Source organism: Arthrobacter luteolus NBRC 107841, assembly GCF_001552075.1.
GTDB classification, from domain to species: Bacteria; Actinomycetota; Actinomycetes; order Actinomycetales; family Micrococcaceae; genus Arthrobacter_B; species Arthrobacter_B luteolus.
Genome location: NZ_BCQM01000009.1, coordinates 56,770 through 114,440 on the forward strand (window position 1 = coordinate 56,770; position 57,671 = coordinate 114,440).

The window sequence follows — 57,671 nt, forward strand, 5'->3', positions numbered from 1 at the left end:
GGAGGAAGTCACGAGGCTGGCCAACGACACCCCGTGGGGGCTGGTGGGCTACCTGTTCACGCAGGATGTGGACCGCGGCTTCCGGATGGGCGATGCGCTGGAGGTCGGCATGGTGGGGCTCAACACCGGCATCGTCTCCAATCCGGCGGCACCGTTCGGCGGGATCAAGGCCTCCGGGCTGGGCCGTGAAGGTGGACGGGTGGGGATCGAGGAGTTCCTGGAAACGAAGTACCTGGCCGTACCCCGCTAGGCCTGGTTTGCCTGGTGCGAAGGCACGGGCTGCTGTTGCGGAACTGATTTGAGCGCGATGGGGACCGGTACACCGGCCGGATTCCCGAACTTGGCACCACCCTTGCTAGCCAAACCACTCACTAAAGGACAAACCGATGACCACCAGTTCACAGCCCACGCAAGGCAGGCATCCGGAACCGCAGGCAGTTCCCGGCTCCGAGCCCAGCACCTCCGAAGGCAAGCGCTCGCTCCACCGGTCCATCCTGGGCGCGGCGCTGGGCAACGCCGTCGAGTGGTTCGACTACGGCGTCTACGGCTACCTGACCATTTACATGGCGGTGAACTTCTTCGGGTCCACGGAGGGCGACGGCGGCCTGGGGGTCACGCTGACACTCGCCACCCTTGCACTGTCCTTCCTGGTCCGGCCGCTGGGCGGGCTGATCCTCGGGCCGCTGGGGGACAGGGTGGGCCGGCAGAAGGTCATGGTGCTCACCGTGACCATGATGACGCTGGCCACCGGCGCGATCGGCATCCTGCCGACGCTGGAGACCGTGGGCCTGCTGGCTCCGGTGCTGCTGCTGATCTGCCGCCTGGTGCAGGGCTTCTCCGCCGGCGGTGAGTACGGCGGAGCTGCGGTGTACATGGCGGAGTCCGCGCCGGATAAGCGCCGCGGATTCTTCGGCTCCTTCCTGGAGTTCGGCACCACGGTGGGCTTCATCATGGCCGCGATTGTCTGCACCACGCTGATCGCCATTGTGGGGGATTCCGGCATGGAGGCCGGCTGGTGGCGGCTGCCGTTCCTGCTGACCATTCCGCTGGGCCTGACTGCACTGTGGATCCGTACCCGGCTGACCGAGGCTGCTGTCTACACGGAGGCCTCGGAGCACGAGGAAACCACCAAGTCGCCGCTGCGGACCGTGTTGCGGAACAACTGGCGGCAGCTGCTGATTGTTGCCGGTTTTGTGGTGCTGCTGAACGTGGCGTTCTACCTGATCCTCGGCTACATGCCGACCTATCTCAGCGGGCAGCTGGGGCACAGCACCGCGCAGGGCAACTGGATGCTGGTGGCAGTGATGGCCTTGATGCTGGTGGCTATTCCGCCGGTCGGTGCACTATCCGACCGGATTGGCCGCAAGCCGCTGCTGCTAGCGGCCGCGGTTGGGTACACCGTGCTGTCCGTACCGGCGATTGCGCTGCTGGGGATGGAGAACCTGTTCCTGCAGTTCATCGGCCTGGGTGTGCTGGGCTTCCTGCTGGTGATCCTGGTGTCTTCGGTATCCTCCACGCTTCCGGCACTGTTCCCGACTGCGGTCCGCTACACCGGCTTCGCGATCGCCTACAACTTCTCCACCGCGTTTTTCGCCGGCCCGTCCCAGACGATTGCCAACCAGCTGATCGAGACCACCGGCAACCAGCTGGTCCCGGGCTGGTACATGGCCATTGCCGGTGTCATCGGCCTGGTCAGCATCCTCTGCATGCGGGAGACTGCCCAGGCCACGCTGCGCGGCGAGGAGCTTCCCGGCGTTCCGGAGTCCGTGGGGCTGCCCAAGCGGGAGTACGTGGAACTGAACCGGGTGGACGCGGAGGAGCGGCGGGTTTCGTTTTAGGAGTTTGGGGCGGCTGGCTGGACAAGTTGAGCGTAGACAACATAGTTGGCCTCCCACAGGCCGGTTGCGCTGTTGAATCCGTCGCAGGTGATGAGACGTAATTCGGGACCCTGCGTGTTTCCGTAGACCCGTTGGGTGGGGAAGTCCGCCTTGGAATACTGCTCACCGCTTGCGACGGAAAATGTTGCTACCGTGCCGTCCGCTCTTTCGACTGAAATCAGGTCACCGGGTTGGAGCTCGCGGAGCTTCGCGAAGATCCCTGGACCTCCGTCGGATGCGTTCACGTGTCCAAGCAGGACCGCGGGACCGGCATCCCCAGGAACGGGAGAGCCGACATACCATCCTGCGGGGGAGCCGGGGTCGGGCGGCGGGACTTCCACTGTTCCGTCGGGCTGTAACCCCAGTTCGAGCAGGGCGGACTGGGTCTCTACTGACGGGATAGTCAAACCTGTCGGAACGGACGAAGTGGCAGAGGTCTGCGGGTCGGGTCTGTTAGGGACGTGGTCATTGGCTGCGCTCGCTGGGAAATGGGTAGGGGACTCATCCGGGGTGATCCTTGTCGCGTCGCTGGCTGAGCCCGCCAGCAGGAGTGCAGCAACCGCGGCGAGAGCCAGTCGGCTCCCGCCGCGGTTGCCAGGCACGCCCGTCAGGGTTGGTTCCTTCGCCACGTCATGCAGGAAAGATTAGGCTTTTCTCGATTTGCGGTACAGGGCCAAGGACGCGCCAGCAAGGAGTACGACGGCGCCGCCCGCGACGAGCGCACGCGTTCCATCTGTGCCTTCCTCCTGCGCCACACCGGTGCTCGGTGCCCCGGCAGGGACATCGGCGACCTGTGGCGGTTGCCCGCCGGGGTTCGGGAGTGGCATGTCTGTCGGAGCCGGCGGCGCGGGCGTGGCGGTCGGATCTTCGCAGGCGATACCGTCACCATCCCGGTCAAGGTTCGGAGCGTATCCGGGAGCCCCCGCAGGAATGTTGTACACCCCTGCGGCGGCGGCAGCATCACAGTTTGGATAGGCTCCGGTAACAGCCATGGCCGGCGCCGCGGAGAGAGCTGAAAAGCCAACAGCGGCGGTCAATGCAAGTCCAGTCAGAGTCTTTTTCACGGTCAAACCTCCGGTAAATAGCCTTTAGGACGGGCTACAGGCTAGGAGGCAGTGGACAATGCGGGAACCGTGGTTGGGGGTTCTGACCTTGAATCCGCGAGATCCGGCCACAGGAATTGCGAGTGGAGACCACTGGCAACCGGGCTCGTCGCGGAGCAAGTTCGGCTGGCTGCGTACGCAATCGGAGCCCCTGGATTGGTAGTGATTTCCGCTTAAACGAACCACGGCCGTTGCAACTCCCAAGCCTGTGCGTTGCAACGGCCGTAGGGGCGCCGCCTGGCGGCGCCCTTTAGCGTCCCTGGTCTAGCAGGGCCGCCAGGTCTTGCCGCCGGGCGCATAGCACCGTGGCCCCGTGTAGCCCGAGGGGTTGCCCTGGGCAGGCGGAGCGTACTGCTGCTGGGGCGGAGCGACGTACTGCTGCTGTTGAGCCCGGCGGTTCGCCTCGGCCTGCGCAGCGGCGATACGCTGTGCCTCTGCCTGTGCTGCTGCGATCCTGTCGGCTTCAGCCTGGGCGGCTTCGGCAACTTTTCGGGCCTCCTCCTCAGCTGCCACCCTTTCGGCCTCGGCTTTGGCTTCTGCTTCCAGGCGCTTGGCCTCGTCCTCGGCGGCCTGCCGCTCCTCCTGGAGCCTGGTGAGCTCGCCATGACGCTCGGCGATGGTGCCCTTGGCGGTTGCCGCCCGGGCCAGCAGGGCTGACCGGTCGGCTTCGGACAACACCTTCCAGATAACGGACTTGCCGGTTTTCGCCCCGGCCTCCAGCGCATCAAAGCCCTCGTTGACCACTTTGGCTGCGGCGAAGACGGCTGCCGCCGCGGTAGCTGCCGATGCTGCCGACGTCCCCGTACCTTGTGCGGCTGCTTCCTGCACCGCTGACTCCAGTGCGGCGACCGTCCCGGGGACGGTGCACTCGACGTTGTCGTCGAACAGTCCCTTTTTCTGCTCTTCGGCCTCTTGGTAGGCCGCGTCAACCGGGGGCCGGAACTTCGAGTTCTTGCCGTAGGTGACGGGAATGCCAAAACCCTGGCGGGCAACTTCGGCATTGATCAGGCGGTCCTTGGCGTCGTAGACGGCTGCCAGGGTGCGTCCGTAGCGGTCTAACAATTCGACGTCGAAGGCCAGCGTGACCTTCCTGCCCTGGGGCAGTGCCTCTTTCAGGAACTCGGTGGCCTCGGGTCCGAGGCATTCAACCGGTTCGTTCGGGTCTTTGGTTTCCGGTGTATCGACATTCAGAAGCCGGACGGTCAGTTCCTCATTCTTGAAGTCCACAACGAGCGTGTCTCCGTCGATGACGCGGACCACCCGGGCTTTGTCGGAATTGACTGCCGTTGCGACCCCGACCGAGGTGACGGTGATGGCCACGGCTGCTGTGGCGGCGATGGCTAACTTTTTCGCGAGGATCATGCCGCGGACTCCGGGAACCGGCTGACGGAACGAAAACTGATGCTTCTCGGAGCGATTTCAAGCGCGGAGCGGTGAACTCCACTCGCAGTGCGGTGCAAGGATTCCCCCAGGTTGTTGAATTAACAGGGATGAGAATATCCGGCAGCCGGGACTTATCAGGAAGCCGTGTGCGTGGGTGCGCCGTTTACTCTCGATTGTTATCTTGTGCCTTATTGGGAATGACATCGTGAGCTGGCCCAGAAGTTGGCTAAGTCAGACCAACCCAACGCTGAGCTACGAGAACTCCGGCATGTCCTTGTTCAGCCGGAAAGTGAGAGTTCGAGGTTCGCCGATCAAAGATCTCATCTCCTCACGGCCAATCTTCAATACTCCGGAACGCTGGCGATCGGGGCCATTTCTGGGGTCATAACGAGCCAGGAGCCGTGTGCCCATGAGGAGTATTTCGACTTCACCCCTTGCATGAGGTAGATCCGGTTTCACCTTCACACCGCATCGGATTCGACCATTCTGAATGTCGACTTCTGTCACATTTTGCTCGATGTTCACGAACATTTCCTTCTGTCGTGGTCATTTTTTCTGAGGCTCGTGATGGATGAGCTTATAGCCACCGTCAGAGGCAGCTTCTAAGAGCGCGCGATGCCCAGCCCTGTGAAAAGGAAATCTTCACCGACGACTGGAATCCCGTTTTTTCGGGCTTTGGCTGCTTTGCCGGACAAGCTGTCGGGATCGGCGGCGACAACAAGGGTGGTTTTCTTGGTTACGTTGTCAGCAACTGTGTAGCCAAGGGTTTGCAGGGCGATCGCAAATTCTTCTCGTGGCCGCGTCATTGTGCCAGTAAGGACGATTACGTCCCCAGCAGCAACAGAATAAGAAGCCCGCATCGGTTCCTTTATGGCCGTAGCGGGCTTAGCAGCGAGGCCACGCTCGACAACCTCACCGTGAACGCCAAGCACAGACGCCACCAGCAACAGCTCAGCGTTCTCATCGGGTGTGATGACTCCGTCCGCCCATGCGGCCGTAACGAGTTGTTCCAGGTAGTAAGTGTGCAGCTCCATACAGCGTTGCCTCGGGATTCCAAGGCCCTCGGCGAGGCTGACCAATTCTTGTTGCTCCGTATAGGAGAGGTGTCGATCAAGCATCGCCCGGTCAAGCAGTATCAAGTACTCCTCGTCTTCCTCAGCGCCGGTAAACTCAGGCATTTGTGCGGCGATCCGGTTCAGGAAGTGAGTCTTCTCGCCTGCAGGGGCGCCTCGGAGTACCTGACGCCGGGCGGTCGCCGCCGCGACGAGTGGCCACTCCACCAAAGCAGCCGAACCCAGGTGCTTCTCCCAATCGTTTCGGGTGGGATCCATATCCAGATAACGGGCCAATAGACCCGCCGCGGCCTCGGCATCGTCTCCGGCGGAGTGGGCGGTACCCGTGGGAACGCTTAGAAACTCGCAGCAGTGAGCAAGGGAACGGGCATTTCCGAAGACATAATCGTGCGAGAGTTTCATGGTGCAGAGCCCGCTGAGGAAGAGCTCCGGAAGTGTACCGCCAGCACGGTCAAATTCGTGCCTCAAAAAGCCGGCATCGAATGAAAGGTTGTGAGCCACAAGCACGTTTCCCTGGAACCGAGCTACAAGTTCAGGGACGACTTCGACGAAGGTCGGTGCATCCAGTATTTCTGCTGCTCTGATCCCATGGATGGACTGCGGTCCCAGATCGCGCTGCGGATTAACCAACGTCTCCCAGCGGTCCAGGATCTGACCGGTGGGGGACACCGTTACGACCGCCACTTCAGCGATGCGGTGGTGGTAGCGCGGGTTGAGCCCTGTGGTTTCCACATCAACAACGACGAAATTTGCTTCCGGCAAGGGTTATTCCTCCTACAGAATGACCCCTTCGATCCCGGGGCTTTTATGCGGGCTCGCAGCAGACGCGCATATGGAACCCGGCCATAACGATACGACCCTTTTCAACCTCCGTATAACGATGTCTCTGAACCGTTACACAGACAGGGCTTGTGGGCCCTTGAGCTTGAGATCCATAGCGGTAGGATCGGAGACCGTACCCTTGTTGAATGAGCATTTTGGGGGATAACAGTGGCGTCGTTCCAGGTCTATATGAGGAGCTGCATACTGGGCGTCTTAGAGGACAACTAGCTAACTACCCGGAACTAAACCCGATATTCGATTCTGTTCCGTCCAACGAATCTCCGGATGTCCTCGCACAGCACATCGCGGAAAAGGTTCGTGATGTCTTGGCCAGCGCTAACCCAGAGGACCGGGTCATGGTCGCGAACAGAATCCTGGCGGGCTTCTCAACAGACCTGATCGAACCAGGCCCCACCCAACTCCTGTCGCTCTTCCCCACGGACTCTCTAAGACGTCGCCAACTGCGCCGCCCCTCCACACCGCTCCGTAAGCCAGCGCTCCTGACCAACGGCAAAGACGATCCCAACCTGGCCGCCGAACTCCGTGCCGAAATGGGATCGGCCAACAGCGTTGATCTGCTCTGTGCTTTCATCCGCTGGACCGGCCTCCGGCTCCTTGAACCGGCCTTGGAAGACCTCCGCGACCGAGGCATTCGAATCAGGGTCATTACCAGCACCTACATGGGAGCCACCGAGCGGCGGGCAATCGACGAACTGGTGCTCAAATACGGCGCCGAAGTCCGGATCAACTACGAAACCCACGCCACCCGCCTCCACGCGAAGGCATGGCTTTTCCGCCGCGACACCGGGTTCGACACGGCCTACGTCGGCAGCTCGAACCTCAGCGCACCGGCCATGCTGGACGGACTCGAATGGAATGTGAAGCTCTCCTCCGTGGGAACCCCGGATCTGCTGCGCAAGTTTGAGGTCACCTTCGACAGCTACTGGGAACAACCGGGCTTCCAGCCCTACGACCCGGAGACCGACGGCGACCGGCTGAACGCGGCACTGGCCCGCAATGGCGGCCGCACTACTGCCCGCCCGGACAGCACCACAGGACTGGAGATCCAGCCGTATCTGCACCAGCAGGAAATGCTGGAGAACCTCGAAGCGGCACGCACGGTCAACGACGAGCACCGGAACCTGCTTGTGGCAGCAACCGGGACCGGCAAGACCGTCATCGCGGCGCTGGATTACAAACGGCTCTGCGAACGCGAAGGCCGCGACCTGACGCTGCTCTTCGTTGCCCACCGCCAGGAAATCCTTAAGCAGTCGCTGCGGACCTATCGGGATGTGCTGCAGAAGGGCTCTTTCGGCGAACTATGGGTGGGTGACCACAAACCCGCCCAGTTCAAAAACGTCTTTGCGAGCGTTCAGTCACTTTCGGCGCTGGGAATGGAGAATATCGCGCCGGACCAGTTCGACGTCGTCGTCATTGACGAGTTCCACCATGCCGAAGCCCAGACCTACCGCCGGCTCCTGGACCAGCTGCGTCCGCAGGAACTGCTGGGCCTTACGGCCACCCCTGAGCGCGGCGACGGCGTGAACGTTGCGGACCAGTTCTTCGAGGGCCGCATTGCCGGTGAGCTGCGGCTGTGGGATGCGCTCGACGCCGATCTGCTGGTGCCGTTCCACTACTTTGGCGTGGCTGACAACGTCGATCTGAGCCAGGTCGAATGGAAGCGCGGCGCCTATGACACCACCCAGCTGGACGCGCTTTATACGGGTAACGATGCCCGTGCCGCCAAGGTCATCAGCGAACTCCGGGACAAGGTCACGTCCACCAGTGACATGCGTGCCCTGGGCTTCTGCGTGTCCGTGCAGCATGCCCATTACATGGCGGAGGTTTTCAACCGTGCCGGCATCACTTCCCAGGCGGTCTCCGGCGACACGCCTGAGGCGGAACGTGCGGAGGCGCTGCGGCGGCTGCGCACCCGGGAACTGAACTGCCTGTTCGCCGTCGACCTCTTCAATGAAGGACTCGACCTGCCGGAGATCGACACGATTCTGATGCTGCGGCCCACGCACAGCGCGACGGTGTTCCTCCAGCAGCTCGGCCGGGGACTCCGGCGGGCGAAGGACAAAGCCGTGCTGACGGTGCTGGACTACATCGGCCAGCAGCGCCGCGAGTTCCGGTTCGATGCCAAGCTGCGGGCGCTGACCGGGCTGCGCCGGAAAGCACTGGAGAAAGCTGTGGAGGAGGGCTTCCCGTTCCTGCCCTCGGGGTCGCAGATCATTCTGGACCGGGTGGCGCAGCAGACGGTACTGAACAACATCCGGGAACAGCTGCGCGTCAACCGGAAGCAGCTCGTGGCTGAAGTCCGATCCTACGGGGAGCACCTACTGGAGGACTATCTCCGGGAGTCCGGGCGGGACCTGCCCGACGTGTACCGCAAGACAGGCGATTCCTGGACGTCTCTGATCCGGGAGGCAGGGCTCGTGGATATCGGCTATGCCGACGACGCTGTGCTGGCGTCTGAGCGAGGAGAGTCGCCGTTCGAGGAGGATCTGCTTCGGCGGATGACGGCGATGCTCTGCATCGATGACCCTGAACGGGCGGACACCTACTCGCGACTCATGTCCGACGGCGCGCTTCGGTACGAGGAGCTCAGCGCCCGTGAGCAGACGCTGGCGCGGATGCTGTTCTTCGCGCTGTGGCCCAGCGGGGGAGGGTTCGCGTCATACGACGAGGGACTCGATGTTCTGCGGAGTTACCCGTTGGTCTGTGCGGAGATCCGGCAGCTGGCTGCCCTGGGGGTGCAGCGATCACGGTATGCCCCGAAAGGTCTTGGTCTGGGACTGCAGCAGATGCCGCTGTACTCGCACGCCACCTACCGGCGGGAGGAAGTCCTGGCCGCGTTGGGGTACTTTGCGCTGGGCGGCAAGACCAGCCACCGCGAAGGCGTCGCTTGGTGTGCGGAGATGAAGACCGATGCGTTCTTCGTGACCCTGGAGAAGGACGAAAAGGAACGCGCGGCGTCGATCATGTACAGGGACTATGCGATGAGTCCTGAGGTGTTCCACTGGGAGTCGCAGAACGCGGCGTCTCCCGAAAGCACGACCGGCCAGCGGTACATTAACCACAAGTCTCTGGGGTCGAAGGTTCTGCTCTTCACCCGGCCCCGGCAGCGGGACGAGAACGGGATGACGATGCCGTACACCTGCATCGGGCAGCTGGACTACATGTCTCATTCCGGGTCGAAGCCGGTGGCTATTGTGTGGAAGCTGCACCGGGCGATGCCGGCGGATGTCTATGTCGAGGCTAGTGCTGTGGCGTAATAGCGCCCAGGAGACATTTTCCTCTGTGGGTGCGACATCTGAGCTCCCCGGCAAAATGGGTAGCTAGCACCGGATCGTAAGCTAATGTTTCTTCGATTCGTTCGCCAATGTGGAACGACAGGCATTGCCGGCCAGCAATGCCACCTCGGATTTGCATGACCTAGACGTGGGGCCGGTGAGCGGACCGCTGCTTTTGCTGTTCGATTGCTCGCTAGTTTTCCAGTGCACGTGGATGCTCCACGTGTGATCCTGGAACGGAGAATCGAGTAACGACACGCGTGCGCTTAAATCTTGTGGCCTGTCGTTATTCCAATATGCTAGGAAGGTCATCCATGACCGAATAAGGGGAAAACAATCTTGGAAACTTATGAACCGCTTAGTGTCCAGCTGAGCCAATTATTACTTGACCCCAATAACTACAGATTCAAGGGAGAAGCAGGCAGGCCATTAGTTGCGGATAAAAAATTTATCGATCCGACAGTGCAGCTGAAAACAAGCGAACGATTGGTTCGGGACGGCGTGTCCGACCTTAAGAAGTCGGTCCTGTCCAACGGATACCTGCCAGTGGAACGAATTGTAGTTAAAAAGTACGACCATAACCCAAAGGATGAGCAGTTTTACGTCGTCCTAGAAGGGAACCGTCGGGTAGCCACCTTGCGAGAGATACAGAAAGACGGAGAATCTGGGGTTGAGATCCCAGACGGAGTCGTCGCGACTCTCGAGAAAGTCCCTGTGATTCTGTTGACCACGGATGACCCAAGCGCTTACCTAACAATAATGGGAGTACGGCATGTGGGAGGAATTAAAGAATGGGGTGGATACCAAAGCGCGAAGCTCGTCTTCGAGCTTCGAAATGACCACTCGTTGACAACACAGCAAGTGGCTTCCAAGTTGGGGCTGAGCGCCCTGGAAGTGAATCGCCGCTTCAGAGCATTTCAAGCGGTAGAAGAGATGCGCCTGAACGAGGACTACGGTGACTACGTCACGACGGAGCTCTATCCCCTATTCCATGAAGCCCTATCGACTCCTAAAGTTAGGACATGGTTGGGATGGAACGAGAACGAAAGCAGGACCGAAAACGAGGAGCATCGAAACGTTTTTTACTCACTGATTTCCCCCCATCATGATGAGGACCAGAAACAGAGACCGCCAAAAATTATCTCGTACTCTCAGGTTCGTGAGATGAAGTCCCTGTTGGACAACGAAGAGGCTTACGAATCTCTGCTCGACCCGGATAAATCCTTTAGCGATGCTGTGGCCCTCGTGAAGGCCGATCAGGCGTCACGTGACTGGATCTCCAAAGTGAAGGCGGCAAGTAAATCACTGGAACATGTTGGGATCATGCAAATCAAGAATCTAGCAGACAGAGAAGTTGCGCAGTTAAAGGAACTTCGTCAGGTGACTGAGTCGATTCTGGAGACCCACGAGGCCTCAGTTCTAAAGTCGCGATGACGAGGGGTTTGCGCCAGAAAGTCGTCCAGTACATAGCGTTGTCGTGGCCACTGGACGCAGCCCCGCAGCGGTTGGAGGAGATCATATATCAGGTCGCTATTGATCGTTTTGGAACCGCAGAGGCGCTTGCGGCGGAGTTTGCCGAGAGTCATACGGGGCAGGCGAAAACAGAGCTGACGGAGACACTCACCCTAGCGGACCAGCGTGCGTTGCCGTGCAGGTTCGCTTTCAATGAGAAATCTAGCGGGTACCTTCAAGGAAGCTCGTTCATTCAGGTAGGCGATGACGAGTCAACTCGACGAGCCAAAGAAAGGCGTTTGCACTACGATTCTTACGAGGAATTCCTGAAGAATTTGCGGTGGGAGGAGTTTGAAGCCTGTTGCCGCGGCATTCTCGACCAACTGGGTTGTCCTGCTCCCAAACTGACCGCTCTTAGCGGTGATCAGGGTATCGATTTCTTTGGCCAGCTATCACTCCGCGCTCGACTCGGTAATGAAAGTGTTCTGCCCAGTGTGGACTCGATGTTGAATGTCTGGATGGTTGGTCAGGCGAAACATTACCAAAAAACTCAGGTCTCTACACCTGATCTTCGAGAACTCGTCGGCTCGGTTCAACTTGCGCGGGCTAAGGCTTTTGCCGATGGCGGCGTCGCTCTTCGAGACCTTGACATGAAGGTATGCGACCCTGTTTTTTATTTATTTTTTACAACTGGGACAATAAGCCGCGACGGTTATCGTCTGTTGGATACAAGTGGGATGATAAGTATGAATGGAGCCCAAATTGCTGCATTTCTGGCCGACAATGGTGTAGGCATGATTGACGGTGTCTTTGAAACAGCCACGGCGAGTGCTTGGATAAATCGATACCGATAACAAGTTCTTGCTCTTTAGTGATGGCTATCATCGGTTCTAGACCTAGCGATCGACATTACCGGTCGGGGATGTCCGAGTAGATCAGGCTCAGGAAACGGACTCCCTGACGAAGAGCTTCCGGTTAGTCACTCCTGACTGTGCTGAGCCCAAAGAACCGGTCAAAGTACTCGCCGAGTTTCCCCAGCACGCGCTGCTTCTTCTCACCGAGCCCGCCGGTGGGAGCGAAACGCGACACCGGTGGCAGGACCTTGGTGAGCGCTGGACCCGCGACTTGGATGCTGCCGTCGCTAAAGGCCATGTCGATGAACGTCCGCGTGGCATCCGCGCGGAGATTCTCAGCCTCGATGATCTTCTCGAGCTCGCTTTCGCGGCGTTCGTTGATGAAGGCCTGCCAGTCCTCATCGATTTCACCGGTGATCGAAACCCGATCAATGAACGCTTCCACCAGGTCCTTCTTGTTGCGCAGGGTCGGACTGGCATCGACGGCACGGGTGATTTCGGCCCGGATCTCCTTGTCCTCGCCATCCCCGCGCTGCTCGCGGTATTTCTGGACGAGCACGAGGATGTAGTCAACGTTGATTTCGACCTGCTTGATCAGCTCAATTTCGAAGACGACATCGTCGTTGATTTTCTCCTTGTCCGCAGTCTTTTCCTTGCGGAACTCCGCATACAGATCCAAGTAAACGCTGCGGTAGTCCTGGCCCTGACGGTCCGTGAGGATCTCGTTGCCGGTGAACTCATCAAAGGAGGTGAGAATGTTCTGCAGGCGCAGGATCGCACCGAACAGAGCAATGAATTCCTTCTGGGCTGATTCTCCGGTGATCGGCGACCCGAGGGGATAGGCAGCGAGAAGCTCGTCCACTTTCTCCTGGTATTCGCTGTAGTACTCCGGGTACGGCTTCAGGAGGACGACGCCGCGCGCATCCTTGTTGCCGAACAGCGCAATTGCGTCGTTGGTCTGCTCCTCGAGGTCCCGGAAGGAGACGATACTTCCGTACGTCTTCACCGAGTTGAGGATCCGGTTGGTCCGGGAGAAAGCCTGTATGAGCCCGTGGGCTCGGAGATTCTTATCCACGAACAGGGTGTTCATCGTCGTGGCGTCGAACCCGGTCAGGAACATATTGACGACGATGACGAGGTCGATCTCCCGCTGCTTTAGCCGGAGCGACAGATCCTTGTAGTAGTTCTGGAACCGGTCGGCAGTGGTATCGAACGAAGTGCCGAACATCGCGTTGTAGTCGGCGATGGCGTCTTCTAGAAAGGACCGAGCATCATTGCTCAGGTGTCCTGTATCGAACTCTTCTTCATCGAGCGCGCCGTCTTCCACAGCGTCGTTCGCGCCATAGGAGTAGATCAGGCCGACCTTCAGCTTCCGGTCCGAAGGGAGATCCTTCTGCTGGGCCTGGAACTCCTGGTAGTACCGTCGTGCCGCCGGAATTGACGCCGTCGCGAAGAGCGCATTGAATCCGCGGACTCGCTTCTCGCCCAGTGTGTAGGCCTCGGCGCGTTTTGTCTTCTGGTCGAAGTGTTCGAGGGTGTACCCCACGATCTTGCGGACCCGCTCCGGGGCAAGCAAAGCCGTTTCAGTGTCGATCGCGGAGACCTGCTTGTCGGCCACATTGCCGACCCTGACCGTATTTACGTAGTCGATGCGGAACGGCAGGACATTCTTGTCCGTGATTGCATCCACGATGGTGTAGGTATGCAGCTTCTCGCCGAACGCCTGCTCGGTGGTCCGCAATTTTGGGTTTCCGCCACTGCCGGCGTTCTCGGCAAAGATCGGCGTCCCTGTGAAGCCGAACAGGTTGTAGCGCTTGAAAGCTTTGGTGATGGCGGTGTGCATGTCGCCGAACTGGGAGCGGTGGCACTCGTCGAAAATGATAACCACGTGCCCGTTGTAAATGGCGTGGCCCTTGTTGGCGTTGATGAAGGTCGAGAGCTTCTGGATTGTCGTAATGATGATCCGAGCGCCGGGGTCCTCGAGCTGCTTCTTCAGGACAGCCGTCGACGTATTCGAGTTCGCTGCACCCTTCTCGAATCGGTCGTACTCCCGCATCGTCTGGTAGTCGAGGTCCTTGCGGTCGACGACGAACAGCACCTTGTCCACCGACGGCATCTTTGATGCCAGCTGGGCTGCCTTAAACGATGTAAGCGTTTTGCCCGAACCGGTGGTGTGCCAGACATAGCCGCCAGCCGCAGTCGTACCGAGCTGTTTGTAGTTAGCGGAGATCTCGATCTTCTGAAGGATCCGCTCGGTCCCGACGATTTGATACGGGCGCATGACCAGCAGCATGCGGTCGGCCGTGAGCACGCAGTATTTGGTCAGAATGTTCAGCAGCGTGTGCTTGGCGAAGAACGTCTTGGCGAAGGCCGTCAGGTCTTGGATGGGCTTGTTCTGCGCGTCGGCCCACCACGAAGTGAATTCGAAGGAGTTCGATGTTTTGCGGACGCGCTTCTTGCCCGTCATCTCGTTGATGTGCTGGCGGCGAGTGGTGTTGGAATAGTACTTGGTCAACGTGCCGTTGGAGATGACGAACAGCTGAACGTACTCGAACAGGCCGGAGCCTGCCCAGAAGCTGTCGCGCTGGTACCTGTCGATCTGGTTGAAGGCCTCGCGGATATCCACGCCGCGGCGCTTGAGCTCGATGTGGACCATGGGCAGACCGTTGACCAGCACAGTGACGTCGTACCGGTTGGCATAGTTGCCGCCGCTCCCTCCTTGGGGAGTCTCATACTGGTTGATGACCTGCAGCCGGTTGTTGTGAACGTTCGGCTTGTCCAGCAGCAGAATGTTTTTGACCGATCCGTCATCACGGGTCAACAGCTGAACATGATCCTCCTGTATGCGCACCGTCTTCTCGACAATGCCTTCGTTTGCTCCTGCCAGGCGCTGGGTGAAGAACTGCTCCCACTCGGTGTCCGAGAACGTGATGTGATTCAGCGTTTCCAGCTGGGCCCGGAGGTTGGAGGTGAGCTGCGCCTCGGAAGTGATGGGCAGATACTCATAAGCCTGCGACTCAAGGAGCCGGATCAGCTCGCGTTCGAGGTCTGACTCGGACTGGTAGGCGCTCTCGGCTTTCGCATCAGGAATGTACTCAGCAACCACCGTGCTTTCGTTCGACGCAGCTATCGGATCGTACTTACGCGGAGTCGCCTCGCTCATACAGCCCGCTCTTTAAAGGTGAGCAGCTGGTCGCGGTAGTACTCGTACTGTTTGCGGCGCGCTGCCAGCTCGGCGGGGAGACCGATACTTAGGTCGTTCAGGAGGATGCCGAACACATCGAGAATTTCGACAATACGTTCCTGTTCCTTCTTTGGCGGAACAGCAAGAGTGATCTGACTAAGCCCCTCACGCGATAACCGCTTCACCTTAGCCCGTGAGACAAACTTTCCTTTTTGAGAATGAAAGGCTTGAGTCTGCAAGTAGTACGATACAAATTTTGGGTTCAATGGATGACGATAGAGGAAACAGTCATCGTGAATCGCCACATCAGTGTCCCCAAGCCATGCGACAGCCTTCCCGACGTCTTCGACGGTCTCGCCCACGGCAGCAAGTATCACATCCTTGGGCTTCGCAAGCCGGAGTTGTGAAACCATGTTTTCAGGCAGGTGCGTGATAGTTGATGTGGTTGAAGTTCCATAAGACGTGTATATTTCGCCATAATGGATGCAGGGAATTCCACTTTCCGTGAAGTCGTTTTTGATGAAGCGTCGACCACGAATAAACTCTCCAACTTCGCCCATGGGCAGCCACTGGAAATCCTTGCCATGGCCCGCGATTAGGGAATCGCGGTAGTGCTCATATTGTCTGCGGCGGGCTTCCAGCTCGGCTTCCAGTTCTGATTCCAGCTGGGTGAACTGGTCCAGTATTCGCACAATCTCCTGCTGAATCTCCAGCGGCGGGACCGGTACGCGTAGCTGGTTCAATACTGACTGGGTCAAGCTGGGAATGCCACCGGCTTGGTTGAGCTCTTCCAGATGCTGGGTTGACAGGTGGTAGTACAGAAATTTGGGGACTATTCGCTCGCCAATTTCTGTATAAAAAATTGTATCCACGGTCCAAAAGGGGACGTCTACGTAATAGAGCTTTTCCAGTGACCCCTTGCGCGGAATCAGCACTGATGGTCCCAGGTGGGCAGCTGTATCAACGTGACGCATCACGCCTCCCGTTCCGTACACAGGAACGGTCCCTTCTCCAAGCGCCTTGTAGTCTCTTCCGTTTCGAATGCGTACAAGGTCACCAAGCGCGGCGAACTGAACCCCGTCAGGGCAAAGCTCTGCGATCAGGTCGTCGATCCGGCTCATTTGCTACCTTCCAGGTCAGCCACGATGGCGTCAATGGAGGTGCGGAGTTCCTGTTGTCGGGCGACGATTCGCTGGATTTCGGCGTTGAGTTCGGTGATGTCGATGACTTCGCGGGTGTCTTCGGCTTCGACGTAGGAGGAGACTGCAAGGTTGTAGGCGTTGGCTGCGATGTCTTCGTTTGCTACGAGTTTCGCGAAGTGGTCCGCGTCTTCGCGGGCGATGAATGCGTCCAGGATAGTCCGTTGGTTCGTTGAGGTGAGTTTGTTCTTGTTCCCGCCGCGGACGAATTCTTTGGAGCCGTCGATGAAGAGGACGGCATTGTCATTCTTGGATTTCTTGAGGACGATGATGCAGGTCGCGATGGTGGTGCCGAAGAACAGGTCCGGCGGCAGCTGGATCACGGCGTCGACGTAGTTGTTATCGATCAGGTATTTGCGGATCTTCGCTTCAGCACCGCCACGGTAGAGCACCCCGGGGAACTCGACGATCGCCGCGGTGCCGTTCACCGCCAGCCAAGACAGGATGTGCATGGTGAAAGCCAGATCGGCCTTGGACTTCGGGGCGAGTACACCTGCGGGGGCGAACCGGGGGTCGTTGATGAGCAGCGGGTTCGCGTCGCCTTCCCATCGGATGGAGTAGGGCGGGTTGGAGACGATCGCTTCGAAGGGTTCATCATCCCAGTGCGCGGGGTCCAGGAGGGTGTCGCCGTGGGCGAGGTTGAACTTCTCGTAGTTCACGTCGTGCAGGAACATATTGATGCGGGCAAGGTTGTAGGTGGTCAGGTTGATTTCCTGGCCGTAGAACCCCTGGCGGACGTTTCCCTTGCCCAAGATCTTGTCGAACTTCAGCAGCAGCGAGCCCGAGCCCACCGCGGGATCGTAAACCTTGTTGACCTGTGTTTTGCCCACGACGGTGATGCGGGCCAGGAGTTCGGAGACTTCCTGCGGGGTGTAGTATTCCCCGCCGGACTTCCCTGCGCTGGAGGCGTACATCTGCATCAGGTACTCGTACGCGTCACCGAACAGGTCGATGGAGTGGTCCTCGAAGTTCCCCAGCGGCAGGTCTCCGATGGCGTCCAGGAGCTTGACGAGCTTCTCGTTGCGCTTGGCTACGGTATTGCCAAGTTTGGAGCTGTTGACGTCCAGGTCGTCGAAGAGACCTTTGAGGTCGTATTCACTGTCATGGCCAACGGCGGAGCCTTCAATGTTCTTGAATATCCTCGCCAGGGTCTCGTTCAGGTTCTCGTCGTTTGCAGCGTGCTTGCGGACGTTCTGGAACAGCTCCGAGGGCAGGATGTAGAAGCCTTTGTCCTGGACGGTGACCTCCCGGCCGAACTCCGCCTGCTCGTCGGGAAGAGTGGAATAGTCAAAGTCGGTGTTGCCGGTGGCTCGTTCGCCCTCGTTGATGTAGGCGGTGAGGTTCTCGGAAATGAACCGGTAGAAGAGCATGCCGAGCACGTAGCTTTTGAAGTCCCACCCGTCCACTGAGCCTCTCAGATCGTTTGCGATGCGCCAGATAGTTTTGTGCAGCTCGGCGCGCTGTGCTTCTCGAGTGGTGGGACTCATAACTTGCTATCTCCTGAACGCTGCAAACGGGCTGTCAACCATGTTCGGTTGCCCTCCTCCATGTTATCGAGGAGCACCGACACTCACATGGAGGCCCGCTGGGCAGTAGGTAACGTGTTTAGCGGGGCACTATCTGCCCCTTGTATCTCTGAGATATATCTGTAGCATCTCTGTAATGCAGGTCACACCATGACACCCGCGGACAACGTCCTTCCGCTGCGCACCGGCCCCGCCCCTGGCAGCTCCACGGCCACCCCCACGGACGCCCCTAACAACCCCACCACCCAGTCCCAGCCCGAACGAATCCGTGGCATGATCCGGCGGCAGATCATCCGCGCCGAACTACGGCCGGGACAGATCTTCACCGAGCCCGACCTCGCCCGCGAATACGGCGTCTCCAAGACACCGGTCCGCGAAGCCCTGCAGATGCTCACCGTCGAAGGCCTGGTCAACGTGCTGCCGCGCAAGGGCTATATGGTGCGCAGCCTCAGCTTCCACGACGTCCGCGAAGTCATGGACCTGCGCCTCATCCTCGAACCCCCGCTGGCCGCCGCAGCCGCGCGCAACGTCACCGCAGACCTCGTCACCGACCTGCGCACTCAGATCGAAAACCAGTTCCGCGAAGGCAACACCCTGGAAGACCGGCTCGCCGCCGCCCGCGACTTCCACGTCACCTGCTCCCAGGCCTCCCGCAACACCCGGGCCGCAGCCGTGGACCGCAGCCTGACCGACGAGGTCATGCGGTTCTACCACCTCATGCCCACCGCCCGTGACCACTTCGCCTCCGCCGAAGAACAGGCCGCGCACGAAGCCATCTTCGACGCCGTCGCCACCGGCAACGCCGAAGCCGCGCAGGAACTCATGCACAACCACCTGCTCGAATCCAACGCCGCCATGATCCGTACCTTCTACAACGCCGGACCGCTCTAACCCCGCCGTTCCTAAACAGCACAAACAGCACACCGACCCGAAAGGCAACGCAATGAAGCGTCCACTCAAAACCCTCGGTACCGCCACGCTGCTCACCTCCGCCCTCTTCCTCGCCGGCTGCGGCGGCGAAGGCGGGACCAACGGCGCCGCCGCCGGGGGAGAAGGCCCGGTCAAGGTCGGCATCTCCCAGCTCATGGACATCGACGCCCTCAACGCCACCCGCGAAGGCTTCATCAAGGGCATGACCGAAAACGGCTACGTCGAAGGCGAGGACATCGAGTACGACTACCAGAACGCGCAGGGTGACCAGGCCACCGCCACCCAGATCGCTGCCGGCTTCGCGACGTCGGACTTTGACCTCGTTTTCGCGATCGCCACCCCGGCCGCCCAGACCGTGGCCCAGGCCGTCGGCAACATTCCCGTGGTGTTCTCTGCCGTCACCGAACCCGTGGAAGCCGGCATCGTGGAGTCCTGGGATGCCCCCGGCGCCAACATCACCGGCACCAGCAACCTCGGACCGGTCGAGGACCAGATCGGGCTGATCAAGGAACTCGCGCCCGACGCCAAGACCATCGGCGTCGTCTACTCCTCCGGTGAGGTCAATTCCCAGGTGCAGGTGGACCTGGCCCGCGAGGCCGCGAAGAAGCTGGGCATGGAACTGAAGGAAGCCTCCGTCGCGAGCACCGCCGAGGTGCAGCAGGCCGCCCAGTCGCTCGATGTCGACGCGTTCTACGTGCCCACCGACTCGCACGTGGTCTCCGCGATCGACAGCGTGGTGGAAGCCGCCGAATCCCAGCAGGTGCCGCTCGTCGTCGGCGACAGTGCCACGGTGAAAGCCGGCGGCGCCGCCACCTACGGCCTGGACTACGAACAGCTCGGCTACCAGACCGCGCTGATGGCGATCAAGATCCTCGAGGGCGAAGACCCAGCCGGCATGCCGGTGGAAAAGCAGACCGAATCGCTGCTGGTGATCAACAAGGGCGCCGCGGAACGGATGGGCGTCACCATCCCGCAGGAACTGCTCGACACCGCCGACACGGTTATCGAGTAAACGCAGTCATCGAATACGCACGAACCCTCGCAGCACCAACCAGGAAAGCAGTTATGAAGCGCCGAATTCCCCAGTACTCCGAACTCCGCGAACTTGTGCAGTTCAAAGCCTTCGATCCCGACCGGCGCCGCGCCCGGCTGGCCAAGGCCAACACCGTCTGGGACCTGCGGGACATCGCTAAGCGGCGGATCCCGACGGCGGCCTTCGAGTACGTGGACGGCGGCAGCTTTTTTGAGCACTCGCTGCGGCGGAACCGGGCGGCGTTCGACGACGTCGAATTCAACCCCCGCGTGCTCCGCGACGTCTCCGCGGTGGACCTGCGGGCTAAGATCGCCGGCGTGGACGCTGCTCTGCCGGTGGGCATCGCGCCCACCGGCCTGACCCGGCTGATGCATTCCGAGGGCGAGGTGGCCGGCGCGCAGGCAGCCGCCGCGTTCGGCATTCCGTTCTCCCTCTCCACCATGGGCACGGTGTCCATCGAGGAGGTCGCCCGGGAAGCGCCCGACGCCGATAAATGGTTCCAGCTCTATCTCTGGAAGGATCGTCCCCGGTCTTTGGACCTGATCCGCCGGGCGGCCGACGCCGGGTTCGGGGCGCTGATCGTTACGGTCGACACCCCGGTCTCCGGCGCCCGGCACCGCGACACCCGCAACGGGATGACCCTGCCGCCCACCCTGACGGCGAAAACCATCCTCGACGCCTCCTACCGGCCGGAGTGGTGGTTCAATTTCCTGACCACCAAACCGCTGGGCTTCGCGAACTTCGAGGCAGACCGGATGTCCGTGGCGGAAAGCGTGAACACCATGTTCGACCCGTCGCTGAACCTGGACGACCTGGCCTGGCTGCGGGAGAACTGGCCCGGCAAGCTGATCGTGAAGGGCATCCAATCCGCGGCCGACGCCGTCGACGTCCTGGCCCGCGGCGCGGACACCTTGGTGGTCTCCAATCACGGCGGCCGGCAGCTGGACCGCGCCCCGGTGCCGCTGAAGGTGCTCCCCGAAATCCGGGCAGCCGTGGGACCGGAAGCCGAGCTCATCCTGGACTCCGGAATTATGTCCGGCGGGGACATCGTCGCGGCGATCGCGGCCGGGGCGGACTTCACCCTGATTGGCCGGGCCTACCTGTACGGGATGATGGCCGGCGGCCGGCAGGGTGTCGACCGTGCGCTGGAGATCCTGCGCACCGAGATGACCCTGGTGATGCAGCTGATCGGGGTGACCAGCCTGGACGAGCTGGGGCCGGAGCATCTGCGTCAGCGCTAGGGGAGCAGCTTCGGCTACCCAAGCGCCGAGCCCCGCCCAAACAGAACCTGGCTGAGGGATCCGCCGGAACTGGCAGAAAAGGGGATCCGGTCAAAGCCGGAACCTTGCGCCCGGGCCGGAGAACCCTTCAAAGAAGAGGGCCGCCAGGCCCAGTAGATTTCCTTCGTTGGTTGCGGAGGACAGTAAGGAAAGCGGGAGCCGTGTGGTGCGGCTCCCGCTTTCATCTTTGCCAGACGAGTATGAGTGCGTGGATGTGTACTTGGCTACGCCGCCGGGGTGGTGTTCTAAGGGATCCCCTGAGGAGAAGCGGTGCCGGAGGTGTAGCAGTAGGGCAGATCCATCACCAGGGTGTTATCCGTATTGTTCGGCCCGGTGTAGGCGGTGGAGCGGGTGACACGGCGGGAGTCGTAGTCGGTGTGGGTGCGGGCATCCCAGCTGGTACGGGCAGCGTTAGTGCCCATCCAAGCCGGCGCAACGTATGTCCTCTTCGTAACAGGCCTAGGCCAGACCCGGGAAGCTACCTCTGTCGCTACCGGCCATAATTGCGGCTGCATAGGCCACAGATAACGGCGTAGTGTCTGCATTTCACTCGGTCTAGAGAGATGCAGAAATCATGGCGTCTTACAGGAATCGGAGCGGTGTCCCATCACTAGCTGACACATGAACTCAGGGTCATTTACCCCTCCCTCACCTGCAAGAAGGAAAATGCCACCGATCATGAGTGTGACCAAAGCGGCTGTGACGAACCAAAACTTTTTCCCCACGGGCGTCGGGCCCTCCTCAATGCGGCCGGCACACCAGAATTAATAACATAGGCCGTCTGGTCGATATGATCTTAGTTCCCTCTTTTTTCCAGGTTTCGCCGGTAGACAGACCGAACACAATAGATTATAAACAGAATCCCAGGGGCACCGAGCAAACTCGAGTTCTCAGGTAGGACTAGCCATATTAGAACAGTAGCAATCACAAATAATACAAAAGCAATCGTGATCCTCTTGAAAAGCGTCATTTGTTTATCCCCCCAATGGCACCGAGAGCAGAGTCAACACCACAGTCTTTTGCAGCCTCGGCTCCACTGTACTCCTCATCTTTCAGTGAAGCTGTTGTCCCGCCACTGACTATTCCACCCACGCAGCCACCGACTGCCCCGCCTATAATTGGCGCCCAGCCTCCGAGAGGAGCGGCAGCTGCGGTCACTAGAGCACCAAATCCGGCGCCGACTGCGGTACCGATTAGTTCACCGAAGAGTTTTTCGGTAGTTGCGAGCCCCAGTGGGTCGGCGTTATTGATGGGATCGTTGGCGGCGTAGGCGTAGCGGTTGGCATTGGCGGGGTCCAGGGGTGCGTCGAGGGTGTCCATTTGGGTCCAGCGGCCGGTACCGGCGTTGTACCAGCGCTGTCCATATTTGACCCAGCCGGTGGCCCGGTCCTGCAGACCTGCTTTGAAAGTGTAGGGATTCTGGGGAACGCCTAGCCCGTTCGAGGTTTCCGTCAGCGTCGGTGTGCCGTAAGGGTCGTAATTGTAGGCAAACGCAACGTACTCTGCGCTGGTGAGCAGGGCCGCCGGGTTTCCGGTGCCGTCATAGACGTAGAGGGACTGCATGCCTGAGCTGGTGCGCAGCATCAAGGGTTCCCCGGTGACGGGGTCATGTTCGATGTAGGCGGTTCCGTCATTGCGTTTGAGCTGTTCGATGATGGGCATCCCCTGTGCGTCGGTGCGGCCATAGGTGAGTTTGTAGGTTCCCTGAGGTGTGGTCTGGGACAGCAGCTCGTTCTGGCTGGCACCGGCGTAGGTGTAGTTGTAGGTGTTGGTGCCCTTGGTGACCGTGGTCATCTGCTGGGCCGCGTTGTAGGTGTAGGAGCCGGAAGGATCGGCGGTAAGGTTCCCGGTCCCGTCGTAGGTGTACCCGTTGGTGCTGATTTGGTTCGCGGCGTTCGCTGCCAGGGTCTGGGTGCCGGCCGGGCCGCCGGCGGTGAGCCGGTTCCCCCGGGCATCGTAGGTATACGTATAAGTTGCCGGGGCAGGGCCGCCAGTGACGACAGCTTTAGTCAGGCGTCCAGCGCCGTCGTACGTGTAGGCGGTGACTGCGCCGGTGACATTGTCCTTCACCCACTGGATCTTAGACCGATCAGCCGTCGCGTTCGCCGTGCAATCAGGGGCGGTGGTGCCGGAGGTGTAGCAGTAGGAAAGGTCCATCACCAGGGTGTTATCCGTGTTGTTCGGCCCGGTGTAGGCGGTGGAGCGGGTGACGCGGCCGGAGGTGTCGTAGTCGGTGTGGGTGCGGGCATCCCAGCTGGTACGGGCCGCGTTAGCGCCCATCCAGGAATCGGTGCGCCGGCCGCGGTCATCCACTGCGAACGCCAGCGTCTTCTGCTGCCCCTGGTACTGGTACTTCAATGCGGTGGGGGTGCCGGCGGCGTCGAATTCGTAGGTGGTGGTGCCCCGGGAATCCCGGGTAGAGATCAGGTTCGAGGCGTTGTCGTACCCGTAGGTGATGATCCCCCCACCGGCACTGTGTTCCCGGGTGATGAGCCGGCCCAGCTGGTCATAGTGATAGCTGGTGGTGCCGGACGCATCAACCCGTTAGTGGTACGTCCCACAGCGTCGTAGGTGTAGCTGATGGTGGGGGTGCCGTCGGAGAACGCCTGGGAGGTGAGGCGCCCGGCCGTGTCGTAGGCGTAGGCGGTGGTGTTACCGCGTCCGTCGGTGGCAGTCTTCGGCCGGCCCCACTCGTCGTAGGTGAAGTCCTTCGCAGCAAGGGAGGAGCCGGTCACCGGGGTGACCTTGATGAGCTGCTTGTCGGCGTTGTAGGTGTATTTTGTGGTGTTCGTGCCGTTCCCCGGTGCCTGCGCGGTGGCCACGGTGCCGTCGGCGTTGTAGGTCAGGGCTGCGGTAGCAGCCAGGGCATCGGAGGAGGAGAGCATGTTCCCGGAACCGTTGAACGTGTAGGTGCTCTTGTTCCCGGCATCATCGGTGCTGGAACTGGCCAGATATTTGGTGTTCGCGGCCGTGTTGGCATATTCGGCCTGCCCGGTCGCCCCGGTGGCGGACTGGGAAGCGGTGAGGGACTGGCCGGTGTTCGCCCCGTAGGTGTTGGTCGTGGTGCCCGCTGTTGTTCCGGTGCCGGAAGTCGCGGTGAGGGTATCGAAGTCAGCGGTGTAGGTCTTTGACTGGGTCCGGCCTGCGGCGTCAACCACGTTGGTGACCCGACCGTTGCCGTCCAGGGTGTAGTTGGTGACCGGGACCGTGTCCATGGGGACGTTCTGGTCGGTGTTGGGCCCGGCGAGAAGTGTTTGGGTTGCGGAGGTGTAGTCGATCCGGGTGATGGAGCTGCCCGGGGAGCCGTGGCTGGTGTTGGCCTGCTCGATACGTTCGACCCGGCCCAGATCGTCGTAGGTGAACGTGATGACCGCACCGGTTGGGGAGATGATGTGGGTGAGAAGGTTGCTGTCCCGCCAGTCGTCGTAGTGGAACTCGGTGACTTTGCCGGTCAGGTCGCGGAAGGAACTGAGGTTGTCCGTGGCGTAGTCACTGGTGAAACCGGCGTAGCGGGTGCTGGTGCCGGCGGTTTGGCTGATCCGCTCCAGCACTTGCGCGCCACTGTACTTGAGGGTTGCCGTGCGGGCTGCGGTGCTGCCGCGGGTACCCACAATCGTGGTCGGGCGGGCTTGGTTGTCGTAGGCGAGGGTGGTTTTGTTGCCGTTACGGTTAGCGACCGACACCGCCTTACCGTCGGCGTCGAACGTTTGAACTTCGGCGGTGGTGCGGGACGTAAGGGTGTAGCCGGTGCTGGTTTTCACCAGGTCCGCTTTCACTCCGGCAGGAGGGGTAAACGCAGTGGGAGAACCCTGTACCGGTTTGAACAAGGCGGAATAGCCGTCCCCGGACGTGAAAAGCACCCCCGCAGCGGTGCTGGACAGGCGGCCCGTCGATCCCAGGGCGAGGTTCCAGCGGGGATGGACATGGGTTGACTCGGTTAGTTGAGAGAGGGAGTTGTAGACCACGCCCAGGCTGGCGTCCCCGTTCACGCCCGGGAGGGAGAGCGCGCTGATGGAGACCATCAGGTTCCCGGTCCCGACGTCGAGCGACGCGTTGACTGTGTCACTGACGGGCAGCGGCAACCTGGTGGCGCCGGGGCGGGCTCCGAGTTGGCCGATGGTTGCTTCGGCTTCAGCCGTGGCGACTGGGACGGCTGCTTGGGATGGCACAGCCAAACCGAGGGTGAGCGCCCCGGCGGTTAGGACAATAGTGGTGAGCCGGCCGGCGGTGCGGGCAGGGCGTAACAAAGTGGACTGCATCAGAATTCCCCCGAATACGAGACTGTCCCGAAGCGGCACTGCTCCGGTGACCTGAACGCTAAACCGGGGCGTTGCCGTTTGTCTGTAGTACGGGGATACCAGTCTTTCTTAATGAGGTCTAGGTAGTTTCTGTCCTCGAATTAGCCCCAACCCGCCCCACACTCGACGCCCGCGGCATCAGCACCGGAGGCAGCAGCACGGATTCAACCTCGCGGCCGGCAATCCGGGCCAGCAGCAGGTTCAGGCTGAGCCGGCCCATCTGATCCAGATCGGAGCGCACCGAGGTCAGAGGCACGGGAAGGTCGGCAGCGAGATCAATGTCGTTGTAGCCCACCAGGGCAATGTCGGTGCCGACGATGCGGCCGGCGTCCCGCAGGGAGCCCATCACCCCGATCGCGGTGAGGTCATCCACGGCGAACACCGCGGTCAGCCGCGGCTGCGCTGCAGCCAGCAGGGTTCCGGCCCGACGCCCGCCAGCCACTCCGAAACCGGACGCCACTACGGCACTGTCCGGGACCGGGAAACCGGCCGCGGCATACACCTCGCGGAAGCCGGCGGTCCGGTCCCGGCCGGTGCTGGCCAGCGGATCCGCGGCGGCGATTCCGGCCGCCCGGTGGCCCTGCTCCAGCAGGTGCCGGGCAGCCGCCCGCCCGCCCTCGACGTCATCAGTGCTGACCGAAACATGCCCGGGCAGGGTGCGCATGGCCAGCACATAGGGAAAACCGTTCGCCGCCAGGTCATCGGCCACGGTGTCGCCCCGGCGCGCATCAGCCAGGATCACGCCGTCGATCCGCCGGGCCAGCAGGGCATCCAACCGGTCCCGGCGCACCTGCGGATCATCCAGCCCATTGGACACCACCGCGCCGTACCCGTGCGCCGCGGCAGCTGCGTCCACCCCGCCGTACATGGTGGCCAGCACAATGTCCGTCAGCCGGGGGACCAGCACCCCGATCAGCCGGGAGCTGCCGGTCCGCAGGGTGGCCGCCGCGTTGTCCCGCCGGTAACCCAGAGAGCGCGCCGCTTCCCGCACCCGGGCCACGGTGGCGGAACTGATCCGCACCGGCTGGTCCGCCAGCGACCGCGAGGCAGTGGAAGGGTGAACCCCCGCCAGCCGGGCAACATCCTCCAAGGTGGCAGGGCGCGGCGGAACATGGCTGTCAGCGCTGATGGTGGACCCTGCCTTCCAAAACGAATACCGTGCGGCAAGGAGAGATTGCTGCGTCGGGCTAGTGTAAGCCATATTCCCGCGGGAACGAACGAATTTAATCCACACGAATTGCCGAATTTACATTCATTGTCGATATCGAAAAATATTCCATCCAATTCGGTCCCACCCCTAGACGGGCTTCTCTCCGGCGTGTGAAAGTGGTCCCCAAGCCCGATCTGAAGCCCAACAGGGGAAACCCGGCGACAGAGGGGGCTTTCTTTAGGCAAGGTTGTGCAATCGATTGCATTTGCGGTTGCACTGAGAACGCAGCTAGAGGAGAGACGAGTGACCCTTACCGCCGCGGCCGGAACCACCGGCTGGCTGGACACGGCGCTGGCCGAACTGGCCGCGTTCGCCAGTCCCGGCCGCCCGGGCTGGACCCGCGAGGTGTTCAGCACCCCGTACCGCGAATCCCGCCGCTGGGTCCGCGACCAGATGCGGCTGGCCGGGCTGGAAGTGCACCAGGACGCCACCGGGAACCTGATCGGCCGGCTGCCCGGAATCCTGCCCTCCATCCCGCCGCTGGTCACCGGTTCCCACACCGACACGGTGGACGGCGGCGGCCGGTTCGACGGCGTCGTCGGGGTCCTGGGCGCGCTGGCGGCCGTGCGGCTGCTGCGCGAATCCGGCACCCGGCTGGCCCGGGACCTGCTGGTGGTCGACTTCCTGGGCGAGGAATCCAACCCCTTCGGCCTCAGCTGCCTGGGCAGCCGCGCGCTGGCCGGTGAGCTCACCCGGGAGGATCTGGCCCGCACCGATTATCAAGGCCGCACCCTCGCCGCTGCCTACACGGACTTCGGCCTGGACCCGTCCGCACTGCTGTCCGGGGCAGCCTGGACCGGAGCCAGGCGCCCGCACGCCTACGTGGAGCTGCACGTAGAGCAGGGACCGGTGCTGGAAGCCCGCGGCATTCCGGTGGGAATCGTCACCGCCATCACCGGGATCGAGCGGCTGGTGGCCAGCTTCACCGGCACCCCGGACCACGCCGGCACCCGCCCGATGGACGACCGCCGCGACGCCATGGTGGCCGCCGCGGAAGCCGTGCTGGCCATCCGGGCCGAGGGCTGCGGCGCCCCGGAACACGGCGTCGCCACGGTCACCCGGCTGGAGAACGCCTCCGCCTCACCGAACGTTGTCCCCGCCCTGGTCCGCCTGTATGGCGAGGTCCGCAGCGTGGACGAGACCTGGCTGCACGGCACCCGCCGCCGGCTGGCCGAGGAGATCGCTGCCAAGGCCGCGAAGCACGACGTCGAGGTGGAGCTGGGCTGGTCCACGGACAACACTGTGGTCCGGGCCGCCACCGGCGTGCAGGACCTGGCCGCGGCGGCGGCCGATGCCGCCGGCGTTCCCTGGCTGCCGATTCCCAGCGGCGCCACGCACGACGCCGTGCACATGGCCTCGCTGGCCCCGATGGGCATGATCTTCATTCCCTCCGTCAACGGCAAAAGCCACTGCCCGGAGGAATTCACCGCCACCGAACACATCACCACAGGAGTGCAGGTCCTGGCGGACACCCTCCTGCGGCTCGATTCGCATTCCTTCCCCGCCCGCTCACACTCCACCCGAAGGAACCATCCATGATGCTTTCCCCGCCCCGTGACGGCAGCTCCACCGACATTGCGCAGGTGGCGAACATTCCCATCCTGTGGGTCTTCGCGCTGGCCGTGTTCGCCGTCGTCATCATTCAGAGCGTGATCTACATGCGGGCCGCCACGAAAGCCGGGCCCGCCGCTGAGATTTCCCCGGCCGAGCTGAAGACCTCCTTCCGCGCCGGCGCCGTAGCCGCCATCGGCCCGTCGCTGGCCGTGGTCCTGGTCAGCATCGCCCTGCTCTCCCTCTTCGGCACGCCCGCCGTGCTGATCCGGATCGGCCTCGTGGGTTCCGCCGCCACCGAAACCGCCTCCGCGTCCATCGCCGCGGGCACCATGGACGCCGTCCTGGGCGGCGACGGCTACACCCAGACCGTGTACGCCGTCGCGTTCACCGCCATGAGCCTCTCCGGTGCCATGTGGATGGTCTGCTGCCTGATCTTCACCCCGCTGCTCAAGCGCGGGGACAGCAAACTGCGGGACGTGAACCCGGCCCTGATGGCCATCATTCCCACCGCCGCCCTGCTGGGCGCGTTCGCCAGCCTGGGCGCCGCGGAGCTGCCCAAGAGCGGGGTGCATGTGCTGACCGTGGTGGTCTCCGCCGCCGTGATGGGCATGTGTCTGTTCCTGGCCAAGAAGCTCCAGGCGCCCTGGCTGCGCGAATGGGGCCTGGGTATTTCCATTGTCCTGGGCCTGGTCATCGCCTACATCGCCCACACTTCCGGCACAGCAGCCTAAGCCCCGAACCCAGGAGACCCTGATGTCAACAACTGCACTCGACGCCGGCGCCCAAGCCTCCCTCCAGGAGTTCGACCGGACCACCTCGCGGTGGGGCCAGCTCACCATGCTCGCCGCCCTGCTGCTGTCCCTCGCCGGGCCCTTCTACCTCGTGTTCTTCGCCGACCTCGGCGTCACCGGCACCATGGTGTGGACCGCGGCCCTGGCCGTCGGCGCCGCGTTCTTTGTGCTCTGGTTCGTGGAGCCGATTACCTACTACCCGGTGCTGGGCCCGGCCGCCATGTACCAGGCCTTTATGATCGGCAACATCGCCAACAAGCTGCTGCCCTCCGCCATGGTGGCGCAGGCGACCATCGGCGCGAAGCCTGGCACCAAAAAGGCCGACTTCTCCGCCCTGATGGCCATCTGCGGCGCCGCCATGGTCCACGTGGTCTCCATGCTGGTGTTTGTGGGCCTGCTGGGCACCTGGCTGCTGACCCTCATCCCGGTCGAAGTGATGGACGTGGCCCGGCTCTACATTTTCCCGTCCATCATCGGTGCCGTCCTGGTCCAGCTGGTGGTCTCCGCCAAGCAGCCCCGGGTCACGATCATCGCCGTCGGCGTGGCCATGCTGGTGGTTTTCGTCCTGGTGCCGATGTTCCCGGCGATCGCCAAGCTCGCCACAGGGATTACCGTGGTGGCGACGGCGGCCCTCGCCTGGTTCGCCCGCAGCCGTACGGCCACAAACCAGACGGCCGAACTGGTCAACTAGAAGCTCGATCCGGATTTCCCTGCTTTTCCCGACTAGCTGTTCCCGCAGTACATGTTTTCCGCACTACCTGTTTCCCGCATGACGAAAGGTTCACCCATGACTGTCACCACTGAAGGCACCACCGGCAGCGCCGCCGGTGTCCTTGCCGCCGCATTCCTCACTGACCTCGGCTACACGCCTGACGACCAGCAGAAGCTGCACGACACCTACCGCTACCTGCACACCCATCCCGAACTCTCCATGCAGGAACACGAAACCGCGGCCTACCTGTTGGCCCGGCTGCAGGAGCTGGGACTGGAGGCCTTTCCCTGCGGCGGGACCGGCGTCGTCGGCATCTTGCGCAACGGCGAGGGCCCGGTGGTGGGCTTCCGCGCGGACACCGACGGCCTGCCAATCGGAGAAAACACCGGGCTGGAGTACGCCAGCACCGCCACCGGCACCCTGGAGGACGGCACCGCCGTTCCGGTGATGCACGGCTGCGGGCACGACACCCACATGGCCGTTGCCCTGGCCACCGCCGAGCTGCTGGCCCGCGGGACCGACCGCTGGGCCGGCACCGTGGTGTTCATTTTCCAGCCCGGTGAGGAAACCGCGGCCGGCGCCCGGGCCATGGTCGCGGACGGGCTCTGGGACAAGGCACCCCGCCCCGAAGTCATTTACGGGCAGCACGTCTGGCCCGGGGTGGCCGGGGAACTGGAAATCAGCAGCGGCACCGCCATGGCCATGGCCGACTCCTGGCGGATCACCGTGCTGGGCCGGCAGGCGCACGGCTCGCAGCCGGAGAAGTCGATCGACCCGATTGTGCTCGGCGCCCACATGGTGGTGCGGATCCAGACCATCCTGTCCCGCGAGGTACCGGCCCGGGACTCCGCGGTCATCACCGTGGGCACCTTCCACGGCGGCCTGAAGGAGAACATCATCCCCGGCAGCGCCGAGTTTACGGTCAACGTCCGCACCTTCGAACCCGAGGTGCGGGAGCACGTGCTGGGTGCGCTGCGCCGGATTATTGCCGCCGAGGCCGCTGCCTCCGGCGCCCCGGAGCCGCTGATCGAGGAGATCTCCAGCTTCCCGCGCTGCTACAACGATCCGGAGACCACCGCCGGGCTGCTTCCCGGCCTGCGCGCGGCGCTGGGGGAAGAGAACGTGAAGGAGGTGCCGCCGGTGATGGGCAGCGAGGACTTCGGCCTGCTGGCCGACGCGATCGGGGTGCCCTCGGTGTACTGGATGTTCGGCTCCACAAAACGCGAAAGGGTCGACGCCGGCGAGCTGGTTGCCGGGAACCACTCACCGGAGTTCGCTCCCGAAATCGAGCCCACGCTGGGCACCGGGCTGGCCGCCGCGCTGGCGGCCCTGACCACCCGGCTGGCTGCTGGACCGCAGGCCTGAGCATGGGTGCCACCGGGCCGGCAGCTTCCGGCGCGTCTGCTGCCACCGGGGCAGCGGCGGGCGGGGCAGCTGCGGGCGGCGCGTCGCCGGCCGGAAGCCGGCCTGCGCCGTCGTCGTCCACCGCCGAGATCCAGGCGATGTCCGCCGCAGCACTGTCCTCAGCCCTGCGCTCCCGCGCCATCTCCGCGCGGGAGGCGCTGGCCGCCCACCTGGCACAGATCGAGGCGGTGAATCCGCAGATCAACGCGGTCATCACCCTGGATCCGGAGGGCGCTCTGGCCCTCGCCGCGGCCGCCGACCAGCGGGCTGCGGCGGCCGGAAGGCAGGGGGAGGAGCTGCCGCTGCTGCACGGGCTGCCGATGACGCACAAGGACACCCACAACACCAAGGGCCTGCGCACCACGCAGGGGTCGGTGCTGTTTCAGGACTTTGTGCCCGACGCCGATGACCTGGTGATTGCCCGGCTGAAAGCTGCCGGGGTTCTCACCACGGGCAAAAGCAACGTGCCGGAGTTCGCCGCCGGATCGCACACGTTCAACGAGGTCTTCGGCACCACCACCAACCCGTATGCCCCGGACCGCAGCGCGGGCGGAAGCAGCGGCGGCGCGGCAGCAGCGCTGGCGGCGCGGATCCAGCCGATCAGCGACGGCAGCGACATGGGCGGGTCGCTGCGGATCCCGGCGTCGTTCTGCAACGTGGTGGGCTTCCGGCCCTCCGCCGGAACGGTGCCCGCCTGGCCAACCAAGGACCTGTGGAGCTGGCTGGGCCGCAGCGGACCGATGGCCCGCGAGGTGGCGGACATTGCGCTGATGCTGCAGGCCATCGCCGGGCCGGTACCCGGATCCTTGGCTGGTCTCGTGTCTGGATCCGGCGCGGGCAGCCGGCCGGCATCCCGGGCGGGATACCCGTCGATCGGCCCGGAGGTTTTCGCGCAGCCGCTGGAACGGGACCTGACCGGGCTGCGGGTGGCCTGGACCCCGGACTTCGGGCTGGGGATTCCGGTGGAGAAGGAAGTGCTTCGCGTCCTGGAAGCCCAGCTGGCGGTGTTCGCGGAGCTGGGTGCGGACGTTACCCAGGCCTGTCCGGACCTGCGGGACGCGGATCTGGTGTTCCGGAACACGCGGTCCCTCGAATTCGTGCAGAACCTCGGCGATCTGGTCCGCCAGCATCCGGAGTCGATCAAACCGGAGGTCCGCTGGAATGTGGAGCAGGGCTGGGCGCTGACCGGGCAGGACGTTGCCGATACGGCAGCCGCCCGCACCCGGCTGGAGCTGAAAGTGCAGGAGTTCTTCGGCGGATACAACGTGCTGCTGGCCCCGGCCGCGCAGGTGCTGCCCTTCGATGCCGCACAGCGCTTCCCGGCCAGCATCAACGGCGAGGAACTGCCTACCTATCTGGACTGGATGCGCTCGGCCTGCGTGATTTCCGCGACCGGGCTGCCGGCGCTGTCCATGCCGGCCGGGTTCAGCGCATCCGGGCTGCCGGTGGGCCTGCAGATGGTCATGAATCACGGCGAGGATTTTGAGCTGCTGCAGGTGGCGCACGCGTTCGAGCAGGCCACCGGGTATGCGCGCCGGGTTCCGGACCTGGCGCAGTTGTAGCCTGAGCCCAGCGCCTTTAGCCGTCCCAGCGAGGCGAACACCCAGCCCCCGACCCACCCCCTTGACGCGAAAGGGCCGCCCGGATCACCACCGGGCGGCCCTTTCCGCGCTTCGATCAGGTGTCAGTCCGGATTAGCCGAACAGTTCCTTCTCCAGCGCATCGATCTCCGCCGTCATGGACGCCTTCAGCGCAGCCTTCTCCGCGTCCGGCAGCCAGCAGGCGTCGGCGCCGGCCAGCGCCGACTTCCGCAGCCAGGCGCGGTCCAGACCGAGTTCGTCCACGGCGATCTGGTACTCGTTGGCCAGGTTGGTGGGGAACATCCCCGGATCGTCCGAGGCGAGGATGACGTTCAGGCCGGCGTCGACCATGGCCTTGATCGAGGCGCGCCGCCACGGCCGCCAGGAGCGGCGGGAGGTGGTGAAGATGCCGGTGAACGGGGTCTGGTCCTCGCGCACCCGGGCGATCACGGCGTCGTCCTCCATGACGAAGTAACCGTGGTCGATCCGGTCGCAGCCCAGCAGGTCCAGGCAGGTGATCGTATTGATGGCCACCGGCGCGTGCTCCGAGGAGTGCGCGGTGCGCTTCAGCCCGCCCTTGCCGGCCAGCTGGTACGCAGCTTCGAAGCGCTCGGGCGGACCGGCCGTTTCCAGGTTGTCCAGGCCGATGCCCACCACGTACTCGTGCGGAGCGTTCAGGATCTGCTGGACGCGGCGCACCGCGTAGGCGCCGTCCTGGCTGCGGTCGATGCCGACGATCAGCCGGCCGGACATTCCGAAGTCGCGCTCCGCCATCCGGATGCCCTCCGCGTACGCCTCCACGCAGCCGGCGTAGCCGAGCTCGGTGAGGTTCGGCGGAACGTCGTCGATAAACAGTTCCAGGTGGCGGGTGTTGCTGGTGCGGTGCGCGGCCTCGAACGCCTCATACGTGATGCGGGTGAGGTCAGCGGCTTCGGTCAGGGACTGCATGACCCAGTCGGAGGCCTGGAACAGTGAGTACCGGTCGCCGTCGGGGTCCAGGGAGTAGTCCTCCACAATCGGAATCCGGGCATTCTCGTACGGGGTGAAGTCCCGCATCACGGAGGAGATGTTCGCGAAGATCGTCTCCGGATCCTCCGGCAGCTCCAGGCCCGCCTTGGCGGCCAGCTCGGCGAAGGTGGTGGCCCGGACCGTGCCGATGAGGTGGCAGTGCAGATCGGTCTTCGGCAGCCGGGCAGCGAACTGCTGCAGGGCCGACGTTTCCGGGGTGGTCTCAGGCTGGACTGCCTCCGGCGGGAGGGGAGCGGTGATGGTCATGCGTCCTGACTTTCGGTGCTGGTTCAGTGCGGGTTGATGCGTTCAGTACGGGTTGGTGCGTTCAGTGCGTTCAGTGCGGTCAATGCAGGGGAACCGGTGCGGGCCGTGTCCGGCCCGCACCGGGGAATTGCTGGGACCGGGAAAATCCCGGACCGGAGTTACTTGGAGGAGGCCTCACGGGCAAAGCGGTCTACCCAGGAGTCGTAGTTCGCCACGATGGTGGGGAAGTCCAGGGTGGAGAAGCCGGCCGCGATCGGGTCCTTGGCAATATCGCCGACGACGGCGGTCAGGGAAGCGGGAACGGTGGCGTCCGGGTTCACCGGCAGGTCGCCGACCAGCTCGGCGGAAGCGGTCTGGGCTTCAGCGGAGAGCAGGTAGTCGATGAACTCGTGGGCGGCGTCAACGTTCTCGGCTCCGGACGGGATCAGTGCCCGGTTGGTGGCCATGTAGCGGCCGGTGTCGGTGGCGGTCCAGGCGATCGGTTCCCCGGATTCCATCAGGTCGGTGGCGAAGCCGTTCAGGGTGGGGGAGGCAACGATCTCGCCCTGCACCAGCAGGTTGGTGATTTCGGTGGAGGAGGAGACGAACTTCAGGATGTTGGGAGCCCAGCCGCCGATTTTGGCCAGTGCGGCATCGATGTCGTACGGATCGGAGCCGTAGGTGGCGGCCGCGGCGGTCACCGAGAGCTGGCCGCCGGTGGTGGAGATGTCAGGGAAGGCCAGGCGGCCGGCGTACTTGTCCTCGCCGTAGAGGTCCCAGCTGGCGGCTTCCTCTGCGCTCACGTCGCCGGTGCGGTACATCACGCCGTTGAGCTGGTAGCTGTAGGACGGGCCGGAGAAGTCATCCGAGATGGCGAAGTCCGCGATGTTCTCCAGGTTCGGAACCTTCTCCGCGTCAACAGCCTGGAACAGGCCCTTTTCCTCACCCATGGCGGCGTAGAAATCGGACATCAGCATCACGTCGATGCCGGCATCCCCGCCGGCGAGGTCCAGGGAGGAGAGCCGGTCCGCGTTGGAGCCGGTCTCGATCTCCACGTTGATGCCGGTCTTCGCTTCGAAGGGCTTCACCACGGCTTCCTCAAACGCTTCCACACCGAAGGGGAAAGCGCTCAGGACCAGGGTCTTGGACTCCCCGGCAGCGTCGCTGGAAGCGCCGCAGCCGGACAGGACGAGGGCGGCGGTGACGGCCACGGAGGCAGCAGCAGCGAGCTTGGCTGCGCGGTTGCGGGGGAGTGACATGGTGTTTCGTTTCCTTTCGGTGGTACCCGGCGCGGATGCGCCGCGTAGGTTCAGGGCAAGCGGAAATCCGGGGTGGGCAGGAACCCGCCGGTTTGTGGGGAAACCGGCGGGCTCCGCCCGGCTTTAGGCCGCGGAAGCGGCAGGTGCAGCGGGAACGGGAGGGACGACGTCGTCGGGCAGGGACACGATGTCCCCGGCAGCCGCCGAAATGGTGACTGGGTCACCCGGGCGCAGCGCCGGAAGCGACGCGCTCTGCGAGTTGCGGTGCACTGCCACCTTCAGATCGTTGCCGCCGGCAGCGGCGGTGACAATTTCATCGGTGCCGCGGTAGGCCACCGAGGTGACGACGGCGTCCAGCAGCACACCGCCGTCGGCCGCCGGCTGATCCGGAGCCACCAGGCGCAGGTGTTCGGGCCGGACAGTGACCAGGCCGCGGCCGGGCAGCTCCAGGAAGTTTTCGTAACCGAGGAAGTCAGCGACGAACCGGTTGCCGGGCCGGGTGAAGACCTCAGAGGGGGAACCGGTCTGCTCGATCTTCCCGGCGCGCATCAGGACCATGGAGTCGGACATTTCCAGCGCTTCGTCCTGGTCGTGGGTGACCAGCACAACGGTCAGCCCGGTCTCGGACTGGATCCGGCGGATCTCGGCGCGCATCTGCACCCGCAGCCGGGCGTCGAGGTTGGAAAGCGGCTCATCGAGGAGCAGCAGCCGGGGCCGGATGGCGATCGCGCGGGCCAGCGCCACACGCTGCTGCTGGCCGCCGGACAGGGCCTTGGGCTTGCGCTCGGCCAGGTGTCCCAGGCCCACCATGTCCAGGCATTCGGCGATCCGGGCTTTGCGTTCCGCGGCGGGCACCTTGCGCAGCTTCAGGCCGTAGCCGACGTTGTCCGCGATGGTCAGGTGCGGGAAGAGGGCGTAGGACTGGAAAACCATGCCCAGGTTCCGCTTCTCCGGCGGAAGTTTCGTGGCGTCCGAGCCGCCGATGATGATCTGCCCGGCGGTGGGCTGCAGGTAGCCGGCCAGCATGCGCAGGCTGGTGGTTTTGCCACAGCCGCTGGGACCGAGCAGGGTGGTCAGCTTCCCCTCCTCGATCTGCAGGTTGATGGAATCCACGGCCAGCGAACCGCCGTAGTTCTGGCTCACGTTCACGAATTCTGCTGCGGGCGTGCTCACGAGTTGATACCTCCGAAGATTTTGGCGAAGCCCACGGTCCGCTCGGCGATGATGGCGATGATTACCGTGCCGGCCATGATCAGCGTGGACATGGCGGCGATCATGGGGTCGTAGGACTGCTGGACGTAATCCAGCATGGTGATCGGGAAGGTGCTGAAATCCCGGCTTTGCAGCAGCAGGGACAGCGGCACGTTGTTGAACGAGGTGATGAAGCTCAGCAGTGCGGCGGAAATCAGGCCCGGCCGCATCAGCGGCAGCGTGACCGTGCGGAAGGTGTGCAGCGGTGTGGCACCCAGGCCGCGGGCGGCGTCTTCAATGCTGAGGTCGCTGAGCACCAGCGTGGAGCCGGTGACCCTGACGGTGTAAGGCATCAGGATGACCACATGGCCGATCAGCAGCACCCAGAAGGTATCCGCGCGCAGGGTGATGACCAGCTGCTGGTACAGCGCCAGGCCGATCACCAGCTCCGGCACGATCAGCGGAGAGGCAAAGAAGGTCTGGATGGCGGACTTGCCGGCCAGCTTGCTGCGCGCAATGGCCAGGGCCACCGGAACGCCGAGCAGCAGCGCCAGGACGGTGGACACCACGGCCAGCAGCAGCGAGGAGGTCAGGGACTCCATAAACGGACCGTAGGAGAGGGCCTTTTCGAACCACTGCAGCGAGAATCCGGTGGGCGGGAATGCCAGCGTGCGTCCGGCGGTGAAGGAGGTCATCACCACGAACAGGATCGGAACGATCATCACGACGTAGCCGATGACGGCAAGGGCGAGCAGGACGGGACGGGTTTTCATGCTGCGGGTTTTCATACGGTGGGTTTTCAATCGACCCTGCCCTTTCGCGAGCCGAGCACAGCGGAGAGTCCGGAGACCAGGAACACCAGCACCGTCATAATCAGCGCGGTGGCCGAGGCCGCCTGCCAGTCAACGGTCACCGAGGAGTAGGTGAAGAGCTGGGTGGAGAGCACCCGCTGGCCGGTTCCGCCGAGCAGGTACGGCGTGGTGTAGGCGGTGGCCGCACCGGCGAACACCAGCGTGGCGGCGACGACGATGCCGGGCAGGGACAGCGGAACAACAATGCTCCACAGCGTGCGGGTGCGGGTGGCTCCCAGGCCGCGGGCGGCGTCGTCCAGGTTGCGGTCCACCTGCGCGATGGCCGAATAGATGGTGATGATCGCCAGCGGCAGGAACAGCTGCAGCATGCCCAGGATCACGGCCAGCGGTGTGTAGAGCAGCTGCGGGCCGCGGTCGCTGAGCCCCAGGGCGACAATCAGCTGGCCGACGGCGCCGTTGCTGCCCAGGATGACCAGCCAGCCGAAGGTGCGGACCACGTTGCTCAGCAGCAGCGGGAAGATCGCCAGGGCCAGCCAGACGCCGGCGAACCGGGAGTTGGAGCGGGCCAGCAGGAACGCGATCGGGAAGCCCAGGACGATGCACAGGCCTGTGACGGTCAGCCCGTAGAGCAGGGTCCGGCCGATGATCGCCAGGTCATACGGGTCGCCGAGCATCTGCCAGAGCCGGCTGAGGACCTCGGCCGGGCCGGAGCCGGGTGGGCTGAAGATCATGATCAGCGCGGGGATGGCGAATCCCAGCACCAGCACAACGGCTCCCGGCGCAATCAGGAGCTTGGGTCTGCGCAGCATACGGCGTTATCCCCGAATCAATATGGGCGGACCGGTTCGGCCAGGCAGACGAATCGATCAAACGGACAAACGATCAAAACGGTTATCAACCGCGTGAATGAAACCGGTTGTGGAACCGATTGCACCTTACCCTAGTAGGATCGTGTTTCCGGTTTGTTAACCGGCTTCACATGCGGCACACGCCACCCACCCGGCGGTAGAGTTACGCGCTAGGGAAATAGGGGGAACCATGGCAACACTGGACGACGTCGCCGCGCTGGCAGGCGTGTCCAAGGCGACCGCTTCCCGCGCCCTGGGCCGGCCGGAACTGGTGGCCCGCGAGACCATCGAACGGGTCCGGGCCGCTTCCGACTCCCTTGGCTTCCAGCCCAGCCGCATCGCCCGCGCCCTGGCCCGGGGCCGCACCGGGCTGCTGGCCCTGGTGGTGCCGAGCCTGCAGAACACCTTCTTCGCTCCGATCATCGAGGGCGCGCAGGCAGCGGCGGAGGAATCCGGCAACCACCTCACCATCGCCGTCAGCGGTTTGGCCTCCCCGGCGGACCAGCGCGGTATCGACCGGCTCGCCGGGCAGGTGGACGGGCTGATCCTCAACGCCTCCCAGGCCAGCCAGGACATGGTGCGCCACGCCGAGTCCCTGGCCCCGACCGTGCTGATCGAGCGCGAGGTTCCCGGCATGCCCTCCGTCGTGGCAGACACTGCGGAAGCGTTCGGCCGGCTGGCCGGGGAACTCGCGGACCGCGGCCACACCCGGATCGCCTACGTCGGCGGGCCCGGGGGTTCCTGGCCGGACAGCATGCGCACCCGTGCCATCACGCAGGCGCTGGCCGGCAGGGCGGAGCTGACCGTGCTGGGTCCGCTGCCGCCGCTGGCCGAAAGCGGCATCCGGCTGGTCGACGACGTCCTTGCCTCCGGAGCCACCGCCGTCCTGGTGTATGCCTCCCCGATCGCACTGGGCCTCATGTATGCCCTGCGGCTGCGCGGATTCGCCGTGCCGCAGGACCTGGTGGTCAGCGGTGATTCCCGGATCGCCCGTGCCCTGGGCTCCGCCGGCGTCCCCTCCGTAGACGTGGATGGCATCCAGATCGGCCGGCAGGCTGTGGAGATGCTGCTGCACCTGCTGGAGCAGCGTGGTCTGCAGGACCGCGGGCTTGAGGTTCCCGGGCTGGCGAGCCCGGAGCAGCGCCGGATTGCGGTGCCGATTCACTGGTCCTAGTTTCCGGGGCGCCCCGCACACCCAATCACGCCCCAAAACCTTCGCCCCGGGCAACCTCGGTTGACCGGTTCGGGACCCGCTCATACCGTCCTTCCTGCACCCGCCGATCAGCATGAGGGATCGGAGGGAGCCGCGGTGGGAACGCCCAAGCTGGGGGAAGGCCAATGCCTGTCAGAAGCCGAGGTGCCCCCGCCGCGCATCACCCGCACAGGTCACACTGCGGAGTCCAAGCGGTAGCCGCCGCGCCCAGGGGGTGAACGCGGCCCGTATGAGGGAACCACCATGCAGCGAAAAAGCAGAGTCAGCACTCCACCCTTGCATCGCATCCAAACCAGCCGCATCCCCAGACGACGAAACCCCAGACATCGAATACTCACCAAGGGGATCGCCGTTTTGGCGGGAACCCTGCTCGCCACCACAAGTTTCCTGCCGCCTGCCGGTGCTGTCGGACTACCGGACGCGGAGTCCGCGGCGGAGGACCAAGCCGCGGCGGCCCAGATTCCCGCCGACGCCGCGGCGATTCCCGCCGACGCCCCGGCGCCGGCACAGGACCAGCCGTGGCTGGACCCCAGCCTGCCGCCGGAGGAACGCGCGGACCTGCTGATCGCCGTGATGACGCTGGAGCAGAAAGTCACGCTGCTGATCCAAAGCGGCGGGCCCGGCCTGCCGGAGCTGGGCATTCCGCCGATCCGCAGCAAGGACGGCTGCTGCGGCCTGGCGCTGGATTCGACCCCGACGACGGCGCTTCCGGTCGGCGTCGGACTGGCCTCCACCTTTAATCCGAAGCTGGCCCAGGCCTACGGGCACGTCTCCGGTGAAGAGGCCCGGACCACCGGCTACAACGCGATTGCCGGGCCGACCATGGACCTGGTCCGCACCCCGTATAACGGGCGGATGTGGGAAGACCTGGGGGAGGATCCGCTGCTGAGCGGGGACACCGCCACCAACCAGGTGATTGGTGAACAGGATGCCCAGGTGTCCGCCCTGGTGAAGCACTACAACCTGAACAACTTCGAAACCCGGCGCGGCCACGTGGACGTGCAGGTGGACGAGCGCACTCTGCAGGAGACCTACACCCGGCCCTGGGCCAGCGTGATCCAGGACGGTAACGCCGGAGCGGTGATGTGCTCCTTTAACAAGGTCAACGGCGAATATGCCTGCGGTAATGACACCCTGCTGAACCAGGTCCTCAAGAGCCAGCTGGGCTTCCAGGGCTTCGTCTCCTCCGATTTCAACGCCGCCCACAGCTTCGCCGACTACGCCGCCGGGCTGGACGTATCCGGCCCGGGCGACGAATTCTCCGGCGACAACCTGCTGCAGGCGGTCCTGGACGGGACCGTACCGGAGGACCGGATTACCGACGCCGCCCGCCGGGTAGCGCTGACCATGTTCCAGTTCGGAATCGTGGACAACCCGCCGCCGGGATCCTTCGAGAACCCGCAGCCGGCTGAACCGCCCATTCCGGACACCATGCTCGACCAGCATGCCGGGGTCGCCGAGCAGGTCGCCGCGCAGGCGGCGGTGCTGCTGAAGAACGACGGCGCCCTGCCGCTGGATGACGCGGTGCCAAGCGTCGGGCTGATCGGCGCGGACGTCGACTGGTACATCGACGGCGGCGGCAGCGGTGCCATTCCCAACCCGGCCCGGCTGACCACCATCCTGGACGGCATCACCGCCCGGGCAGGCGGCACCGTGACCTCATCAGCCGGAACCGACCCGGTGTCCCTGGCGGACACGCTTCCCGGCCCGGCCCCGGTACCCAGCGGAGTGCTCACCAACGTCAACGCCGAATACCGGCTGGGGTTGAACAACTTCGAAGGCGAGCCGGAATTGGCCCGCACCGAGAAGCAGGTCAACCTGCGGACCGGCATCTCCAACGACACCATCAACACCTCCCAGGTCCCCGGCATCGGCCCGGTCCTGGCCTCCCAGCCGATCTCCGCGCGCTGGACCGGAACGATCGTGGCCCCGGCCACGGCGCCGTACACCTTCTCGCTGACCAACCTGGGTGCCGCACAGCTGTTCCTGGATGACCAGCAGGTCATCACCAACCCGGCGCCGACCCTGACCACGCAGGAAATCACGGTGGACCTCACTGCAGGCCAAACCCTGGCCGTGCGCATCGACTACACCACCGACGCGCCCAACCAGTTCAACGGCGGCCTGAACGACCAGCCCGGAGCGATGATCCGTTTCGGCTGGACTCCGCAGGAAGGCGTGGTTGCCCCGGCCTTCGCCGAGGCGGTGGAGCTGGCCGCCAGCTCCAGCGTCGCCGTCGTGGTGGCCCGGGACTACACCGGTGAGGCCGCTGACCGCGGTTCACTGACCCTGCCGCAGGACCAGGACCGGCTGATCAGCGCCGTCGCCGCCGTCAACCCGAACACCATTGTGGTGCTCGCGACCAGCGGCCCGGTGACCATGCCATGGATCGACCAGGTGCCGGCGGTGCTGGAAACCTGGTACCCGGGCCAAAGCCAGGGCATCACAGTGGCAGGGCTGCTGTACGGAGACATCAACCCCTCCGGCAAACTCCCCGTGACCTTCCCGGTCAGCGACGAGCAGGCCGTCACGGTTGGCCCGCCGAACCCGTTCGACCTGATCTCGATCGTGGATCCGGTGGTGCCTTACACCGAAGGGGTGTTCGTGGGCTACAAGGCGTATCTGGCCCAGGGCGCAGTGCCGCTGTTCCCCTTCGGCCACGGCCTGTCCTACACCGAGTTCGACTACGGCCGGCTGGACACCGGCCGCCGGGTCAATCCCGACGCCGAGGAGCCGAAGGCCTCCGTCTCGCTGAAGGTCCGGAACACCGGGCAGGCCACGGGCCGGGAAACGGTGCAGGTATACGTGGGCACCCTGCCCACCGAGGTGCCGACACCGCCCAAGCAGCTCGCCGGGTACGGCAGCATCACCCTGGCGCCGGGGGAGCGGGGACGGCTGGAGATCCAGCTCGATCCGCGCTCGCTGCAGTACTGGGACGTGGAAACTGACGGCTGGGTTACTCCCACCGGCAGGGTCCCGATCTATGTTGGCAGTTCCGTCGAGGACATCCGGCTGGAAGGCTACATCACCATCGGCTGCGACCGGCCCGGGCATGGCAAGCACGAACACAGCCACGGCCACGGGCACGGCAAGGGCCATGGCGATCGGGCTGACTGGGACCGCGGACACTGGGGCCACCAGGGCAACCGGGGGCACCAGGCCAACTGGGGACGGGGCGACGACGGCGGACGCCAGCACTGGGCGTCCTACCGGGGCCACTCCCGCCGCTAGGAGCCGCGACCGGCTGGGATTCGTGACCGGCTGGCAGCACTAAGGGAGGGAGGGACCGGCGTCACATCGGTGGCGCCGGGTCCCTCCCTTTCAGTGCGAGGAGCTCAGTGCAGGGAACCCAGCGCAGGGAGCCCAGTGCGGGTAGCTCAGTGCGAGGAGAAAGCAGCGTCGAAGGCAGCCTGCGGCGGATCGAGGGCCAAAGACCGCACGAACGCCAGGGCCTCCGGCGCTCCCACCAGGCGGTCCATGCCGGCGTCTTCCCATTCCACGGACACCGGCCCCTCGTAGCCGATGCTGTTGAGCATCCGGAACGCGTCCTCCCATGGCACGTCGCCGTGACCGGTGGAGACGAAGTCCCAGCCGCGCCGCGGATCGGCCCAGGGCAGGTGGGAGCCGAGCCGGCCGTTGCGGCCGTTGCCCATGCGCTTTTTCGTGTCCTTGCAGTCCACGTGGTAAATCCGGTCCTGGAAGTCCCAGAGGAAGCTGACCGGATCCAGGTCCTGCCAGACGAAGTGGCTGGGGTCCCAGTTCAGCCCGAACGCCGGCCGGTGGCCGATCGCTTCCAGGGCCCGCTGGGTGGTCCAGTAGTCGTAGGCGATTTCGCTGGGATGGACCTCGTGCGCGAACCGCACGCCCACCTCGTCGAAGACATCCAGGATGGGGTTCCAGCGGTCGGCGAAGTCCTGGTAGCCGGCGTCGATGGCCGCCGCGGACACCGGCGGGAACATCGCCACGTATTTCCAGATGGAGGAACCGGTGAACCCGATGACCGTCTTCACGTCCAGGGCCGCGGCCAGCCGGGCGGTGTGCTTCATTTCCTCCGCGGCCCGCTGCCGGACCCCTTCGGGTTCACCGTCGCCCCAGACCCGGTCCGGGAGGATGTCCCGGTGGCGCTGGTCGATCGGATCGTCGCAGACGGCCTGGCCTTTGAGGTGGTTGGAAATCGCGTACACGCTGAGGTTGTACTTTTCCAGGATCGCCAACCGGCCCTGGAGGTAGGACTCGTCATCCCAGCGCCAGGGATCCAGATGGTCTCCCCAGCAGGCGATTTCCAGGCCGTCGTAGCCCCAGCCGGACGCGAGCCGGGCCACTTCCTCCAGGGGCAGGTCGGCCCACTGGCCGGTGAACAGGGTGACTGGGCGGGACATAAGAACTCCTTGCGTAAGCGGGAAGGGGCTACTGCACCGGGGTCCAGACGCTGGACTTGCCGGAACTGCGGGAAACGGCGTCGAGCACCTGCTGGACCTGGAACCCGTCAGCGAACGACGGCGCGGGCTGGGTTCCAGCGGCAATGGCCTCCACGAAGTCCTTGGCCTGGTGGACAAAACCGTGCTCATAGCCCAGGGAATGGCCGGCCGGCCACCACGCGGAGACATACGGATGCACGGGTTCGGTGACCATGATCCGGGTGAAGCCCTGCCTCGCGGGCGGGGCGGTGTAGTCGTAGAAGTCCAGGAAATTCAGGTCCTCCAGGTCAAAGCTCACGGCGCCCAGGCTGCCCGAGACCTCCAGCCGCAGGGAATTCTTGCGGCCGGTGGCCATCCGGCTGGCCTCGAAGGAGCCGAGCACGCCGTCTCCGAAGCGGCCGCTGAAGTAGGCGGCGTCATCCACCGTGACCGGTCCGCGCTCGCCGGTGCCTGCGGCCGCGCCCAGGCCCGTGCTTCCGGGAACGGCGGCGCCGGCCGGCAGCGGCCGGGTAGCCACCAGGGTTTCGAGGGTTCCGCTGACTTCGGTGAGCTGCTGGCCGGTCACGTACTGGGCCAGGTCCACGGCGTGGGCGCCAAGGTCACCGAGCACACCGGAGCCGGCCTGCTCCCGGTCCAGCCGCCAGGTCAGCGGCGCCTCGGCGTCCACCAGCCAGTCCTGCAGATAAGCGGCCCGCACCTGCCGTACGGTGCCGATGGCGCCGGCTGCCACCAGGTCCCGGGCGTGGGCTGCGGCCGGGAGCCGGCGGTAGGTGAACCCCACCATCGCCCGGATGCCGTGGGCAGCTGCCCGGGCGGCGGCGTCGGCCATTTCCTGCGCTTCCTGGACCGTGTTGGCCAGCGGTTTCTCACACAGCACGTGCTTGCCCGCCTGCAGTGCGGCGATGGCGATCTGCGCGTGGGAGGCGCCCGGCGTGACGATGTCGACGACGTCGATGTCCTCCCGCTGCACCGCTTCCTCCCAGTCCGTGGAGGTTTGCTCCCAGCCCCATTTCCGGGCGGAGGCTTCCGTGCGGGCGGCATCCCGGCCCACCAGCAGCGTCATCCGGGGCTGGCGCGGGAGATCGAAGAACCTTCCGGCAACCCGCCACGCCTGGGAATGGGCAGCGCCCATAAAGCCGTGGCCTATCAGCGCCACCCGCAGTGGCTTTTCGTCGTCCATTTTCTCTCCTTGCTTCCGCGGACTTCCCGCTGTTGTTCTCCGACGGCGTGGGTTGGGCCGGGAGGGCGCCCCGGGTCGGGGCGCCCTCCCGGCCGGGACCTACGACTCGAACGCGGTGGGAAGGTATTTCTCCACGTTCTCGCTGGTGACCACGGGTGCGTTCAGGACAATCCGGTTGGGGACCTCAATCTCCACCAGATCGCTCATGGCCTTGTTCTGGACCACCAGCCGGGCCAGCCGGATGCCGTCTGCAGCCTGGGTGGAGGGATAGATGATCGTTGCCTTGAGCACACCGTCGCCGGCCTGGATTTCCCGCATGGCGTTGGCGGAACCTGCCCCGCCGACCATGATGAACTCGTCCCGCCCGGCGGCGTCGATGGCGGCCAGGACACCGATGCCCTGATCGTCGTCGTGGTTCCAGAGCGCATCGATCTCCGGGGCGGCAGCCAGCAGCTGCGAGGCCGCGGCCTCCCCGCCCTGGACGGTGAAGTCAGCTGCCACGCGGTTGCTGACCTCCAGACCGCAGCCCTCCAGTGCGTCCTTGAAGCCGGCGCTGCGGTCCTGGGTGAGCGGCAGCGAGTCGATGCCGGCGATTTCCGCCACCACGGCGTCCGGCTGGTCGCCCACCTGCTCGCAGATGTACGTTCCGGCACTGACCCCCATGCCGTAGTTGTCGCCGAGGACGGTGGCGCGCGCGGCGAACGGGCTGGAGAACTCCCGGTCCACGTTGATCACCGGAATGCCGGCCTCCATGGCCCGGGTGGCGACGTCGGTCAGTGCGGCGCCGTCCGTGGGCAGCAGGACAATGGCGTCCACGCCCTCGTTGATGAACTGCTCCACCTGGCTGATCTGGAGATTGGCGTCGTTGGTTCCCTCCGCCACCCGCAGTTCAACGTCCGGGAGCTTCTCCGCTTCGGCCAGAGCGGCGGAGTTGATGGCTCCGAGCCAGCCGTGGTCGGCCGCCGGACCGGAGAAACCGATAACGACGGTATCGCCCTCGGCCTGGTTGCCTTCCACTGAGTTGTTGGTCGGGTCGCTGCTGGTCTCTTCGCCGCTGGAACATCCGGTGAGGACGAGCCCGCCGACGGCGATGAACGCCGCGGTGGTTACGAGCTGCCTCCGGCCCGACATGCGTGCTGCCTGCATGGTTTTCTCCTCCGTTGATGGGGTCTTGCACGTCCAGAAGAGGCAAGCAGGCACTGTTCCGCACCCCGCACCTCATCGTGATGGCCGTCACACTAACAGAAGTCCGCCGAAAAAACTGCAAGATACTACTGGTGATCGACATAAGTGTGTATGCTCCCTTCCATGTCGACGGCCAGCGCTGCCCCAACACCCGTAAAGCCGCTGCTTGTTGTCCGGAATCTCAGCAAGAGCTTCGCTGGAGTCCGGGCGCTGCAGGGGGTTGATCTGGAGGTGCTCCCGGGGGAGGTGCACTGCGTGCTGGGCCAGAACGGCGCCGGAAAGTCCACGCTGATCAAGGCGCTTTCCGGGGTGCATCAGCCCGACGGCGGGGAGATCCGCTGGGAGGGTGAGCCCGTGGACCTGGCCTCGCCCACGGCGGCGCTGGACCTGGGGATTGCCACCATGTACCAGGAGCTGGACGTGGTGGACGGCCTGAACGTTACGGAGAACATCTTCCTGGGCCACGAAAATGCCCGCGGGGGAGTGCTGCGGGTCAGGGATGCCCGGCAGGAGGCCCGCACCCTGCTGCAGCGGCTGGGCCACCAGGAACTTTCGCCGGGCACGGAAGTGGGCAGCCTCTCCGCCGCCGGCAAGCAGATTGTCAGCCTGGCCCGGGCCCTGTCCCGCAACGCCCGCCTGATCATCATGGATGAGCCCAGCGCCATCCTGGACTCCGGGGAAGTCTCGAACCTGTTCCGGGTGATCCGCCAGCTCACCGCCCAGGGCATCGCGATCGTCTACATTTCGCACCGGCTGGAGGAGATTGACCAGATCGGCAGCCGGATCACCGTGATCAAGGACGGCCGCAGCACCGCCTCCTCCCTGCCGGTGAAATCCGTGTCCCGCGGTGACCTGGTCCGGCTGATGACCGGACGCGAAACCACCAACGTGTATCCGCCCCGGGAACCGGTGCCGGCGGAGGCACAGGTCCTGCTCCAGGTGCAGGACCTGGGCCTGTCCGGATCCTTCCAGGGCATCAGCTTTTCCGTCCGGGCCGGGGAGATCCTGGGCCTGGCCGGACTGGTGGGGTCGGGCCGCTCGGAAATCCTGGAAACCATCTACGGTGCCCGCAAGGCCAGCACCGGCAGCGTATCGGTCCAGGGCAGGCAGCTGCGGCCAGGGTCAGTGCGGGCCGCCACCACTGCGGGTATGGGATTATCCCCGGAAGAACGGAAAAGCCAGGGCCTGATCCTGGAAGAACCGATCTACAAGAACGCCACGCTGTCCACCTTCGCCCGGTTCGCCCGCCGCGGGCTGCTGAACGAACGGGCCGAGAAACAGGCGGCCCGGGAACAGGCCGCGGCCCTTCATCTGACGCCGGCGGACCCGGACCGCCCGGCCAGGACCCTCTCGGGCGGCAACCAGCAGAAGGTGCTGCTGGCCCGCTGGCTGATCCACGGGACCCGGATCCTGCTGCTGGACGAGCCCACCCGCGGCGTGGACGTGGGCGCCAAAGCCGAAATCTACTCACTGATCCGCAGACTCGCAGCTCAAGGCGTGGCCATCGTGGTGGTCTCCAGCGAAATCGAGGAGGTCATCGGCCTGGCCGACCGGGTGCTGGTGCTCGACGCCGGCCGGAGCCTGGCACTGAGAGACGCCGCCGACATTGATGAGCACGGTGTGCTCGACCTCGTCCTGAAAGGAAACGCCTCGTGAGCGAGAACAACACAACAACGCTGGAACCGCCTCCCAGCGGGGAGGACGCACCGGCGGAGGCCCGCCGCGGGGGATGGCGCCGGATGCTGGGCGGGTCGGGCGCACGGAGCCTGGGCCTGGTCATCGCGCTGGCACTGCTGGTGGCGGTTGGTGCGGCCACCAGCGGCTCCCAGTTCATGAGCGTCAACAACATGCTGACCATCCTGAGCTACGGCTCCATCCTTGGGGTCATCTGCATCGGCATGACCTTCGTGATCACCGCCGGCGGCATCGACCTTTCGGTCGGCTCGGTGATGGGACTGACCACGGTGGTGGCGACCCTGGCCTCCGTCCAGCTGGCTGCGGAGAACAGCAGCTGGCTGCTGATGGTCGCAGTGGCCCTCGCCGTCGGGGCCCTGGCGGGACTGGTGAACGGCACCATCATCGCCTATGGCAACGTCGTGGCTTTTATCGCCACCCTGGCCATGCTGGTCGCCGCGCGGGGCCTCGCGGAACTGATCTCCGGCCGGAGGACGCAGATTGTCACCGAACGCGACTTCCTGGCGGTGCTGCGCTCCAACGTGCTGGGTGTTCCGCTGCTGATCTGGATCTTCGCGGTTGTGGCCGCAATCGGCTGGTTCCTGCTCAACCGCACCACCTTCGGCCGGCGGACGGTGGCGATCGGCGGGAACCTGGAAGCCGCCCGGCTCGCAGGCATCAAGGTCAAACGGCACATTGTCTGGCTGTATATCCTCTCCGGCCTCACTGCCGGCATTGCCGGAATCATGATGATGGCGCGCACCACCGCAGGCACCTCAACGCACGGCCTCTACTACGAACTCGACGCCATCGCCGCGGTGGTGGTGGGCGGCACGCTGCTAGTCGGCGGGCGGGGAACCATCGTGGGCACGGTCCTGGGGGTGCTGCTCTTCAGTACCCTCACCAATGTGTTTACCCAGAACAACCTGGACACCTCGGTGCAGGCCGTCACCAAAGGGGCGATCATTGTGCTGGCCGTGCTGCTGCAGCAAAAGTTCGCGGTCCGGGGAACCCGGCGCAAGGGCGCGCTATGACACTCCGGCGGACACGGTGCGGCCGTTGGCGGCGGAGTTCCGCCGATCCCTATGCTTCAATTGCCCAGTGGTCGATCTAAGGAAGAACACGCCCTCCTCCGGCGTCAGCGAACTGTTCCAGCTGCTGCGTGACGGCCAGCCCCGCACCCGCAGTGAACTGGCCGAGCTGGTGGGAGCGGCCCGGTCCACCATCGCACTGCGCGTTGATTCGCTGATCGATCTGGGACTGGTAGCTCCGGTGGAGGACGCCGCCTCAACCGGCGGACGCCCGTCAGCCCAGATTGCGATGCAGGCCGGCAAACTGGTGGTCCTGGGCGTCGACGTCGGCGCGTCCCACCTGCGGGTGGGGGTGGCTGATCTTTCCGGCACTGCCCTCGCGAACGCCACCCGCGGTCTGCTGGTCAGCGAAGGCCCGGAAACCGTCCTGGACACGGTGGTGGAACTGGGCAGCGCCCTGCTCCAGCAGCTGGGGCGTTCCGGCCGCGATCTCCTGGCTGTCGGCGTCGGGCTGCCCGGGCCCGTGGAATACAGTACGGGCCGGCCGATCAATCCGCCCATCATGCCCGGCTGGCACGGTTTTGACGTTGCCGCCTATCTGGGGGACCACTTCGGTGTGCCGGTGCTGGTGGACAACGATGTGAACGTGATGTCGATGGGGGAGCGGGAGGCCGCGTGGCCCGACGTCGAGAACCTGATTTTCGTCAAAGTCGCCACCGGCATCGGCGCGGGAATCATCTGCAACGGCACTCTGCTCCGCGGTGCGGACGGGGTGGCCGGGGACATCGGCCATATCCGGGTGCCCAGCGGAGCCGATCTGCTGTGCCGGTGCGGGAACTTCGGCTGTCTGGAAGCGCTCGCATCCGGGCCGGCGGTGGCACGGAAACTGCGGGACGCCGGCCTGCCCGCGGAGGACGGCCCGGACGTGGTCGCGCTGGTGGCCCAGGGCGAACGGGAGGCAGTGCACGCCGTCCGGCAGGCCGGGCGCGACGTCGGTGCGGTCTTGTCCGCGTGCCTGAGCATGATGAACCCGTCAGTGATCGTCATCGGCGGCTCGATGGCGCTCACCGGAGAGCACTTTATTGCCGGGGTGCGGGAGGTCATTTACTCCCGGACCATGCCCCTGGCCACGCAGCACCTGCAGATTGTGCAGTCCGCCTCCGGGCTCGACGCCGGGATGCTGGGCGCCAGCATGCTCGCCATCCACCACGCGCTCTCGCCGCAGAGCATCGACGGGATGCTGGCCGCGCGGGTCTGAGCAGCCTGCCCGGGCCAGGACTGGGGCTCTTGACGGCGTAACGGATGCACGGATCGGCGCCGGAATCACCTAGCCTGAGCGCATGCCCAAACCTGTCCTCACCATCCTTGCCGGGTCCCGCCCGGTCACCGGACTTGAGCAGCTGGAAGCGCTCGCAGACGTCCGCCTCGTCTCCGGTTCCGCGGAGCTCGCCGCAGCGCTGCCCGGCACGGAAATCCTGTACCTGTGGGACTACTTTGCCGACGGACTGCGGGAGAACTGGTCCCGTGCGGACTCGCTGAAGTGGATCCACGTTCCGGCCGCCGGTGTGGACAGGCTGCTCTTCCCGGAACTGGCTGCCTCGGAGGTCACCGTGACCAACGCCCGCGGCATTTTCGATGCGGCGATGGCTGAGTACGCCCTCGCCGGCATCCTCCACTTCGCCAAGAATTTCCCGCAGGCTTCCCGAAACCAGCGGGACCGCCGCTGGCAGTACTTTCCCACCGCCAATCTGGCCGGCAGCCGGGCCTTGATTGCCGGCACGGGCAGCATCGGGCGGACCACCGCACGGCTGCTGCGCGCCGTCGGAATCGAAGCCGACGGGCTGGGCCGGACCGCCCGGGCCGGGGATGCCGATTTCGCGGCAATCCATGCCAGCCCGGACTTCGCCTCCGTGGCTGGGAACTACGACTTCGTTGTCCTCGCCGCGCCGCTTACCCCGGACACCCGGCAGCTGCTGAACCGGGACGTGCTTTCGGCCATGCGTCCCGCGGCGGTGCTCGTGAACATGGGCCGCGGCGAGCTGGCGGACCAGGACGCGCTGACTGCCGCACTGGCATCCCAGGGCATCGCCGGGGCCGTGCTGGACGTGACCGATCCCGAACCGCTGCCCGCCTCGGACCCGCTCTGGAGCCTGGACAACGTGCTGATCACCCCGCACCTCTCCGGCGATTCGCAAACCCACCTGCCCGCCCTCGCCGCCCAGTTCGAAGCCAACCTCAGCGCGTACCTCCAGGGCCGCGCTCCGGCGAACATGGTGGATAAGGGCCTGGGCTTCGTGGCCTCGGGGGCCTAGGGACCAGCCCGTCCAGGCCCTCCGCCCGTCCAGCCCAGCCCGCCCAGCCCGCCCAGCCCGCCCAGCCCGGCCCAGCCCGTCCAGGCCCTCCGCCCGTCGCCTACTGCGCCAGCCGCGGCGTCCGGGGCGGTTCGGTGCGGCGGCTGTGGGCCCCGCTGGTCCCGAGCCTTCCAGTCCCGAGCCCGGTGCCTTCGAGCCCGGTCGCTTCGAAAGCTGCCGCCAGCCGGAGCAGCGACGTGTCGTCCCAACCCCGCCCGGCGAAGGTGAGCCCTGCCGGCATTCCGGTGTCCGCCATTGTTCCCATCGGTACGGTGACGGTGGGAATGCCCAGATGCCGGGGCACCAGGTTGCCGTTGGCCACCCAGACGCCGTTGCGCCAGGCCAGATCCGCTGAGCCGGGATGAACGTCAGCGTCGGCAGGTCCAACATCGGCCATGGCCGGGAACACCACCGCGTCCAGGCCCAGGCCGTCCATCCACTGCTCGAGATCGATCCGGCGCGTCTCTTCCAGTCCGCGCAGCCCGTCCGCGAGGTGCGGAATTTCGGTGAAAGCGTCCACGCCGTGGTTCCTGACGTGCTCCGGATACTCGGCGATGTCGTCGTCGAACCCGGTGTAGCGGTCCGGCAGGGCTCCCTTCGGATGCGGGAAAATCTGCGCCCCGTCGACGCCGGCCAGCCGGTTCAGCGCCGGATCGCCGTTGGCGGCCAGGAAGTCGTCCCAGGCCCAGGCCGAGAGGTCCACGATCTCGCTGCGAAGGAACTCCGGGCTGACCAGGCCGCGCGTGGCCAGCGTCGGTGCACCGGGGCGGTCGCCTTCGTAGTTGGTCACCACCGGGAAATCCACCTCTATGACTTCGGCGCCCGCCGCCTCCAGATCCCGGCGGGCGGCGTTCCACAGCTCCAGGACCGAATCCCGGGTCTGGATGCGCTGCCCCGTGGGCCCGCCGATGCCGGTTGCCCTGCCTCCGGCGGCTGCGGTGCCTGCGTCCGGATCGGCATTGATGTACATTTTCGGCACCCCGAACCGCCGGCCCGCCAGGATGCCGCGCGCGGCGCTTGGTCCGGGCACGGCCAGGTCGAGGTACGACGCCGGCCGCACCTCGGAGGCTGCCGGCACCTTCACCCACGGCTGGGCACGCCAGAAATCGCCGCGGGTTTCGGCGTCGTCCGCGACGATCACGTCGAGGACCTCCAGCAGGTCCGCCATGGTGCGGGTATGCGGAACCACAACGTCCATGGTCGGCACCAGCGGCCAGTTTCCGCGCACCGAGATCACACCGCGGGAGGGGGTGTAGGCGCACAGGGCATTGCAGGACGCCGGTGCCCGGCCCGAGGACCAGGTCTCTTCACCGAGGCCGAACGCCGCAAAGCTCGCCGCCGTCGCCGTTCCGGACCCGTTGGAGGAGCCGGATGCGAACGCGGAGGTGAGGAAATCGGCGCTGTACGGGCTTTCCGCCCGGCCGTAAACTCCGCGCTGCATCCCGCCGTTGGCCATCGGCGGCATGTTGGTCAGCCCGATCAGCACCGCCCCGGCGTCGCGCAGCCGTTCAATGGTGAAGGCGTCCTGCCCGGCCACCAGGTCCGCGAAGGCCGGGGATCCGGCGGCCACGGTGAGCCCGCGCACCTTGAAACTGTTCTTCGCCGTGTACGGGATGCCGTCCAGGGGCCCGAGCACGGCACCGCGGGCACGGCGCTCGTCCGCGGCCCGGGCTTCGGCCAGCGCGTCCGGGTTGGCTACAACGACGGAGTTCAGCCGCGGTCCCTGCCGGTCGTAGGCCTCGATCCGGGCCAGGTACGCCTGGAGAAGTTCCTCGCTGGTCGCCTTGCCTGACTCCAGCGCCTCCCGGAGATCGGCGACGCCCGCTTCAACGACGTCGAACATTATGCTCCCGCCACGGATTCTTTTATGGCTTCAGCATCGGTTTCGCGGGGCGCCGGCTGCTGCTGGGTGATGCAGTGGATGCCGCCGCCGAAGGCAAAGATGTCCCGTGCGTCCACCAGTTCGATGACGCGGCCGGGGTAGGCGCGGCCCAGGATTTCAGCCGCCGCGGCGTCGTTCGCGTCGCCGAAGGCACACAGCACCACCACGCCGTTGCCAACATAGTGGTTGATGTAGGACCAGTCCACGAAGCCGTCCCCGGCGTCGAGCACGGTGGGCGCCGGGACGTCGATGATCTGCAGTTTCCGGCCGCGGGCGTCCACGGCGTTTTCCAGGACGGCGCGGAGCTGCTGCATCACCCCGCGGTCCGGGTGCCGGGCGTCGTCCTGCCGGTGCAGCAGCACGGTGCCGGGACCGGCGAAGGACGCGACGATGTCCACATGCCCGCGGGTGCCGAATTCGTCGTAGTCCCGGGTGAGTCCGCGCGGCAGCCAGATCGCCTTGGAGGTGCCCAGGCGGGCATGGATCTCCGCTTCCACCTGGTCCCGGCTTCGGCCGGGGTTGCGTCCCGGATCGAGCTGGACCGTCTCGGTGAGCAGGACCGTGCCTTCGCCGTCGACGTGGAATCCGCCGCCTTCATTTACCAGCGTGCTGGAGACGGCCGGAACGCCGGCTTCCGCGGCCACGAAGGTGCCCAGGTGCTGGTCCTTATCCCAGGCGGCCCACTCCTGCGCTCCCCAGCCGTTGAACACCCAGTTCACGGCGGCAACGCTGCCGTCTGCGGCATGTGTGAAGGTGGGGCCGGAATCCCGCAGCCAGGCGTCGTCCAGCTCAACGGACACCAGATTGATCCCGTCGCCGAGGAAGTCCTTGGCCGCGCTCAGATCCCCGGGATTCACCAGCATGGTGACCGGCTCGTAGCGGGCAATGGTGCGGGCGACGGCGGACCAGGCAGTGCGGGCACGGTCCAGGGTGCTGCTACCCGCCTCCCCGAACGTGTCGTTGGGGGTGGGGAAGGCCATCCAGGTTTTGCTGTGGGGAGCCCATTCTGCGGGCATGGCCGGGGTTGTGAATGACATGGTGCGTGGGTTCCTTCGGTTGGTTAGCTCAGGGTAGCGGCAGCGTTGTCGAAGACCGTTTCGCCTCCGGTAACGGTCAGTAATACGGTGTTGGCCAGCAGGCTCTCTGCCTCGGCAGTGAGCGGGTCCGTGGCCAGGACGGTGAAGTCGGCCAGCTGACCGGGGATGATCCGGCCCAGGCTGTCCTCGGCGCGGCAGGAGTAAGCGGCGTCGCGGGTGGCATGGCAGATGGCGTCGGCCAGCTCCAGCGCGTACTGCGGCAGGTTGGCCGGCCGCCCGGGATCCAGCGCCGACTTCCGGGTCGCCGCCACATACAGGTTGGGCAGCACCTGGTACGGCGCCGTGGGCGCGTCGGTGCTGATCGCCAGCCTGGCACCCGCGCCGGTGAACTCGGTCCAGGGATAGGCGCGTTCCACCCGGTGGTCGCCGAGCACCGCCTGCCAGTTCTCCTGGATCGCCGGGTCCGCATGGACCGGCTGGACGGAGGCGACGACGCCGAGGTCCGCCAGCCGCTGCACGTTGGCTTCGGTGACGGTTTCCAGATGCTCGATCCGGTGCCTGCGTGCCCTGTGGCCGGGCTGCGCGGGCCCATTCACCCGCACGGCCTCTTCCAGGGCATCCAAGGCGATGTCCGAGGCTTCGTCCCCGATGGCGTGCAGGGCCACCTGCAGTCCGGCGGCGTCGGCGGCAACCACCACGGGGTAGAGCGATTCCCGGTCCCAGATCGGTTCTGCGCTGCTTCCGTCCGCGTAGGGCTCTTTCATTGCCGCGGTGCAGCTGTCGATCACGCCGTCGATGATGATCTTGATCCCGCACAGCTGCAGCCACTCACCCGTTCCGGCTTCGGCAAGTTCAGCGGCCAGCTCGGCCGCCTGGGCCACCTGCGCCAGGTTCGCTTCGGTGGTCTCCCTGCGGTGGATCAGCCAGTGGCCTTTCACCCGCAGCGGGAGCGTTCCGCCGTGCCGGGCGAGTGCGCGCCGGAAGGCGGCGGCGTCGTCGTCCTGCACTGCCATGTCCACGGCCCCGGTGACCCCTGCCGCGGCGTAATGCCGGAAGGCCGATTCGAGCCAGGCATCGCGGTCTTCGTCCCGGGCAGCATTCGCCAGCGCCGGCCAGACGATCTGCACGGCAGCCGTCTCATACAGCAGGCCGTCTGCGGCCCCGGATGCGTCCCGGCCGATCCGCCCGCCGAGGGGATCAGGAGTGCTGTCCCCGATGCCGAGCTCGGCCAGCGCCGCACTGTTGACCCAGACCGAGTGCAGGTCATTGGCGTCAAGATAGACCGGCCGGTCCGGGACGGCGGCATCGAGCAGCTGGCGGGTGGGTTCGGCGCCGTCCAGGGCGCTGTACAGCCAGCCGCTGCCGAGCACGCGCGGCGCATCCGGAGTGTCGCGGACCGCCTGGCGCAGGCGTTCCTGCAGGTCGACAAGGCTCACGGCGTCGCGCAGCTGCACTTTGCCCAATGCCTGGCCGGTCATCAGCAGATGGGTGTGTGCGTCGATGACCCCCGGCAGCACGAAGGCTCCGCCGAGGTCCACCGTGGCCGCGCCGGCACCGGCCGCAGCCGCCGCGGAGACGGCGTCTCCGACGTAGCTGAACCGGCCGCCGTCGACCACAAAGGCCTCGGCGCGGGAGGGATCCGCGGGCCCGGCGGCGGTGAAGACGCTGCAGTTGGTGTAGAGCGTGCGCATCAGGACACCACCGCTGCGGGCTGAACCGGAACCATTGCCGCAGCCTTTTCGGCCCGTACCGAGAAGCGCGAAATCAGCAGGAACGGAATCAGCAGCAGGAGGGTCATCACGGCCAGGACCACACCGAGGACCTGGTAGCCGGCGGACGTGGCGATCACGGTGCCGAGGAACGGTGCGAAGGAGGAGCCGATCAGGTAGACACCGAGCGCCGGCGCGGACCACTTGCCGGTGGCGTCCAGGGCCGCTGCGATCGCGATGATGTAGACGAAGGCGATCAGGTAGAGGGTGTTCCACGCAATGATGACGGCCATGTAGAGGGCGGAATCCTCCACCATGCCGGAGACGAACTTCATGCCGGCCCCGGCGATGAGGACAACGGCCAGCGGAATGGTGCGGCCGAGCCGGCGGCCGGCCAGTCCCACCAGGGCCGAGCCGAGCAGGCCGCCCAGGGTGGAGAGGCTGAGCACCAGGCCCATTCCGGTTTCGTCGAGTCCGGCCTGGTCAGCGCCCATGGTGGCGGCAACCGCCCAGAGCGAATCCTCGCTGAGTGCCCAGAGCGCGAAGCAGGCGAGCAGGCCGAGTCCGGCGATCGTTGCCGTGCGGGAGGATGTGCCCGGGGCCGTGTTGGAGGTGGTGACCGGGGCGGCGGCTGCGGCTTCCAGGGCTCCGGCGGCAGCGGTGGGCTCCGCCGTCGGGCGGTCCGGAAGCCAGCCCGTGACCAGCAGGGCCGCCAGGGCGAGCCCGGCAAGCAGCCCGAACGCACTGCCCATCCCTGCGCCCAGAACGGGAATCACAAAAAGCACCACGGAAACGATGGCACGGTTGGCGAAGCCGGAGATGCCCGAGGCACGGTCCGGGTTGCGCAGCGCGCCCAGGGCGGCGCCGCCGGAGGACACCGCGCCGCCGGCGCCCAGGCCGCCGAGGATCACGCCGGCAATCACCGCCGGCTCGGACGGGATAAACGCGGCCGCGCCAAACCCCGCTGCGGTCAGGGCCAGCCCGGTGCGGGCAATGAGGTAGCGGCCGGAGGCAGCGGCCCAGCGGGAGGTCAGCAGGCAGGAGAGCGCACAGGCAAGCAGCGACGCGGTCATCAGCGTTCCGGCCGCCGTGGCGGTGAAGCCCAGGTCCCCGGTGAGGGCAACGATCATGATCGGCACCAGGTTGGCGGTCATAAAGCCGACGACGCTGATGCCGAACACTGAAACAGCGCGTTTAGCCGTGAGCGGTACTCGTCCCTCAACGGTAATGGGCGGGGCCATGGGGTCTCCCTCAGTGAGTGCGGTGAACAGTAAGTGAATGGGTTTCATTTACTCTCCGGCACCCGGCCCGTCTGTGCAATAGAAAACGAAAGGCTTTCAGTTAAGTTTGTGTAAACTCCTGCGCCCGGAGGCCGTCGATGAGGACCTGCAGTCCCAGTTCGAATGCGGCTTCGGCCCGGCCCTCCACCGTGTGCGGTGCCTCCAGCGCCCGCTGCAGTGCCGGAAAGGCACCGGCGGGAGGGGCCCAGACGACGGCGGGGGCGGTGAGCTCCAGCGCCGATCCGAGCACCAGGTTATCGATCAGGAACAGTGCGGAAACGATGCGCTGCGGCGGCAGCCCGGCCTGTTCCAGGGCAAGCGCCATGGATTCGTACGCGCCCAGCGCACCGGTGTCCTGGACCGTCTGGGCCAGGATCAGCGGAACCAGCCGCGGATGAGCGGCGATACAGGCCCGGTAGGCACGCACCACGGTGCGCAGCGCCTCATCCCACGGCAGATCGGCGGGCGGAACGCTCAACCGTCCGGCGAACACCTGGGCACGGATCAGCTCGATGATGTGTTCGCGGTTCTGGATGTGGTTATAGAGCGAAGACTGGCTGACCTCCAGCCGACGGGCGATCCGGGGAAAACTGAAGTTCCCGGTTTCGTCGATCATGTCCAGTGCTGCGGTGACGATGGCCTCGGCCGACAGCAGCGGCGAGCGGGGGCGGGGCATGCTGGGCACTCCTTGATTGGTGGTGTTCAACAATCTACCCACTGCCCGGGCAATAGAGGGGAACGGGCTATCGGCGGGCGGGGGCGCTGGGGAGCGCGGGGCCGGCGGGG

At 65.0% G+C, this 57,671-nt stretch carries 44 protein-coding genes (1 of these 44 running past the window's edge); 19 read left to right on the forward strand and 25 right to left on the reverse strand.

Annotated features, from left to right (window positions below):
• Together AL3_RS14630 and AL3_RS14635 are read left to right on the forward strand one after the other, a co-directional pair.
• A protein-coding gene (locus tag AL3_RS14630; RefSeq protein WP_066302407.1) for an NAD-dependent succinate-semialdehyde dehydrogenase crosses the window boundary here: on the forward strand, positions 1-250 show its 3' portion. It extends 1,241 nt beyond the left edge of the window; the window shows 250 of its 1,491 coding nt (coding positions 1,242-1,491); its start codon lies off the left edge, out of view; its stop codon occupies positions 248-250.
• Positions 251-386: 136 nt separating this feature from the next.
• Positions 387-1,838, forward strand: a complete 1,452-nt coding sequence (locus AL3_RS14635; protein WP_066302409.1) for an MFS transporter — start codon at positions 387-389, stop codon at positions 1,836-1,838.
• On the opposite strand, the gene AL3_RS14640 is transcribed toward AL3_RS14635, so the two are convergent.
• From AL3_RS14640 to AL3_RS14650, 5 genes are all read right to left on the reverse strand, one after another.
• Complete coding sequence (locus AL3_RS14640; RefSeq protein WP_306303036.1) at positions 1,835-2,506, reverse strand: class F sortase; 672 nt, start codon at positions 2,504-2,506, stop codon at positions 1,835-1,837. The genes AL3_RS14635 and AL3_RS14640 overlap by 4 nt on opposite strands.
• A gap of 15 nt (positions 2,507-2,521) precedes the next feature.
• On the reverse strand, positions 2,522-2,869 hold the full coding sequence (locus AL3_RS18150; RefSeq protein WP_151724084.1) for an excalibur calcium-binding domain-containing protein: 348 nt from the start codon (positions 2,867-2,869) through the stop codon (positions 2,522-2,524).
• Between the two features lie 375 nt (positions 2,870-3,244).
• Complete coding sequence (locus AL3_RS14645) at positions 3,245-4,342, reverse strand: thermonuclease family protein (protein WP_066302411.1); 1,098 nt, start codon at positions 4,340-4,342, stop codon at positions 3,245-3,247.
• Between the two features lie 273 nt (positions 4,343-4,615).
• Complete coding sequence (locus AL3_RS18505; RefSeq protein ID WP_151724071.1) at positions 4,616-4,888, reverse strand: hypothetical protein; 273 nt, start codon at positions 4,886-4,888, stop codon at positions 4,616-4,618.
• Between the two features lie 77 nt (positions 4,889-4,965).
• Entirely contained in the window at positions 4,966-6,198 is a 1,233-nt protein-coding gene (locus tag AL3_RS14650) for an exonuclease domain-containing protein (RefSeq protein WP_066302413.1), read from the reverse strand.
• Positions 6,199-6,404: 206 nt separating this feature from the next.
• On the opposite strand from AL3_RS14650, the gene AL3_RS14655 reads away from it, so the two are divergent.
• The 3 genes from AL3_RS14655 to AL3_RS14665 all read left to right on the forward strand — a co-directional run bounded on the left by AL3_RS14655 (position 6,405) and on the right by AL3_RS14665 (position 11,860).
• Entirely contained in the window at positions 6,405-9,536 is a 3,132-nt protein-coding gene (locus tag AL3_RS14655) for a DEAD/DEAH box helicase (RefSeq protein ID WP_066302415.1), read from the forward strand.
• Positions 9,537-9,893: 357 nt separating this feature from the next.
• Positions 9,894-10,988, forward strand: a complete 1,095-nt coding sequence (locus AL3_RS14660) for a hypothetical protein (protein ID WP_151724072.1) — start codon at positions 9,894-9,896, stop codon at positions 10,986-10,988.
• A gap of 8 nt (positions 10,989-10,996) precedes the next feature.
• The gene (locus AL3_RS14665; protein ID WP_161599360.1) at positions 10,997-11,860 is read left to right on the forward strand and encodes a restriction endonuclease; all 864 of its coding nucleotides are present in this window, start codon (positions 10,997-10,999) and stop codon (positions 11,858-11,860) included.
• 121 nt (positions 11,861-11,981) lie between these two features.
• On the opposite strand, the gene AL3_RS14670 is transcribed toward AL3_RS14665, so the two are convergent.
• Genes AL3_RS14670 through AL3_RS14680 form a run of 3 tightly spaced genes read right to left on the reverse strand, consistent with a single transcriptional unit; the run spans position 11,982 to position 17,730 of the window.
• Positions 11,982-15,023, reverse strand: a complete 3,042-nt coding sequence (locus tag AL3_RS14670) for a type I restriction endonuclease subunit R (protein ID WP_066302420.1) — start codon at positions 15,021-15,023, stop codon at positions 11,982-11,984.
• Positions 15,020-16,165 carry a restriction endonuclease subunit S gene (locus AL3_RS14675; protein ID WP_066302421.1) on the reverse strand — a complete coding sequence of 382 codons (1,146 nt, stop codon included), beginning with the start codon at positions 16,163-16,165 and terminating at the stop codon, positions 15,020-15,022. The genes AL3_RS14670 and AL3_RS14675 overlap by 4 nt, the downstream gene beginning before the upstream one ends.
• On the reverse strand, positions 16,162-17,730 hold the full coding sequence (locus AL3_RS14680; protein WP_066302423.1) for a type I restriction-modification system subunit M: 1,569 nt from the start codon (positions 17,728-17,730) through the stop codon (positions 16,162-16,164). The genes AL3_RS14675 and AL3_RS14680 overlap by 4 nt, the downstream gene beginning before the upstream one ends.
• Positions 17,731-17,919: 189 nt before the next feature.
• Here AL3_RS14680 and AL3_RS14685 point away from each other — a divergent pair, with 189 nt between their 5' ends.
• The 3 genes from AL3_RS14685 to AL3_RS14695 are packed head-to-tail and all read left to right on the forward strand — an operon-like array spanning position 17,920 to position 20,973.
• Positions 17,920-18,660 carry a GntR family transcriptional regulator gene (locus AL3_RS14685; protein ID WP_066302424.1) on the forward strand — a complete coding sequence of 247 codons (741 nt, stop codon included), beginning with the start codon at positions 17,920-17,922 and terminating at the stop codon, positions 18,658-18,660.
• Positions 18,661-18,712: 52 nt separating this feature from the next.
• Positions 18,713-19,711, forward strand: coding sequence for an ABC transporter substrate-binding protein (locus tag AL3_RS14690; RefSeq protein WP_066302426.1), 999 nt, complete (start codon positions 18,713-18,715; stop codon positions 19,709-19,711).
• Positions 19,712-19,764: 53 nt separating this feature from the next.
• Positions 19,765-20,973: an alpha-hydroxy acid oxidase gene (locus tag AL3_RS14695; protein ID WP_066302428.1), complete on the forward strand. Its 1,209-nt coding sequence runs from the start codon at positions 19,765-19,767 to the stop codon at positions 20,971-20,973.
• 284 nt (positions 20,974-21,257) lie between these two features.
• Here the strand turns inward: AL3_RS14695 and AL3_RS18510 are convergent, their stop codons facing one another.
• The 4 genes from AL3_RS18510 to AL3_RS14710 all read right to left on the reverse strand — a co-directional run bounded on the left by AL3_RS18510 (position 21,258) and on the right by AL3_RS14710 (position 26,511).
• The gene (locus tag AL3_RS18510) at positions 21,258-21,434 is read right to left on the reverse strand and encodes a hypothetical protein (RefSeq protein ID WP_157075269.1); all 177 of its coding nucleotides are present in this window, start codon (positions 21,432-21,434) and stop codon (positions 21,258-21,260) included.
• Between the two features lie 544 nt (positions 21,435-21,978).
• A complete protein-coding gene (locus AL3_RS14700; RefSeq protein ID WP_066302430.1) occupies positions 21,979-23,370 on the reverse strand; it encodes an RHS repeat-associated core domain-containing protein in 1,392 nt (463 codons plus the stop codon).
• A gap of 65 nt (positions 23,371-23,435) precedes the next feature.
• Complete coding sequence (locus tag AL3_RS14705; RefSeq protein WP_151724073.1) at positions 23,436-25,271, reverse strand: RHS repeat domain-containing protein; 1,836 nt, start codon at positions 25,269-25,271, stop codon at positions 23,436-23,438.
• Between the two features lie 118 nt (positions 25,272-25,389).
• Positions 25,390-26,511 (reverse strand): LacI family DNA-binding transcriptional regulator, encoded by a 1,122-nt coding sequence (locus AL3_RS14710; RefSeq protein ID WP_083521782.1) that lies wholly within the window; start codon positions 26,509-26,511, stop codon positions 25,390-25,392.
• 252 nt (positions 26,512-26,763) lie between these two features.
• Here AL3_RS14710 and AL3_RS14715 point away from each other — a divergent pair, with 252 nt between their 5' ends.
• From AL3_RS14715 to AL3_RS14735, 5 genes are all read left to right on the forward strand, one after another.
• A complete protein-coding gene (locus AL3_RS14715; protein ID WP_066302433.1) occupies positions 26,764-28,059 on the forward strand; it encodes a M20 family metallo-hydrolase in 1,296 nt (431 codons plus the stop codon).
• Positions 28,056-28,805, forward strand: coding sequence for a DUF5058 family protein (locus AL3_RS14720; RefSeq protein ID WP_370665477.1), 750 nt, complete (start codon positions 28,056-28,058; stop codon positions 28,803-28,805). Before AL3_RS14715 ends, AL3_RS14720 begins: the two co-directional genes overlap by 4 nt.
• Before the next feature lie 22 nt (positions 28,806-28,827).
• The gene (locus AL3_RS14725) at positions 28,828-29,556 is read left to right on the forward strand and encodes a hypothetical protein (RefSeq protein ID WP_066302435.1); all 729 of its coding nucleotides are present in this window, start codon (positions 28,828-28,830) and stop codon (positions 29,554-29,556) included.
• 96 nt (positions 29,557-29,652) lie between these two features.
• Positions 29,653-30,942 (forward strand): amidohydrolase, encoded by a 1,290-nt coding sequence (locus AL3_RS14730; protein ID WP_066302438.1) that lies wholly within the window; start codon positions 29,653-29,655, stop codon positions 30,940-30,942.
• 2 nt (positions 30,943-30,944) lie between these two features.
• Positions 30,945-32,543, forward strand: a complete 1,599-nt coding sequence (locus AL3_RS14735; protein WP_083521783.1) for an amidase — start codon at positions 30,945-30,947, stop codon at positions 32,541-32,543.
• Positions 32,544-32,675: 132 nt separating this feature from the next.
• On the opposite strand, the gene AL3_RS14740 is transcribed toward AL3_RS14735, so the two are convergent.
• The 5 genes from AL3_RS14740 to AL3_RS14760 form a co-directional block, all read right to left on the reverse strand.
• Positions 32,676-33,836, reverse strand: a complete 1,161-nt coding sequence (locus AL3_RS14740) for an adenosine deaminase family protein (protein ID WP_246168719.1) — start codon at positions 33,834-33,836, stop codon at positions 32,676-32,678.
• A 158-nt stretch (positions 33,837-33,994) separates the two neighbouring features.
• Positions 33,995-35,074 carry an ABC transporter substrate-binding protein gene (locus AL3_RS14745; protein WP_083521784.1) on the reverse strand — a complete coding sequence of 360 codons (1,080 nt, stop codon included), beginning with the start codon at positions 35,072-35,074 and terminating at the stop codon, positions 33,995-33,997.
• A gap of 123 nt (positions 35,075-35,197) precedes the next feature.
• The gene (locus AL3_RS14750) at positions 35,198-36,247 is read right to left on the reverse strand and encodes an ABC transporter ATP-binding protein (protein WP_066302440.1); all 1,050 of its coding nucleotides are present in this window, start codon (positions 36,245-36,247) and stop codon (positions 35,198-35,200) included.
• On the reverse strand, positions 36,244-37,038 hold the full coding sequence (locus tag AL3_RS14755) for an ABC transporter permease (protein ID WP_066302503.1): 795 nt from the start codon (positions 37,036-37,038) through the stop codon (positions 36,244-36,246). The genes AL3_RS14750 and AL3_RS14755 overlap by 4 nt, the downstream gene beginning before the upstream one ends.
• A 26-nt stretch (positions 37,039-37,064) precedes the next feature.
• Complete coding sequence (locus tag AL3_RS14760; RefSeq protein ID WP_066302441.1) at positions 37,065-37,886, reverse strand: ABC transporter permease; 822 nt, start codon at positions 37,884-37,886, stop codon at positions 37,065-37,067.
• Positions 37,887-38,115: 229 nt separating this feature from the next.
• Between AL3_RS14760 and AL3_RS14765 the strand changes: the two genes are divergently transcribed.
• Both AL3_RS14765 and AL3_RS14770 read left to right on the forward strand, forming a co-directional pair.
• A complete protein-coding gene (locus AL3_RS14765) occupies positions 38,116-39,099 on the forward strand; it encodes a LacI family DNA-binding transcriptional regulator (protein ID WP_083521785.1) in 984 nt (327 codons plus the stop codon).
• A gap of 393 nt (positions 39,100-39,492) precedes the next feature.
• Entirely contained in the window at positions 39,493-42,369 is a 2,877-nt protein-coding gene (locus tag AL3_RS14770; protein WP_066302442.1) for a glycoside hydrolase family 3 protein, read from the forward strand.
• Between the two features lie 146 nt (positions 42,370-42,515).
• Here AL3_RS14770 and AL3_RS14775 read toward each other — a convergent pair whose 3' ends face one another.
• The 3 genes from AL3_RS14775 to AL3_RS14785 all read right to left on the reverse strand — a co-directional run bounded on the left by AL3_RS14775 (position 42,516) and on the right by AL3_RS14785 (position 45,882).
• Positions 42,516-43,517, reverse strand: coding sequence for a sugar phosphate isomerase/epimerase family protein (locus AL3_RS14775; RefSeq protein WP_066302444.1), 1,002 nt, complete (start codon positions 43,515-43,517; stop codon positions 42,516-42,518).
• Positions 43,518-43,545: 28 nt separating this feature from the next.
• Positions 43,546-44,736, reverse strand: coding sequence for a Gfo/Idh/MocA family protein (locus AL3_RS14780; protein WP_066302446.1), 1,191 nt, complete (start codon positions 44,734-44,736; stop codon positions 43,546-43,548).
• 99 nt (positions 44,737-44,835) lie between these two features.
• Complete coding sequence (locus AL3_RS14785) at positions 44,836-45,882, reverse strand: substrate-binding domain-containing protein (RefSeq protein WP_066302448.1); 1,047 nt, start codon at positions 45,880-45,882, stop codon at positions 44,836-44,838.
• A 162-nt stretch (positions 45,883-46,044) separates the two neighbouring features.
• On the opposite strand from AL3_RS14785, the gene AL3_RS14790 reads away from it, so the two are divergent.
• The 4 genes from AL3_RS14790 to AL3_RS14805 all read left to right on the forward strand — a co-directional run bounded on the left by AL3_RS14790 (position 46,045) and on the right by AL3_RS14805 (position 50,938).
• Positions 46,045-47,577 carry a sugar ABC transporter ATP-binding protein gene (locus AL3_RS14790; RefSeq protein ID WP_066302506.1) on the forward strand — a complete coding sequence of 511 codons (1,533 nt, stop codon included), beginning with the start codon at positions 46,045-46,047 and terminating at the stop codon, positions 47,575-47,577.
• The gene (locus AL3_RS14795) at positions 47,574-48,629 is read left to right on the forward strand and encodes an ABC transporter permease (protein WP_066302451.1); all 1,056 of its coding nucleotides are present in this window, start codon (positions 47,574-47,576) and stop codon (positions 48,627-48,629) included. The genes AL3_RS14790 and AL3_RS14795 overlap by 4 nt, the downstream gene beginning before the upstream one ends.
• 67 nt (positions 48,630-48,696) lie before the next feature.
• The gene (locus tag AL3_RS14800; protein WP_066302453.1) at positions 48,697-49,884 is read left to right on the forward strand and encodes an ROK family transcriptional regulator; all 1,188 of its coding nucleotides are present in this window, start codon (positions 48,697-48,699) and stop codon (positions 49,882-49,884) included.
• Positions 49,885-49,966: 82 nt separating this feature from the next.
• Positions 49,967-50,938 (forward strand): D-2-hydroxyacid dehydrogenase, encoded by a 972-nt coding sequence (locus AL3_RS14805; RefSeq protein ID WP_066302455.1) that lies wholly within the window; start codon positions 49,967-49,969, stop codon positions 50,936-50,938.
• Positions 50,939-51,038: 100 nt separating this feature from the next.
• Here the strand turns inward: AL3_RS14805 and AL3_RS14810 are convergent, their stop codons facing one another.
• From AL3_RS14810 to AL3_RS14830, 5 genes are all read right to left on the reverse strand, one after another.
• Positions 51,039-52,820 carry an amidase gene (locus AL3_RS14810; protein WP_066302457.1) on the reverse strand — a complete coding sequence of 594 codons (1,782 nt, stop codon included), beginning with the start codon at positions 52,818-52,820 and terminating at the stop codon, positions 51,039-51,041.
• On the reverse strand, positions 52,820-53,896 hold the full coding sequence (locus AL3_RS14815; protein ID WP_066302458.1) for an agmatine deiminase family protein: 1,077 nt from the start codon (positions 53,894-53,896) through the stop codon (positions 52,820-52,822). Before AL3_RS14815 ends, AL3_RS14810 begins: the two co-directional genes overlap by 1 nt.
• Before the next feature lie 23 nt (positions 53,897-53,919).
• Positions 53,920-55,587 (reverse strand): amidohydrolase, encoded by a 1,668-nt coding sequence (locus tag AL3_RS14820; protein WP_066302459.1) that lies wholly within the window; start codon positions 55,585-55,587, stop codon positions 53,920-53,922.
• Positions 55,587-56,846, reverse strand: a complete 1,260-nt coding sequence (locus tag AL3_RS14825; protein WP_205054171.1) for an MFS transporter — start codon at positions 56,844-56,846, stop codon at positions 55,587-55,589. Before AL3_RS14825 ends, AL3_RS14820 begins: the two co-directional genes overlap by 1 nt.
• 100 nt (positions 56,847-56,946) lie before the next feature.
• Positions 56,947-57,561 (reverse strand): TetR/AcrR family transcriptional regulator, encoded by a 615-nt coding sequence (locus tag AL3_RS14830; protein ID WP_066302460.1) that lies wholly within the window; start codon positions 57,559-57,561, stop codon positions 56,947-56,949.
• Between the last annotated feature and the right edge of the window lie 110 nt (positions 57,562-57,671).

What these genes read in the sequence shown, in the direction of transcription:
- AL3_RS14635 (WP_066302409.1), top strand. Translation starts at nt 387, where the DNA reads ATGACCACCAGTTCACAGCCCACGCAAGGCAGGCATCCGGAACCGCAG.
- AL3_RS18150 (WP_151724084.1), bottom strand. Translation starts at nt 2,869, where the DNA reads ATGGCTGTTACCGGAGCCTATCCAAACTGTGATGCTGCCGCCGCCGCA.
- AL3_RS14645 (WP_066302411.1), bottom strand. Translation starts at nt 4,342, where the DNA reads ATGATCCTCGCGAAAAAGTTAGCCATCGCCGCCACAGCAGCCGTGGCC.
- AL3_RS14655 (WP_066302415.1), top strand. Translation starts at nt 6,405, where the DNA reads ATGAGCATTTTGGGGGATAACAGTGGCGTCGTTCCAGGTCTATATGAG.
- AL3_RS14670 (WP_066302420.1), bottom strand. Translation starts at nt 15,023, where the DNA reads ATGAGCGAGGCGACTCCGCGTAAGTACGATCCGATAGCTGCGTCGAAC.
- AL3_RS14675 (WP_066302421.1), bottom strand. Translation starts at nt 16,165, where the DNA reads ATGAGCCGGATCGACGACCTGATCGCAGAGCTTTGCCCTGACGGGGTT.
- AL3_RS14680 (WP_066302423.1), bottom strand. Translation starts at nt 17,730, where the DNA reads ATGAGTCCCACCACTCGAGAAGCACAGCGCGCCGAGCTGCACAAAACT.
- AL3_RS14685 (WP_066302424.1), top strand. Translation starts at nt 17,920, where the DNA reads ATGACACCCGCGGACAACGTCCTTCCGCTGCGCACCGGCCCCGCCCCT.
- AL3_RS14690 (WP_066302426.1), top strand. Translation starts at nt 18,713, where the DNA reads ATGAAGCGTCCACTCAAAACCCTCGGTACCGCCACGCTGCTCACCTCC.
- AL3_RS14695 (WP_066302428.1), top strand. Translation starts at nt 19,765, where the DNA reads ATGAAGCGCCGAATTCCCCAGTACTCCGAACTCCGCGAACTTGTGCAG.
- AL3_RS18510 (WP_157075269.1), bottom strand. Translation starts at nt 21,434, where the DNA reads ATGGGCACTAACGCTGCCCGTACCAGCTGGGATGCCCGCACCCACACC.
- AL3_RS14705 (WP_151724073.1), bottom strand. Translation starts at nt 25,271, where the DNA reads ATGCAGTCCACTTTGTTACGCCCTGCCCGCACCGCCGGCCGGCTCACC.
- AL3_RS14710 (WP_083521782.1), bottom strand. Translation starts at nt 26,511, where the DNA reads ATGGCTTACACTAGCCCGACGCAGCAATCTCTCCTTGCCGCACGGTAT.
- AL3_RS14720 (WP_370665477.1), top strand. Translation starts at nt 28,056, where the DNA reads ATGATGCTTTCCCCGCCCCGTGACGGCAGCTCCACCGACATTGCGCAG.
- AL3_RS14725 (WP_066302435.1), top strand. Translation starts at nt 28,828, where the DNA reads ATGTCAACAACTGCACTCGACGCCGGCGCCCAAGCCTCCCTCCAGGAG.
- AL3_RS14730 (WP_066302438.1), top strand. Translation starts at nt 29,653, where the DNA reads ATGACTGTCACCACTGAAGGCACCACCGGCAGCGCCGCCGGTGTCCTT.
- AL3_RS14735 (WP_083521783.1), top strand. Translation starts at nt 30,945, where the DNA reads ATGGGTGCCACCGGGCCGGCAGCTTCCGGCGCGTCTGCTGCCACCGGG.
- AL3_RS14740 (WP_246168719.1), bottom strand. Translation starts at nt 33,836, where the DNA reads ATGACCATCACCGCTCCCCTCCCGCCGGAGGCAGTCCAGCCTGAGACC.
- AL3_RS14745 (WP_083521784.1), bottom strand. Translation starts at nt 35,074, where the DNA reads ATGTCACTCCCCCGCAACCGCGCAGCCAAGCTCGCTGCTGCTGCCTCC.
- AL3_RS14755 (WP_066302503.1), bottom strand. Translation starts at nt 37,038, where the DNA reads ATGAAAACCCGTCCCGTCCTGCTCGCCCTTGCCGTCATCGGCTACGTC.
- AL3_RS14760 (WP_066302441.1), bottom strand. Translation starts at nt 37,886, where the DNA reads ATGCTGCGCAGACCCAAGCTCCTGATTGCGCCGGGAGCCGTTGTGCTG.
- AL3_RS14765 (WP_083521785.1), top strand. Translation starts at nt 38,116, where the DNA reads ATGGCAACACTGGACGACGTCGCCGCGCTGGCAGGCGTGTCCAAGGCG.
- AL3_RS14775 (WP_066302444.1), bottom strand. Translation starts at nt 43,517, where the DNA reads ATGTCCCGCCCAGTCACCCTGTTCACCGGCCAGTGGGCCGACCTGCCC.
- AL3_RS14780 (WP_066302446.1), bottom strand. Translation starts at nt 44,736, where the DNA reads ATGGACGACGAAAAGCCACTGCGGGTGGCGCTGATAGGCCACGGCTTT.
- AL3_RS14785 (WP_066302448.1), bottom strand. Translation starts at nt 45,882, where the DNA reads ATGCAGGCAGCACGCATGTCGGGCCGGAGGCAGCTCGTAACCACCGCG.
- AL3_RS14790 (WP_066302506.1), top strand. Translation starts at nt 46,045, where the DNA reads ATGTCGACGGCCAGCGCTGCCCCAACACCCGTAAAGCCGCTGCTTGTT.
- AL3_RS14805 (WP_066302455.1), top strand. Translation starts at nt 49,967, where the DNA reads ATGCCCAAACCTGTCCTCACCATCCTTGCCGGGTCCCGCCCGGTCACC.
- AL3_RS14810 (WP_066302457.1), bottom strand. Translation starts at nt 52,820, where the DNA reads ATGTTCGACGTCGTTGAAGCGGGCGTCGCCGATCTCCGGGAGGCGCTG.
- AL3_RS14815 (WP_066302458.1), bottom strand. Translation starts at nt 53,896, where the DNA reads ATGTCATTCACAACCCCGGCCATGCCCGCAGAATGGGCTCCCCACAGC.
- AL3_RS14820 (WP_066302459.1), bottom strand. Translation starts at nt 55,587, where the DNA reads ATGCGCACGCTCTACACCAACTGCAGCGTCTTCACCGCCGCCGGGCCC.
- AL3_RS14825 (WP_205054171.1), bottom strand. Translation starts at nt 56,846, where the DNA reads ATGGCCCCGCCCATTACCGTTGAGGGACGAGTACCGCTCACGGCTAAA.
- AL3_RS14830 (WP_066302460.1), bottom strand. Translation starts at nt 57,561, where the DNA reads ATGCCCCGCCCCCGCTCGCCGCTGCTGTCGGCCGAGGCCATCGTCACC.